Annotated in this window: 40 protein-coding genes (2 of these 40 cut by a window edge); 23 read left to right on the top strand and 17 right to left on the bottom strand. The window is 56.8% G+C overall.

All coding sequences use genetic code 11. From position 1 onward, the window contains the following. Positions 1–840: the 5' portion of an MFS transporter gene (locus G6L28_RS12415; RefSeq protein WP_174064105.1), read on the bottom strand. Its footprint begins 531 nt before the window's first position; the window shows 840 of its 1,371 coding nt (coding positions 1–840); it begins with the start codon at positions 838–840; its stop codon lies off the left edge, out of view. Positions 841–1,009: 169 nt separating this feature from the next. Further along, positions 1,010–5,773, bottom strand: coding sequence for an NAD-glutamate dehydrogenase (locus tag G6L28_RS12410; RefSeq protein WP_174064103.1), 4,764 nt, complete (start codon positions 5,771–5,773; stop codon positions 1,010–1,012). A 544-nt stretch (positions 5,774–6,317) separates the two neighbouring features. On the opposite strand from G6L28_RS12410, the gene G6L28_RS12405 reads away from it, so the two are divergent. After that, positions 6,318–6,890, top strand: a complete 573-nt coding sequence (locus tag G6L28_RS12405; RefSeq protein WP_174064102.1) for a CarD family transcriptional regulator — start codon at positions 6,318–6,320, stop codon at positions 6,888–6,890. Positions 6,891–7,084: 194 nt separating this feature from the next. Here the strand turns inward: G6L28_RS12405 and G6L28_RS12400 are convergent, their stop codons facing one another. After that, a complete protein-coding gene (locus G6L28_RS12400; protein WP_174064101.1) occupies positions 7,085–7,630 on the bottom strand; it encodes a L,D-transpeptidase family protein in 546 nt (181 codons plus the stop codon). Positions 7,631–7,773: 143 nt separating this feature from the next. Between G6L28_RS12400 and G6L28_RS12395 the strand changes: the two genes are divergently transcribed. Then, complete coding sequence (locus G6L28_RS12395; RefSeq protein ID WP_174064100.1) at positions 7,774–8,457, top strand: response regulator transcription factor; 684 nt, start codon at positions 7,774–7,776, stop codon at positions 8,455–8,457. An 82-nt stretch (positions 8,458–8,539) separates the two neighbouring features. Further along, entirely contained in the window at positions 8,540–8,995 is a 456-nt protein-coding gene (locus G6L28_RS12390) for a cyclic nucleotide-binding domain-containing protein (RefSeq protein ID WP_174064099.1), read from the top strand. 13 nt (positions 8,996–9,008) lie between these two features. On the opposite strand, the gene G6L28_RS12385 is transcribed toward G6L28_RS12390, so the two are convergent. The 6 genes from G6L28_RS12385 to tesB form a co-directional block, all read right to left on the bottom strand. Beyond that, positions 9,009–9,812 (bottom strand): exodeoxyribonuclease III, encoded by an 804-nt coding sequence (locus G6L28_RS12385; protein ID WP_174064098.1) that lies wholly within the window; start codon positions 9,810–9,812, stop codon positions 9,009–9,011. Positions 9,813–9,896: 84 nt separating this feature from the next. Beyond that, positions 9,897–10,571 carry an outer membrane lipoprotein carrier protein LolA gene (locus tag G6L28_RS12380; protein WP_174064097.1) on the bottom strand — a complete coding sequence of 225 codons (675 nt, stop codon included), beginning with the start codon at positions 10,569–10,571 and terminating at the stop codon, positions 9,897–9,899. Positions 10,572–10,734: 163 nt separating this feature from the next. Then, on the bottom strand, positions 10,735–13,365 hold the full coding sequence (locus G6L28_RS12375) for an FtsK/SpoIIIE family DNA translocase (RefSeq protein WP_174064096.1): 2,631 nt from the start codon (positions 13,363–13,365) through the stop codon (positions 10,735–10,737). 211 nt (positions 13,366–13,576) lie between these two features. Further along, positions 13,577–14,935, bottom strand: a complete 1,359-nt coding sequence (locus tag G6L28_RS12370; protein WP_174064094.1) for an ammonium transporter — start codon at positions 14,933–14,935, stop codon at positions 13,577–13,579. 28 nt (positions 14,936–14,963) lie between these two features. Further along, the gene (locus tag G6L28_RS12365) at positions 14,964–15,314 is read right to left on the bottom strand and encodes a P-II family nitrogen regulator (RefSeq protein ID WP_045230924.1); all 351 of its coding nucleotides are present in this window, start codon (positions 15,312–15,314) and stop codon (positions 14,964–14,966) included. Positions 15,315–15,525: 211 nt separating this feature from the next. After that, on the bottom strand, positions 15,526–16,410 hold the full coding sequence (gene tesB, locus G6L28_RS12360; RefSeq protein WP_174064092.1) for an acyl-CoA thioesterase II: 885 nt from the start codon (positions 16,408–16,410) through the stop codon (positions 15,526–15,528). Between the two features lie 58 nt (positions 16,411–16,468). Here tesB and G6L28_RS12355 point away from each other — a divergent pair, with 58 nt between their 5' ends. From G6L28_RS12355 to G6L28_RS12325, 7 genes are all read left to right on the top strand, one after another. Continuing rightward, positions 16,469–17,710, top strand: a complete 1,242-nt coding sequence (locus tag G6L28_RS12355; protein ID WP_337795764.1) for a ubiquinone biosynthesis hydroxylase — start codon at positions 16,469–16,471, stop codon at positions 17,708–17,710. Positions 17,711–18,032: 322 nt separating this feature from the next. Continuing rightward, on the top strand, positions 18,033–21,065 hold the full coding sequence (locus G6L28_RS12350; RefSeq protein WP_174064088.1) for a helicase-related protein: 3,033 nt from the start codon (positions 18,033–18,035) through the stop codon (positions 21,063–21,065). A 4-nt stretch (positions 21,066–21,069) separates the two neighbouring features. After that, on the top strand, positions 21,070–21,486 hold the full coding sequence (locus G6L28_RS12345) for an RNA-binding S4 domain-containing protein (protein WP_174064086.1): 417 nt from the start codon (positions 21,070–21,072) through the stop codon (positions 21,484–21,486). A 160-nt stretch (positions 21,487–21,646) separates the two neighbouring features. Beyond that, complete coding sequence (fdxA, locus tag G6L28_RS12340; protein ID WP_174064084.1) at positions 21,647–21,985, top strand: ferredoxin FdxA; 339 nt, start codon at positions 21,647–21,649, stop codon at positions 21,983–21,985. A gap of 83 nt (positions 21,986–22,068) precedes the next feature. Beyond that, positions 22,069–22,209, top strand: coding sequence for a hypothetical protein (locus G6L28_RS12335; RefSeq protein WP_174064083.1), 141 nt, complete (start codon positions 22,069–22,071; stop codon positions 22,207–22,209). Further along, positions 22,206–23,180 carry a threonine ammonia-lyase gene (locus G6L28_RS12330; protein WP_174064081.1) on the top strand — a complete coding sequence of 325 codons (975 nt, stop codon included), beginning with the start codon at positions 22,206–22,208 and terminating at the stop codon, positions 23,178–23,180. The genes G6L28_RS12335 and G6L28_RS12330 overlap by 4 nt, the downstream gene beginning before the upstream one ends. Positions 23,181–23,552: 372 nt before the next feature. After that, positions 23,553–23,699, top strand: a complete 147-nt coding sequence (locus tag G6L28_RS12325) for a hypothetical protein (protein ID WP_174064079.1) — start codon at positions 23,553–23,555, stop codon at positions 23,697–23,699. 64 nt (positions 23,700–23,763) lie between these two features. Here G6L28_RS12325 and G6L28_RS12320 read toward each other — a convergent pair whose 3' ends face one another. Beyond that, complete coding sequence (locus tag G6L28_RS12320) at positions 23,764–24,942, bottom strand: M20 aminoacylase family protein (protein WP_174064078.1); 1,179 nt, start codon at positions 24,940–24,942, stop codon at positions 23,764–23,766. Positions 24,943–25,494: 552 nt separating this feature from the next. On the opposite strand from G6L28_RS12320, the gene G6L28_RS12315 reads away from it, so the two are divergent. Further along, the gene (locus G6L28_RS12315; RefSeq protein WP_174064076.1) at positions 25,495–33,987 is read left to right on the top strand and encodes a GH36-type glycosyl hydrolase domain-containing protein; all 8,493 of its coding nucleotides are present in this window, start codon (positions 25,495–25,497) and stop codon (positions 33,985–33,987) included. A gap of 93 nt (positions 33,988–34,080) precedes the next feature. On the opposite strand, the gene G6L28_RS12310 is transcribed toward G6L28_RS12315, so the two are convergent. Next, positions 34,081–34,740 (bottom strand): YggS family pyridoxal phosphate-dependent enzyme, encoded by a 660-nt coding sequence (locus tag G6L28_RS12310; protein WP_174064075.1) that lies wholly within the window; start codon positions 34,738–34,740, stop codon positions 34,081–34,083. Between the two features lie 193 nt (positions 34,741–34,933). Here G6L28_RS12310 and leuS point away from each other — a divergent pair, with 193 nt between their 5' ends. Genes leuS through holA form a run of 3 tightly spaced genes read left to right on the top strand, consistent with a single transcriptional unit; the run spans position 34,934 to position 39,149 of the window. Continuing rightward, on the top strand, positions 34,934–37,564 hold the full coding sequence (leuS, locus tag G6L28_RS12305) for a leucine--tRNA ligase (protein WP_174064074.1): 2,631 nt from the start codon (positions 34,934–34,936) through the stop codon (positions 37,562–37,564). Continuing rightward, on the top strand, positions 37,557–38,102 hold the full coding sequence (locus tag G6L28_RS12300) for a hypothetical protein (protein WP_174064072.1): 546 nt from the start codon (positions 37,557–37,559) through the stop codon (positions 38,100–38,102). Before leuS ends, G6L28_RS12300 begins: the two co-directional genes overlap by 8 nt. Before the next feature lie 9 nt (positions 38,103–38,111). Beyond that, positions 38,112–39,149, top strand: coding sequence for a DNA polymerase III subunit delta (holA, locus tag G6L28_RS12295; RefSeq protein ID WP_174064070.1), 1,038 nt, complete (start codon positions 38,112–38,114; stop codon positions 39,147–39,149). A gap of 125 nt (positions 39,150–39,274) precedes the next feature. On the opposite strand, the gene G6L28_RS12290 is transcribed toward holA, so the two are convergent. From G6L28_RS12290 to denD, 3 genes are all read right to left on the bottom strand, one after another. Then, positions 39,275–40,708: an aldehyde dehydrogenase family protein gene (locus G6L28_RS12290; protein WP_174064069.1), complete on the bottom strand. Its 1,434-nt coding sequence runs from the start codon at positions 40,706–40,708 to the stop codon at positions 39,275–39,277. Positions 40,709–40,887: 179 nt separating this feature from the next. After that, positions 40,888–41,787, bottom strand: a complete 900-nt coding sequence (locus G6L28_RS12285; RefSeq protein ID WP_174064067.1) for an NAD(P)-dependent oxidoreductase — start codon at positions 41,785–41,787, stop codon at positions 40,888–40,890. Beyond that, positions 41,784–42,770, bottom strand: coding sequence for a D-erythronate dehydrogenase (gene denD / locus G6L28_RS12280; RefSeq protein WP_174064065.1), 987 nt, complete (start codon positions 42,768–42,770; stop codon positions 41,784–41,786). The genes G6L28_RS12285 and denD overlap by 4 nt, the downstream gene beginning before the upstream one ends. A gap of 161 nt (positions 42,771–42,931) precedes the next feature. Here denD and G6L28_RS12275 point away from each other — a divergent pair, with 161 nt between their 5' ends. The 6 genes from G6L28_RS12275 (at position 42,932) to G6L28_RS12250 (ending at position 49,364) form a co-directional block, all read left to right on the top strand. After that, a complete protein-coding gene (locus tag G6L28_RS12275; protein WP_174064064.1) occupies positions 42,932–44,377 on the top strand; it encodes an FAD-binding oxidoreductase in 1,446 nt (481 codons plus the stop codon). A 50-nt stretch (positions 44,378–44,427) separates the two neighbouring features. Beyond that, positions 44,428–45,147, top strand: a complete 720-nt coding sequence (locus tag G6L28_RS12270; protein WP_174064063.1) for a FadR/GntR family transcriptional regulator — start codon at positions 44,428–44,430, stop codon at positions 45,145–45,147. Positions 45,148–45,336: 189 nt separating this feature from the next. Beyond that, the gene (locus tag G6L28_RS12265; protein ID WP_174064062.1) at positions 45,337–46,497 is read left to right on the top strand and encodes a fumarylacetoacetate hydrolase family protein; all 1,161 of its coding nucleotides are present in this window, start codon (positions 45,337–45,339) and stop codon (positions 46,495–46,497) included. 20 nt (positions 46,498–46,517) lie between these two features. Continuing rightward, positions 46,518–47,048: a TRAP transporter small permease gene (locus tag G6L28_RS12260; RefSeq protein ID WP_174064061.1), complete on the top strand. Its 531-nt coding sequence runs from the start codon at positions 46,518–46,520 to the stop codon at positions 47,046–47,048. Between the two features lie 3 nt (positions 47,049–47,051). Further along, positions 47,052–48,329 (top strand): TRAP transporter large permease, encoded by a 1,278-nt coding sequence (locus G6L28_RS12255; RefSeq protein WP_174064060.1) that lies wholly within the window; start codon positions 47,052–47,054, stop codon positions 48,327–48,329. A 27-nt stretch (positions 48,330–48,356) separates the two neighbouring features. Further along, positions 48,357–49,364 (top strand): TRAP transporter substrate-binding protein, encoded by a 1,008-nt coding sequence (locus G6L28_RS12250; RefSeq protein WP_174064059.1) that lies wholly within the window; start codon positions 48,357–48,359, stop codon positions 49,362–49,364. A 67-nt stretch (positions 49,365–49,431) separates the two neighbouring features. Here G6L28_RS12250 and acs read toward each other — a convergent pair whose 3' ends face one another. Next, positions 49,432–51,390 (bottom strand): acetate--CoA ligase, encoded by a 1,959-nt coding sequence (gene acs / locus G6L28_RS12245; protein WP_174064058.1) that lies wholly within the window; start codon positions 51,388–51,390, stop codon positions 49,432–49,434. A gap of 230 nt (positions 51,391–51,620) precedes the next feature. On the opposite strand from acs, the gene G6L28_RS12240 reads away from it, so the two are divergent. Next, a complete protein-coding gene (locus tag G6L28_RS12240; protein ID WP_174064057.1) occupies positions 51,621–52,322 on the top strand; it encodes a DUF1013 domain-containing protein in 702 nt (233 codons plus the stop codon). Between the two features lie 157 nt (positions 52,323–52,479). Here G6L28_RS12240 and G6L28_RS12235 read toward each other — a convergent pair whose 3' ends face one another. Further along, complete coding sequence (locus G6L28_RS12235) at positions 52,480–53,454, bottom strand: alpha/beta hydrolase family esterase (protein ID WP_174064056.1); 975 nt, start codon at positions 53,452–53,454, stop codon at positions 52,480–52,482. A gap of 283 nt (positions 53,455–53,737) precedes the next feature. Further along, positions 53,738–55,519, bottom strand: coding sequence for a glucan ABC transporter ATP-binding protein/ permease (locus G6L28_RS12230; protein WP_174064241.1), 1,782 nt, complete (start codon positions 55,517–55,519; stop codon positions 53,738–53,740). A 354-nt stretch (positions 55,520–55,873) separates the two neighbouring features. Between G6L28_RS12230 and G6L28_RS12225 the strand changes: the two genes are divergently transcribed. Then, on the top strand, positions 55,874–56,611 hold the full coding sequence (locus tag G6L28_RS12225; protein ID WP_174064055.1) for a LuxR family transcriptional regulator: 738 nt from the start codon (positions 55,874–55,876) through the stop codon (positions 56,609–56,611). Positions 56,612–56,722: 111 nt separating this feature from the next. Beyond that, a protein-coding gene (gene pyc, locus G6L28_RS12220; protein ID WP_174064054.1) for a pyruvate carboxylase crosses the window boundary here: on the top strand, positions 56,723–57,671 show its start. 2,513 nt of this gene lie beyond the right edge of the window; the window shows 949 of its 3,462 coding nt (coding positions 1–949); its start codon is at positions 56,723–56,725; its stop codon lies beyond the right edge, outside the window.

Raw genomic sequence — 57,671 nt, 5'->3', positions numbered from 1 at the left:
TGCAAATGCTCCACCAAGAATGAGAACGCCGTTGACGCCGTCCTGATAGAGCATCCGGGCGATGAGAAACCGCGTCAGTACCGGACGGTGCTTTAGTTCTTTCAGCGTCTCCTTCAGTTCCTTTAGACCAGAGGTGACGGCCCTGCGGAGCGGAAGTCCTTTTTCGGCGTCCGGGGTGAAGAAAAACATCGGCAGGATGAAAACGAGATACCATAGGGCTGAGATCGGTCCCGTGATGCGCGCATCCTCGCCGCTTGCTGGATCAAGCCCGAAGAGGGGCTGGATACCGATCAAAGTGACGCCGGTTGTGGGGCTGGCTGCCAGACACAGCACGACAAAGATAAGAACCACAATGCCGCCAAGGTATCCAAGGCCCCAGGCTGTGTTGGAAATCCTTCCTACGTTTTGCGGTGTTGTCAGGCGCGGCATCATGGAATCGTTGAAGACGATGGAAAATTCGGCAGCAATCGATGCCAGGATCATGAAGACTGCGGGCCAGATGACGGGAGAGCCGGGAGCGGCGAACCAGAGCATCGAAAGGCTTGCAATCTTGATCGTGGCGAAGAAGCCTATCCAGGGTTTGCGCGAACCGGACTGATCGGCAATTGAGCCGAGGATCGGTGAGCAAATAGCGATGATCAGGGACGAAACCGTCGCGATGTTGCTCCATGTCGTTTGCGCAGAAATAGGGTCTTCAGTCAGCCGTGCTACGAAGTAGGGGCCGAAAATGAACGTGGTAACGACTGTGAAGAATGGTTGGGCTGCCCAGTCGAACAGCATCCAGCCCCAAATGCCACGCTTGGTCACGACGGCTGTGGTCATCGGGGAGGGGTGATCCATTCGTCAACCTTTTCGGCTGGTCCTAGATGCGGGCTGTCCTCGGTCTCTTGCCGCGAAACCAATCACATCACGAAGATCGAAACGGCAGCAGATGCTCGCAACTTCCCCGAACATGACGAACACTACACGCCGCCCGGCGGGTTATCGCTGGGCGGCGTATATCTGACTATCATAGGTTTCGGGTCTGCACTATATCCGAAAGCAGACCCGCAGCCACGGTGAGCCGTGCAAGGTTCGTCTCGCCACTGTCGCTGAGCGCCGCGAGTTCGGAAACGATCCGATTGACGCGAACGCGATCGGCCCCATACCAGGCCTGAACGGGTGCTTTGTCCTTCGCATATTCCGTCAGTGCCGAAATCACGATCCGGCGGCGTGAGGAGGCGATCTGGTCCTGACTGCGCAGCAGGGCAAGGCTCTCGTAGTGATCCGATGGCGTAACGCGCTGACTTGCTTCCAGCAGTCGTCCCACGCGGAATGTAGAGGAAACGGCAGCGTAGCTTTCCGCCGCACGGGCAAGCGTGGTGCCTGCCTGATCCGCAATTAGCATGATTTCAGGCACGTAGATCAACAGACCGAGAACCTCCAGCTCCCTGACGAGAGGCAGCGGTACACCTTCAATCTCGACTATTCCGATTTCATCCTGGTACTTCGCAGCACCTGGGGACAACGTCTTTATCGCACTTTTCAAACGCTCGATCTCGTCCTGCATCGAACCGGTTATTGTGCCGGCGGTCTGCAGATAAAGCCGGGTTGCGTCCGTGAAGATGCGCATGACCTTGGCGTAGAGGTCGTTTTGGACTGCGCCCGGAATCTTTCCATCCAGCGTATCGATTTCGCTCCACAGGCGCTTCAGACCAAAGCCGTCCTCCACGATCATTGCCGCCTTTACCACCGCAGGCGCAAGCAAACCGCTGGCATCGACAAGCTTTTGAACAAAGCCCGGGCCTCCCCGATTAACGACCTGATTGGCAAGCGCCGTCGCTACGATCTCTCGGTGTAGACGGTGCGAGGTGATGTCGGCGGAATAGGTCTTCTGCATCTTGCTCGGGAAGTAATCCGTCAACAAATGCTGGAGATAGGGCTCGTCGGGCAGGGCGCTTGCGACAATCGTATCGAACAAGGTCAGCTTTGCATAGGAAAGCAGGACACCGATCTCCGGGCGTGTCAGCTGCTTGTCCGCAGCGTAGCGCTCGCCGAACTCCGCGTCATTGGGCAGCGTCTCGACCTTGCGGTTCAGCTGGCCCGCCGATTCCAGCGCGCCCATCAGTCGACCGAGTTCCTCCCTGTTGCCGGTTCCTTTGCGCTCGGTGAGCGAAATCGCCAGCGACTGGAGATAGTTGTTTCGCAGTACGAGTTGCGCCACTTCCGACGTCATGGAAGAGAGCAGCTGGTTGCGCTTTGGCAGGGTCAGACGCCCGTCATTGACTGGGGAGGCCAGCGCGATCTTGATGTTCACTTCGACGTCGGAGGAATTGACGCCTGCCGAATTGTCGATGGCATCCGAGTTGCAGCGACCGCCTGAAAGCGCATAGGCGATGCGGCCCTTCTGGGTGATGCCGAGATTGGCGCCTTCGCCGATGACCTTCGCGCCCACTTCCGTCGCATTGATGCGGATCGGGTCGTTAGCGCGGTCACCCACTTCGGCATTGGTTTCCACGGCTGCCTTTACATAGGTGCCGATGCCACCGAACCATAGAAGATCGGCCGGTGCCTTCAGGATCGCCGTCATGATTTCGAACGGTGTTGCGACCGACTTATCGATGCCGATGGCGACGACCGCTTCCGGCGTCAGTGTCACGGATTTTTCCGCGCGCGAGATGATCATCGCGCCGGGTGAGAGGGCGGAGCGATTGTAATCCTGCCAACTGGATCGCGGCAAGTCGAACAGGCGCTTGCGCTCTTCAAAAGATACGTCCGTATCCGGCGTCGGATCGATGAAGATATCGCGGTGGTCGAAGGCGGCGATCAGTTCGATCTTCTCGGACAGAAGCATGCCGTTGCCGAAAACGTCGCCCGACATATCGCCGACGCCAACGACCTTGAAAGGTGTTGTCTGGATATCGGTGTCCATTTCACGGAAATGCCGCTTTACCGTCTCCCAAGCGCCGCGAGCGGTAATGCCCATTTTCTTGTGGTCGTAACCGGCGGAGCCGCCCGACGCAAAGGCGTCATCCAGCCAGAAACCTGCTTCCCGGGCCAGGCCATTGGCCGTGTCGGAGAACGTTGCCGTGCCCTTGTCGGCCGCGACAACGAAGTATGGGTCGTCACCATCCAGACGCAGCGTATCGGCAGGCGCGATAATATCGTCACCGACGATATTATCGGTTATCGAGAGTAGCGTGCGAATATAGGTTTTGTAGGCCTCTTTGCCCGCATTGAAGATTTCATCGCGATTGGCGCCGACTGGCAGGCTCTTCGGGAAGAAGCCGCCCTTTGCACCGACCGGAACGATCACCGCGTTCTTCACCTGTTGAGCCTTGACAAGACCGAGAACTTCGGTGCGGTAATCCTGACCGCGATCAGACCAGCGCAGACCCCCGCGGGCGACCTTGCCGAAACGCAGGTGCACGCCTTCGACTTCCGTACCGTAGACGAAGATTTCGCGGAACGGGCGGGGATCGGGTAATCCGTCCAGAAGCTTCGGATCAAACTTGAAGGCCAGCATCGCTTTCGGCGAACCGTCTTCATTGCGCTGGAAGTAATTGGTGCGAAGCGTGGAATCAACTGCATTCACGTAACGACGCAGTGTGCGGTCCTCATCGAGATTGGGAACGCCGGAAAGATCGGCTTCGATAGCTTTGTGAAGGTCCGAAAGTTTCCGCAACCGCGGCTTTTCACCAAGCTTCGGATCGAACCCATGGGCGAAGAGTTCGAAAATGCGCCGCGCGATGGCTGGATATTTGAACAGCGTTTCGGAAATGTGCTCCTGCGAGTAGACGATGCCGGTCTGGCGCAGATAGCGGGCATACGCGCGTAGAACGGAAACTTCGCGCACTGTCAGGCCTGCGGCCACAATCAGACGGTTGAAGTTGTCGTTGTCCACCGTGCCATTGAAGGCTGCGAGAAACGCATCTTCCAGGCGTGGGCCATAGGTCGCAAGATCCAGCTTTATCCCCTGCTGAACCTTCAATTCCATATCATGCAGAACGATTGTCTGTGCGTCGTTGGCGGAAACGACGCCGATATCGAAGGTCCGTTCGCTGATGACGCTGAAGCCGAGATTTTCCAGAAGCGGTACACGGCGCGACAGCGGCAGATGACCATCGCGGTGGAAAATCTTGAGCGAGAGCACGCCTTCTGCCTGATCGGCGCTGCGATAAAACTCGATCCGCACCGGCTCTCCGGCGGCAGTGGCAACGATGTCCGGCATATCGCCAATGGCTTCTTCAGGCGTAAAAGCTTCCTGATAGGCCTGATCGACATCGAGAACCGGAGCACCCGGCTCCGAGAGCGAGGCGAAATGGTCGATCCAGCGGGCGGCGATGTCGCTTACGGCATCTTCCAGTCTGTCCTGCGCAACCCGCGGTGTCTTACCGTCTACGCGTCCGACAATGAAGTGCACGCGTGCAAGAGCGCCTTCGGGGAAGGCGGGGTAGTAGGCGGAGATGTGACCGTCATAGACGTGAGCAAGATAATCGCCGATCTTCTCGCGAACATAAGAGTTGTACTCTTCACGCGGAACATAGATGATCACGGACACAAAGCGGTCGAAACGGTCGATACGGGCAAGAACGCGCACACGCGGACGATCTGCGAGTTCCATGATCTGCTCTACGAACCGGACCAGCAAATCCTTCTCGATCTGGAACAGATCGTCACGCGGATAGGCTTCCAGCGTGTTTTGCAGGTTGCGGCCAGAATGGCTGTTCGGGTCGAAGCCGAAGTAATCTTCGATTTCGGCCACCTTGGCACGAAGTAGCGGGATCTGTTTTACCGAGCGCGTGTAGGCCGTTGCCGTGAAAAGTCCGACGATGCGCAGCTCCCCGACGACATTTCCTTCCTTATCGAAGCGCTTTATGCCGATATAATCCATGTATGCGCGGCGGTGAATGATGGATTTGACGTTGGCCTTGGTAACGATGAGGAAATCCGGGCCGTCGAGAAACGCCAGAATTTCCGGCGTAGTGGTAACCGCGTCCTTTCCGAGACGCAGCACGCGCACGTCCGGGTCGCTTAGAATCCCGAGGCCGACGCCATCGCCGCGCTCTACCTTTGCATTGCTGCCCTTGCCGGAATAGCTGTAATCGCGCATGCCGAGGAAGGTGAAATTGTCGTTGCGCAGCCAGTCCAGAAACTCTGCCGCTTCCGTGCGTTCTGTCTTGCGGCGGCTTGAACCGCGCTCTTTCAGTTCGCCCAGCGCTTCATCCAGCTTTGCCAGCATCGGTCTCCAGTCGCTATAGGCGGACTGGACCTGCGATAAAACGAAACGAAGCCGTTCGGTGAGCGCCTCTACTGCTTGTTCAGTGAGAGGGGCAATGTGAAGCTGAATAAGACTGATATTGTCTTCGGGCGCATCGATTTCAGGATCTGCCAGCCTGTATCCACCGTGCGCACCTGCATCCGCGATCATGATGGGGTGAACAGCGAGATAGAGGCTGCGATAGCTGCTTGTCACTTCCCCCATGACGGAATCGTACAGGAACGGCATATTCCTGCCGACGATCGTCAGGATCGAAACCGGTATATCGCGCGGCGAAACACCATCGATCTGTGAAACAGAAATATAAGGAATATCTCTTTTCCAGCCAGAAAGTTCATTAACCGTATACTGAGATAACGCAGAAAGCATTTCCGGTGTGTAATACTCGATATCGTCCCCGCTGGCGCGGCCAAATAGTATGGCCGGGTCGATATGGGGCTTTCCGGTTTGGCTCGCCAGTTTCTTTGCTTTTTCGAGCTGTTTGTCGCGTTTTGGATTGTTCCGGTAGCCCATTGTGCCTTTTTTCCTCTAAAAGGATGCGGGATGATGAGGGAAACATCGAAAACTTCAAAATTTCCGTCAAATTCGATTCGGATATTGGCGCGTAATTATGAATAGTTTAAGTGGCAATCAACACTTTCAATTGGGTCATTAAATTTTATTCGATTTAAAAAACAACTTCTTTGGGTACCAAATACTTTCGAAAATATGAAAGTGCGAATCTGGGAGTTCCCGAGACGATATTGTGACTCCATAGTCACGGTTGAAGCAAATTATTGATTTCCACGTATTTTTGTGGTACACCAGAAAAACTGATCCACAGCGCGGCATTTGTGTGCCCAAAAACACCACGAAAGCAAGTCATCAAATTGCACGCGGTTTCCGTGACATATCCAACGTTTGTGTTGTCGAATACCATATTGCGAGATGGTTTGTCTTTGTGTGCTCGGTTGGACCAGTGTGGAGTCACCTGACGGCTTTCCCCCGTCTCATCCGGGCCTGACCGACCCGACCCCGGCGACCTCCGGGTGTATGTAACAGGGAGTTTTTAGAACGAATGACGACCCAGCAGAAAAAATCTCCAGCGCGTCACGGTTTCAAGACCGGTGAAGCGATCGTTTATCCCGCTCACGGCGTCGGCACTATTTCGGCCATCGAGGAACAGGAAGTCGCGGGCATGAAGCTCGAACTCTTCGTGATCGATTTCGAAAAAGACAAGATGCGCCTCAAGGTGCCAGTCGCCAAAGCAGTCAGCATCGGTATGCGTAAGCTGTCCGAAGGGGATTTCGTCGAACGCGCGTTGAAGGTTGTTCAGGGCAAGGCTCGCGTGAAGCGCACCATGTGGTCGCGCCGTGCGCAGGAATATGATGCCAAGATCAATTCCGGCGATCTGATCGCTATCGCTGAAGTGGTTCGCGATCTCTATCGCGCCGAAAATCAGCCTGAACAGTCCTATTCCGAACGTCAGCTCTACGAAGCGGCGCTTGATCGCATGGCTCGTGAAATCGCTGCCGTCAACAAGATGTCCGAAACGGAAGCCGTTCGCCTTGTTGAAGTTAATCTCAACAAGGGCCCAAAGCGCGGCAAGGCGCTCGAAGAAGACGATGCACCGGAAGAAGAAGCTGCATAAGTTTTCCTGTCCATCAATGTCAAAAAACCCGCCCGCTTCGAGGCGGGTTTTTTGTTTCGGCGGTAAAAATGGCGGTTATGTGTTTAACCTGCATGTCCGCTTTTCGTTGAAACGCATAATGCCTTGATCACTGTCTTGCGTGGCCTCAAGACGCAGAACCGCTTCGCATTCCTGCAGGCAATGTCCTAAACTATTCAAAGCACACGGACTTTTCGCCCATAGGAGAGATAAGGTAATATCCGCTTCATGTCTCGGGGATGAAGCGCGACGCAACCCGCAGTCGGTTCATAACCGGGTCGGATCATGTGCAGAAAGATCGCAGAACCGAGATTTCGGCGCCTTGACCTGACATTCCAGTCAAGGACAAGACAGGCATCGTATAGCCCATCTTGTCTCAGCAATTCCTCATGACTTGGTTTGAAGGGTGCCTTGACCAGCCGATTATAGTTTGGGTCGGCTGGCGCGTCGCACCACAGCATCTTGTCTTGAGTGCGATGCATCGTAAGCGATGTTCTGAGTGAGGCGATGCGGTCGCCCCTGTGGAAGCCGTATAGCAGCTTCATGTTGGCAATCGGGGTTTTTCCGTCACCTTCTCGCTTCAGTACCGTGCGGCCATTGCGACCAATAGCGGCCTGAAACGTTAATTGGCCAAATTGCACGATAGCGCGGCTTTTCAGGCGCGGAGCGGGTCGTACGATCAATGAAATTGTCGGTTTTGGCGATTTACTGTTCTTGACCATCACTCTGTTCTCACGGGATTGTGCTTTGTAGATCGCTCGACGTGAATTCATAGCACCTCGCAATTGCCGCAAAAAGGGTTGACGTATGCGTGTCAAATCGCTGAATTGATTTATTAAGTTAAAAAGAAAGGTTGAGATACCTCATGACGGCCCGCACACTGCTTTTGGTAGACGACGACGACGACCTGCGCGAAACGCTTGCCGAGCAGCTTTCCCCTTATGAGGAGTTCTCGCTGCTGACCGGCGCAAACGCGAATGCAGCCATCCAGACGACAAAGTCTACCCAAGTCGATCTCCTTATCATGGATGTCGGTCTGCCCGACATGGACGGACGCGAGGCCGTGAAGCTGATGCGCAAGAACGGCTTCAAGGCGCCGATCATAATGCTCACTGGCCACGATACGGATTCAGATACCATCCTCGGACTGGAAGCCGGTGCAAACGACTATGTCACCAAACCTTTCCGCTTCGCCGTGCTTCTCGCACGCGTTCGCGCGCAGCTTCGTCAGTATGAGCAGAGCGAGGATGCAGTCTTCACGGTAGGTCCTTACCAGTTCAAGCCGAGTCAAAAGCTGCTGACCACGGAAGACGGTAAGAAAATCCGTCTGACAGAAAAAGAAGCGGCGATCATTCGCTATCTTTATCGCGCTGGAAGTGCGGTGGTAACGCGAGATGTGCTTCTTGAAGAAGTCTGGGGTTACAACTCCGGTGTCACGACCCACACGCTGGAAACCCACGTTTACCGGCTGCGGCAGAAGATCGAACGCGATCCGTCAAACGCAGAGATTCTCGTAACCGAAAATGGCGGCTATAAGATCGTACCTTGAGGAATGTTTTCAGGCGGCGGGTATTGTCTTCGGTCCATGCTTGGTCGAAAACCTTGAAATGTGAATTTCAGGGGCTGCGAGCATGGCTTTAACAGACGATATTCAGCTTCTTGCGAAGGTTCCTCTGTTCCAGGGGTTTAGCGACGACCAGTTGCGTCTTATCGCTTTCGGGGCCGAGAAGAGAAAAATTGCCGAAGGGCAGATGCTGTTTCGCGAACACTCTCCAGCAGAATGTGCCTTCGTCGTCGCACGCGGCAACTTCGATTTGTGGAGTGGCGACAGGAATGGCAAGGCCGCCGTCCAGGCAACGGTCGGGAATGGGACGCTTCTCTCAGAGCTCGCGCTTTTTACGTTGTGTGAGCGGAAATATACGGCGATCGCGACCGAAGATTCCGAAGTCATTCGCATCACCCGCATCCTCTTTCACCGAATGGTGGAAGAGTTTCCTGAGGTTGCCGAGGTGGTTTTCGAGCGGATACGCGGTAACATCGCCGCCCTTGCGTCAGGCGCCACAGCCCTTCAAGGGCGATTTGCATAAGGCCGGTTGGCCCTCAAAATTTGAAATGGGCTGTCACGGGTACGTGGTCTGAAGGCCGGTTCCAGCCGCGTGCTTCTTTCAGGATATCGATGCGGTCCAGCGATGGACCGAGGTCGTTTGAGGACCAGATGTGGTCCAGACGGCGACCACGGTCGGCGGCTTCCCAGTCCTTGGCGCGGTAGCTCCACCAGGTGTAAATCTTTTCGCTCTCGGGAACGTTCAGCCGCATCAGGTCGAGCCAGTTGCCCCGTTTCATCACGTCAAGCAGCCCTTCAGTTTCGACGGGTGTGTGACTGACGATTTTCAGGAGCTGTTTGTGAGACCAGACATCGTTTTCCAGCGGTGCGATGTTGAGATCACCAACGAGAATGGAAGATGTACCGGGCACGCTATCGGCGCTCAATGCCTTCATCTCCTCCACAAAGTCGAGCTTATGGCCGAACTTCGGATTGATGGAGCGATCCGGCTCGTCACCGCCAGCAGGTACATAAAAGTTATGCAGGCGGATTTTGCGGGTGCCGACCTGTACGATAGCGGAGATATGGCGCGCGTCGCCAATGCCGCAAAAGTCCTGTCGATGATCTTCCGTGAGCGGCAGTTTCGAGGCTATGGCAACGCCGTGATAGCCCTTTTGTCCATGGATGATAACGTGCTCGTAACCCAAGGCCTTCAGCGGCTTCATCGGAAACTCGCCATTGGGGCATTTGGTTTCCTGAAGGCAAAGGACGTCGGGCTTGTAACGCACAAGAAACTGCTCGACGAGCGGCATGCGGAGCCGCACGGAGTTGATGTTCCAGGTGGTTATAGAGAATGTCATGCCTGCGCTCCGTTGACCTTGGGGACGGTGGAGGCAGGCTTATAGCATCATGCAGAAAACGGGAATCTTTTTATCACCGTCAGATTAACCGCGATTACGGACTTCTTCATAGTTGATCGCAAAGACGCGGTCATCAAGGCTAACGCCCGTCTGCACGTTGAAGATCATGACTGTCGTGTCCTTGTTCTGCGCATCCCTCGTCGTCCACTGGCGAAGATCGAAGGTTTTCGGGTCGAACATCAGGGTGATCGTCGAGTCGCCAAGAATGCTCTTATCACCCAATACGATGGTGATCAGATCGGACTCTTCCTTCACATCACGGACCTTCTGGTTACCCAGGTCGATCTTGTCGGACAGCAGCAGGCTAAGCGGGGTTTTGGAAAGGGGATAGAGGTCCCACGTCTTGAGCTTCATATTGCCAATGACGACATTTTTTCCGTCGGAAATAACGCGCATGGGGGACGGGTCTTCATAGTTGAAACGCAACTTGCCAGGGCGGGCGATATAAAACTTTCCACCCGTCTGCTCGCCTCTCGGTCCGAACTGAACGAACTCGCCCATCATTGTCTTTACCGACGAGAAATGGTTCGCGATCTTCTGCGCGGTAGCGCCTTCGCTTGCGCCCTGGGCCAGCGCGGAAAACGGCTGAAGCGCGGTGAACGCAGCCGCAGCAGAAAACAGGGTCATCACACCGCGACGGGTTACATTGCCTTCAAGGCCCGGAATCTGCGCTGAAACGACCGATGGGGTATTCTTCATTCTTTTCTCCTTCATCGCATTTCATGTGCCGAAAAAACGCGGCGGCTTCATGACATGAGCGTATGCTATAACGCCGAATTCTTGGCTTGGTTGCTGATGTTCGGTTGAAGTTGAAGCGCATTTTCAAAAAGATAACGGCCCTTGTGCTTGCCGATCGTCAACGTCAATCGCTCTCGGTTGGAACGAGGATTTCACGCTTCCCAGCATGATTTGCGGGGCCGATGATGCCTTCCTGTTCCATACGTTCGATCAGGGACGCGGCACGGTTATAACCGATACCGAGGCGGCGCTGAACGTAGGAGGTCGAGGCCTTGCCGTCACGCAGGACGACTGCGACAGCCTGATCGTAAGGATCGTCGGATTCGGCCATGTTGCCGGTGCCTGCCGGGCCGCCGCCATCCTCGTCCTCATCCTCTTCGGTGATGGCTTCGAGATAATCCGGAGAGCCCTGACTTTTGAGGTAAGAGACAATCTCTTCGACCTCGTTATCGGATACGAACGGGCCGTGGACACGCTGAATACGGCCGCCACCGGCCATATAGAGCATGTCGCCCATACCGAGTAGCTGCTCCGCACCTTGCTCGCCAAGGATCGTGCGGCTGTCGATCTTGGACGTGACCTGGAAAGAGATGCGGGTCGGGAAGTTGGCCTTGATCGTACCCGTGATGACGTCGACAGAAGGACGCTGGGTTGCCATGATGACGTGGATACCTGCGGCACGCGCCATCTGAGCGAGACGCTGAACCGCGCCTTCGATATCCTTGCCCGCAACCATCATCAGGTCGGCCATTTCGTCGATGATCACGACGATGTAGGGCAGGGGCTTCAGATCGAATTCTTCCGTCTCGTACATCGCCTCGCCGGTCTGGCGATCAAAGCCCGTCTGCACGGTTCGGGTCAGTACTTCGCCCTTGTCGAGCGCCTGTTGAACCCGAGTGTTAAAGCCATCGATGTTGCGCACACCGATCTTCGACATCTTCTTGTAGCGCTCTTCCATTTCGCGCACCGTCCATTTCAGCGCAACGACGGCCTTCTTCGGATCGGTAACGACGGGGGAGAGCAGATGCGGAATGCCGTCATAGATCGACAGTTCCAGCATCTTGGGATCGATCATGATCAGGCGGCACTGCTCTGGCGTCATGTGGTACAACAGCGAGAGGATCATGGTGTTGATCGCCACCGACTTACCGGAGCCGGTGGTGCCGGCAACCAGCAGATGCGGCATCTTGGCCAGATCGGCGATGACGGCCTCGCCGCCGATGGTCTTGCCCAGAGACATCGGCAGTTTAGCCTTCGTGTTCTCGAAATCCCGTGAGCCAATCAATTCGCGCAGGTAGACGGTTTCGCGCGAGCGGTTGGGCAATTCGATGCCGATGGCGTTACGGCCCGGCACCACGGCCACGCGGGCGGCAACGGCGCTCATCGAGCGGGCGATGTCATCCGCAAGACCGATGACTCGGGAGGATTTGATGCCGGGCGCAGGCTCCAGTTCGTAAAGCGTGACGACAGGGCCGGGACGTACGTGGATGATCTCACCCTTGACGCCGAAATCTTCAAGCACGCCTTCCAGTCTGCGGGCGTTCTGCTCCAGAACATCTTCGTTCAGCGTATTATCGCGCACCACATTCTTCGGCTCAGCAAGAAGGTGGATCGACGGCAACTGGAAGCCACTGGGCGCGATAAAGGAAGTCTGTGCTTCGCGCACTCCGCGTTCGCTCGGCTTCGGCCTGGCTGGAGGTGCCGTAATGCGGGTGGGGCTGCCTGCTGGCGGGCGAGGCGTGAACTTCGCGTCGCCCGACAGGACGCCATCCGGCAGGGCGTCTTCGTCGTCGAAATCCGGTTCATCGCCCATCGATATCGGTGGTGGAGACATCTGTCGGCGCGCGCGGGCTTCCGTGCGCTCTTCAAACGAAGGCTCGGAACGTTGATCCAGCCGATTGATCGCTGTCTTGAGACGCGAAGGTTCGTTCAGCGTACCGAATTCGTAATCGTTGAAGTCGTAAGGCTGTTCGAACTCATTGTTCAGCGATTTCGGCTTGAAACCGAAGATGCGGCGCAGACGCGCCTGCGTGATATACCAGTAATGTGTGACCGCGCCGAAAGCGAGCAGGCTGCCAAAGAAGCCATCTCCCTCGTCTTCGTCGCCATCAAGTTCCTCGACCTTGCGTGCTCGGCTGTTGGTCGCTGCTTGAAGTGCAACTTCGTCATCATCGTCATCTGCCGCGCCGAGCAGGCCTGATGCAAAGAGCATCAGCCAGGCAGCGGGGAGGGCAAGGATGCCGCCAAGGATAGTCGCTGCGGTGCCGGTTGGGTAAGCGCCGATGAAGAGGGCCGGGAAGCGCAGGATCATGTCGCCGATAACCCCGCCGATGCCGTTGGGCAGGGGCCATGTCGCTGGTGCCGGAAAGCAACCGAGCGAGGCGGAAGCGATGAAGGCTCCGCTCAGCCAAGCCACAAGACGGGCTGGAATGCGATGAAACTTGCGACCGGAAATAAGAACGAATGCCCAGGAAAGGACAGGCAGCATGGCGATCAGGGCAGACAGCCCCAAAAACTGCATCATGATATCGGCAAACACCGCGCCGCCATGCCCAAGCAAGTTGGTGGGCTGGTTGGCCGTAGCATAGGATAAACTGGGATCTGCGACGTTCCATGTAGCCAGCGCAGTCACACCTAAGGCTAACGCTGCTAAAACAGCAAAGCCGCACAGTGCCATAACTTGTCGCATGACAAATGCCGTCAGTACGAAGCGGTTATCTCGGTCTTCGAATGCCGGGGAATTCACTCTGGCCATATGTTGAACCCGTCGTTCTTTGTTTTTCCGGAGCTTCGATGCTGAAGCAAGGATGACAGGGCAAAATAGCCGCACGGTGGTTAATGCGGCATTAACCACATCGGAACTCGTTAAGAACTTTCATTTTTCGAAAGGGAAAAGAAAAAGCTCGACGATGACGCCGGGCTTTCGTTTGTTATCCTGTCTGCCGAAGACGGGCAGCTTGTCGAGCTTACGAGTGGTAAGCCGCTTCGCCGTGGGATGCGAGGTCGAGACCTTCGCGCTCTGCTTCCACTGGCACACGCAGGCCGACGATCACGTCAACGATCTTGTAGAGGATGATCGATACAACTGCACACCATACGATGGTGATCGCAACGGCAACGAACTGTGTCCAGACCTGCGAAGCAATGGAGAAGTCGGCCTTGCCAGTGCCGCCGAGGAGCGGCGATGTGAAGATACCGGTGCCGAGCGCGCCGATGATGCCACCCACGCCGTGAACGCCAAAGACGTCAGCGGTGTCGTCGTAACCGAATTTGTTCTTCACCACTGAGACGAAGAAGTAGCAGATCGGAGAAACGATCAGGCCGAGGACGATTGCGCCCATTGGGCCAACGGAACCAGCGGCAGGCGTGACAGCAACCAGACCGGCGATCATGCCGGATGCAGCGCCGAGCATCGAAGCCTTGCCACGCGTGAAGCTTTCAACCAGCGACCATGCCACAATGGCGGCTGCCGTTGCGAGGAAGGTGTTGATTGTGGCGAGAACCGCGCCGCCGGAAGCTTCGAGGTTGGAGCCTGCGTTAAAGCCGAACCAGCCGACCCACAGCATGGCTGCGCCAACGAGCGTCAGTGTCATGGAGTGCGGGGCCATCATGTCCTTGCCATAGCCGGTACGCTTGCCGACCATGATCGCGCCGATAAGACCTGCCACACCGGCATTGATGTGAACGACGGTGCCGCCAGCGAAGTCGAGAGCGCCCATGCCGAAGATCAGGCCGTTCGCGTCCCAGACCATGTGTGCGATCGGGAAGTAGACGAACGTCGCCCACAGGATGGTGAAGAGAATAACGGCGGAGAACTTGATGCGCTCTGCGAATGCACCGATGATCAGCGCCGGGGTGATGGCCGCGAAGGTCATCTGGAAGACGATGAAGGTGTATTCGTAGATCACCACACCTTCGGAGAAGGTTGCCGATGTGCTGTCAAGCGTAACGCCGGAAAGGAAAAGCTTGCCGAAGCCGCCGAAATAGGCGCTGGTGCTGCCGCCGAACGCGAAGGAATAACCATAGATTACCCAGACGAGCATCATGACTGCGCCGACGACGGTGCACTGCATCAGCACGGACAGCATGTTCTTGGCGCGCACGAGGCCACCGTAAAACAGGGCGAGGCCCGGAACGATCATCAATAGAACGAGGATCGTTGCGAGGTACATGAAAGCGGTGTCGGCTTTATCTGGAACAGGTGCCGCAGCCGCAGCTTCAGCCGTCGGTGCTGCCGCTTCCTGCGCAAAAGCGATGACCGGAGCCAGAAGGGCGGCTGTACCGGCGCCAAGCGCGCTGAATTTGGAAATTGTCTTGGATAGCATTGTTTGAAAACTCCCCTGTCAGGCGTGCTTAAAGCGCTTCTGTGTTCGTTTCGCCGGTACGGATGCGCACGGCCTGTTCAATCGAGTAGACGAAAATCTTGCCGTCACCGATCTGGCCGGTCTTGGCTGAAGAAGCAATTGCCTCGACAGCCTTTTCGACGAGATCGGAAGCCACCGCGATTTCGATTTTGAGCTTTGGAAGGAAACTGACGGCATATTCCGTGCCGCGATAAATTTCGGTATGCCCCTTCTGGCGTCCGTAACCTTTAACTTCAGTCACGGTCAGGCCTTGAATGCCGACGGCGGTCAGGGCTTCGCGCACCTCATCCAGCTTGAACGGCTTGATAATGGCCATCACAATTTTCATCTGGTTTCCCATCCTTTGTTTGTCCGGCGCAAGCCAGCTCTCCTCGACGCCGATAGATCAACACCAGCGACTGAGAGCATACATTCAAAGGGCGTGCCAGTTTTTCGCCACAAAATACAAGTTATTGAAAAATAAAGACAATAAATGATTCGACGGAAAATCGTGCAGTTGGCTGCGCGGTAGGCGCTCAAAGATTGAGCGTTTTTTAAAAAATGATGATTATTTAATCATTTGCTCTTTTGCGGATCAGGCCTTCCTGCGCCACTGACGCAATCAGGATACCATCGCGGGTATAGAGGCTACCTCTGGTCAATCCGCGGGCACCGGAAGCACTTGGACTATCCTGTGAATAGAGCAGCCAATCGTCCAAGCGGCAGGGACGGTGAAACCACATCGCATGATCAAGGCTTGCAACCTGTATCGTCGGATCGAATATGGTCGTTCCGTGGGCATACAGCGATGCGTCGAGGAGGGTCATGTCGGAAAGATAGGCAAGGATTGCCGTCTGATAATGCCTATCGTCCGGCACTGAGCCAACAGCCCGCACCCAGATATCCTGATGGGGCTCCAGCTTTTCCTTGGAGAAATAGTGGGTAAGCGAAACCGGACGGATCTCGATGGGTCGCTTGTTCTCCCAATATTTGCGGACCGCCGTTGGTGCCTTGGCAAGGAATGCCTCCCGCATCTGGTCTTCGCTCATCAACTGTTCTGGCTGAGGAACGGCCGGGATTGAGACCTGATGATCGAATCCATCTTCGCCGATCTGGAAAGATGCTGACATGGAGAAAATCGCGTGTCCATGCTGGATCGCGACGATACGGCGTGTGGCGAAGCTTGAACCATCACGGATTCTATCTACCTGATAGATGATTGGCACGCGTGGATCGCCGGGCCGCATGAAATAGGCATGGAGAGAATGAACGTAGCGATCGTCTTTAACCGATCGCTGCGCTGCGACCAGTGCCTGAGCGATAACCTGTCCGCCGAAAACGCGCTGCCCACCGACCTGTGGGCTCGTGCCGCGAAACAGGTTTTCCTCAAGCTTTTCAAGATCGAGCGTGGAAACGAGATTTTCCATGGGGTCTGACAAATCAGATGGGCGCGACATTTCGGCATGCTCCGGCGGTATGAAGACCTAAAAGGTTGGTCTATAGTGCCACGTGTATATTCACAAGAATGCAAAAGAGGACGCTATGCTTGATGTCGTGATCGCCGGTGGTGGATATGTAGGCCTGAGCGTCGCTGTCGCCGTCAAGCAGGCCGCGCCGCATCTTGAAGTGCAGGTGATCGAAGTTGCACCCGAGGACGTCTGGAAGAAGGATGTCCGGGCCTCGGCGATTATCGCTGCGGCGACAAAAATGCTTGAGGTTTTCGGCATCTGGTCCGAGCTTGAACCGGAAGCGCAGCCCATTCACAAGATGATCGTCACCGATTCGAAGACGTCCGATCCGGTGCGTCCGGTCTTCCTGACCTTCGACGGCGATGTCGCGGAAGGTCAGCCTTTTGCGCATATGATCCCCAACGTCGCCATGGTGGGAGCGCTGCGCGGCGTGTGCGAGCGGATCGGCGTGAGCATCCGCCATGGTTTGAGCGTGACCGGTTTCGTCTCCGGTGCCCAGAGCAGTGTCGTAACACTCTCCGATGGTTCTGCCTTTGAGACCCGGCTGCTCGTCGCCTGTGATGGCGTGAAATCCGCATTGCGGGATATGGCGGGCATTAAGACGGTGCATTGGGCATATGATCAGTCCGGGATCGTCACGACCGTGGAGCACGACCGTCCGCATAATGGCTGCGCGGAAGAGCATTTCCTGCCGTCCGGTCCCTTCGCGATACTGCCGCTCAAGGGCAATCGGTCATCGCTGGTGTGGACGGAGCGTACGGCAGACGCCGACAGATTGGTGGCGTCGGACGATCTGGTGTTCGAGGAAGAACTGGAGCGTCGTTTCGGCCATAAACTCGGTGCTGTGCGTCCGGTCGGGCCGCGCCGCGCTTTCCCGCTTGGCCTTACGCTCGCACGCGCTTTCGTTGCTCCACGTCTGGCGCTGGCGGGCGACGCGGCCCATGGTATTCATCCAATTTCTGGACAAGGGCTTAATCTCGGATTCAAGGACGTCGCAGCCTTGGCAGAAACGATCGTCGAAGCGGATCGCCTAGGCCTCGACATAGGGTCAATGAACGTGCTGGAGCGCTACCAGTCCTGGCGGCGGTTCGATACGGTGCGGATGGGTATAACGACGGATGTGCTGAACCGGCTGTTTTCCAACGATGTTGGCCCCATCCGAGTGGCGCGCGACTTCGGCCTTGGAATAGTCGACCGAATCCCCGGCCTCAAAAATTATTTCATAGGTCAGGCGGCGGGGACCAGCGATCCAAACGGACCAAGACTGTTAGCCGGTCAGCCGCTTTAAATCGCGAAATTACGATTCACTATCTGGTAGTTACGCAGATTGGGACGCCCAGATATGGCCGTGAACAAATCCTGAATCATTGAGAGTCAGTGATTCGTCTCCGTTTCGTTCTCACCCTGTTCCGCTGGCGCCATTGATCGGTGTTCTGACGTTCTGGTAGAGGAAATCTGCGCGCCAAGCACGGCTTTCCTGCTTTGCGCCTTGCCTTTGTGCTCGCCGATCGCCATGTGTGAGAAAGGAGAGGGGTGGTGGCAACAATGCTGGCGCTCCTTAAAGTGAGAGTTTCTTCGATTTCGCGGATAGTAGGTTGAATTTTCGCCCCATGATCTTGAGCGGCCGCGGTGTGACGGCCGTTCTAGGACCGACCAATACCGGCAAGACCCATTACGCCATCGAACGCATGGTGGCGCATGGAAGCGCTGTAATCGGTCTGCCGTTGCGCCTTCTCGCCCGCGAGGTCTACACCCGCCTTGTCGAGAAGGTCGGAGCGGCCAATGTGGCGCTGATTACCGGTGAAGAGAAGATATCTCCCCCAAAAGCCAAATATTCCGTTTGTACCGTCGAAGCAATGCCGCGTGAGACGAACGCCGCCTTCGTTGCCATCGATGAAGTGCAGCTCGCAGGCGATCTCGAGCGTGGGCACATCTTCACCGACCGTATCCTGCACCTTCGCGGACGGGAAGAAACGCTGCTTCTTGGCGCTGGCACCATGCGCCCCATTCTCGAACGACTGCTGCCGGGCATCGTTATGGTGGAGCGCCCGCGTCTTTCGCAGCTGTTTTATGCCGGTTCCAAGAAGATTACCCGGTTGCCGCAGCGCACGGCTATCGTCGCGTTTTCCGCCGACGAGGTCTATGCCATTGCCGAACTGGTTCGCAGGCAACGGGGTGGGGCGGCAGTCGTGCTCGGTGCATTGTCACCACGCACGCGAAATGCGCAGGTCGGTCTCTATCAATCGGGCGACGTGGAATATCTGGTGGCTACAGACGCCATCGGCATGGGTCTCAATCTGGATGTCGATCATGTCGCCTTTGCGCAGGACCGCAAGTTCGATGGCTATCAGTTCCGTAATCTGAACCCTGCGGAAATGGGTCAGATTGCTGGTCGCGCCGGTCGCCATCTCAGAGACGGTACATTCGGCGTAACCGGTCGCGTCGATCCCCTCGATGACGAGCTTGTCGAACGCATCGAATCGCATGAGTTCGACCCGGTAAAAGTCCTGCAGTGGCGCACCAAGAACTTCGATTTTTCGTCTATCCGAAATCTTCAGGCGAGCCTCGATGCTGCGCCAACGGTCCAGGGCCTGTCGCGTGCACTGCCCGCCATCGACCAGCAGGCGCTGGAATATCTGTCGCGTTACCCCGAGATCATCGACGTCACAAACTCGGCCGCGCGCGTGGAAAGGTTGTGGGAAGCTTGCGCCTTGCCGGATTATCGCCGCATCGCGCCTGCACAACATGCCGATCTGATTTCGACGCTCTATTTCGATCTCGTCAAACGCGGCACGGTCAATGAAGATTTCATGGCCGAACAGGTGCGCCGCGCCGACCGGACGGATGGCGAGATCGATACGCTTTCTGCAAGGATTGCGCAGATCAGAACATGGACGTATGTATCGAACCGCCCAGGATGGCTTGCCGATCCGACACACTGGCAAGAAAAGACGCGGGAAATCGAAGATCGATTGTCCGATGCTCTACATGAAAGGTTGACGAAACGCTTTGTTGATCGCAGGACATCTGTGCTCATGAGGCGCCTAAGAGAGAATGCGATGCTTGAAGCTGAAATCAGTGTGAATGGTGATGTCTTCGTAGAAGGACATCATGTCGGTCAATTGGCCGGTTTCCGGTTTACGCCGGTTGCGGGTGCCGAAGGGCCAGATGCCAAGGCCGTGCAAGGCGCAGCACAGAAGGCGCTTGCGCTGGAGTATGAGGCTCGCGCCGCGCGTCTTCATGCGAGCGGTAATGGCGATCTCGTCTTGAGCTCGGAAGGGCTGGTGCGCTGGATGGGCGAACCGGTGGCCCGCCTTGCTGCTGGCGACAATATCATGAAGCCACGTGTCATCATTCTTGCGGATGACCAGCTGAGCGGCAATGCGCGTGATCATGCGATTGCCCGCATCGAGCGCTTCGTCAATCACCAGATCGCGACCGTTCTGAAGCCTCTGGACGATATTTCCCGCGCCGAAGACCTTCAGGGCCTGGCAAAGGGTCTGGCTTTCCAGCTGGTCGAAAACCTCGGCATTCTTTTCCGCCGCGATGTTTCGGAAGAAGTAAAGACGCTTGATCAGGATGCGCGCGCTTCCATGCGCCGCTATGGCATCCGTTTCGGCGCGTACCACGTCTTCCTGCCCGCGCTGTTGAAGCCCGCTCCTGCGGAACTGGTTACCCTGCTTTGGGCGCTGAAGAACGATGGTCTAGGCAAACCCGGCTATGGCGACCTCATTCCGGTTCTGGCCGCTGGCCGCACCTCGGTTGTAACCGACCCGAGCTTTGAACGCATGTTCTACAAGCTTGCCGGTTTCCGCTTCCTCGGAAAGCGCGCTGTGCGTATCGACATTCTGGAGCGTCTGGCCGACCTCATCCGTCCGCTTTTGCAGTGGAAGCCCGGCACACAGCCGCGCCCCGAAGGCGCTTATGACGGCCGCCGCTTTACCACGACGACAGCAATGCTTTCGATTCTCGGCGCGACGCTGGACGACATGGAAGAAATCCTCAAGGGCCTCGGATACCGTGCTGATCAGGTAACGGCGGAAGAGGCGACTGCCTTCCTCGCCAGCCAGAGCGGTGATGCTGCTAAGGTGGAAACCGCTGAGGCGGCTCCTGCCGAGGAATCCGCCAACGACGAAGCGGATGCTGCGGAGAACGCCGAGGCTGACGCCTCCAATGAGGCGCCTGCGGAAGAACCTGCCGAAGTGAGGGCGGAGGAACCGAAGACAGAAGAAGCTGCCGCCGAAAACACGGAGCCGAAGCCTGTTCTCCTCTGGCGTCCGGGTGGCCGTAACGACAACCAGCGCAGCGACAACCGTCGTCCGAGCAACCGCGCGCCGAACAATCGCGGCGAAGGCGAGCGTCGTGGCGAAGCTGGCGAGGGCCGTCAGGGTGGCCGTCCGAATTTCAGTCGTGATAGTGATCGCAAGCGTGAGGGCGGACGCCCTGATCGCAACAACAATAACAACCGCAATGAGCGCCATGACCGTGGCGAGCGCAAGGATCGGCCAGAGCGCAATGACCGTGGTGGAAAGCCACAGGGTCAGCAGCGTTTCGAATCCAAGCCACCGCGCAAGGAAAAGCCGATGGATCCGGATTCGCCTTTTGCGAAGCTCGCCGCTCTCAAGGAGCAGTTGAAGAAATAAGCTTATGGGCAACAAGGAACAGCCACAGGAAGCAGGGCGTCAGCGCCTCGACAAGTGGCTGTTCTTTGCCCGTATGGCAAAGTCCCGTTCCATTGCCCAGAACTACATCCAGTCGGGCAACGTCAGGGTGAATGGATTGGCGATCCGCCAGTCCAGCCATTTGGTCAAGGCGGGAGACAAGCTCGAACTGAGTTTTGAGCGGATGGACCGGGTTCTGCTGGTAAAAGCACCTGGGGAGCGCCGCGGGCCTTTCGAGGAAGCCAAGCTTCTCTATGACGACCAGACGCCGCCGCGCGAACCGCGTGAGAGGCTGACGCTTCTGGAGCAGGCCGTACGCATACCCGGCACTGGACGTCCGACCAAGAAAGAGCGCCGTGCGCTCGACAGATTCATCTCGGATAGTGAAGTCGGTAACGATTAGAATAATCGACTAAATTGGGCCGATTTTTCAGGATTGTTTATCCTTGCTATATTGGTTCAAAGGCATTACGTCACTTGCGAAAATGCCCTGTCTGAATTCCGGGCGACGGCTTTGCACCTTAAAGCCCAGCAAACCCGGCCTGCATATTCTGGAGTCCTTCATGACGTATGTCGTGACCGATAATTGCATTCGCTGCAAATATACTGACTGTGTCGAAGTCTGCCCGGTAGACTGCTTCTATGAGGGCGAAAACTTTCTCGCCATCAATCCCGATGAGTGCATTGACTGTGGTGTATGTGAGCCGGAATGTCCCGCCGAGGCTATCAAGCCGGATACGGAGCCAGGCCTCGACAAATGGCTGACCCTCAATGCTGAATATGCGGCGATCTGGCCGAACATTACCGTCAAGCGCGATGCAATGCCGGAAGCCAAAGAGATGGATGGCGTAGAAGGAAAGCTGGAGCTTTATTTCTCTGCGGAACCGGGCAAGGGCGACTGATCCTTCTCATCTAGGGATTTTTGCCTGCATCCTATCCGTTGTTTCGACTGGGAGTTTTGAGTTGACTGGGATTGAGGTTGACCATGCCAGTGGTTTTCATCGTCTTGCCGAACGCCTGTAACGTCCGCGATGAATTCGAAGAGATTTCCCATAACGGCTGTTCCTGGGGCAAATTCGCCTTATGGTATCGTGACAACATGATTCACGAGCCGGGAACAGCATGACCAGCACTGCAATGATCGAAGCCGCACGCCAGCGTATTAGAAACGAGGCCGTGCGAACCCCGTTATTATCGTCACCATTTCTCGACGCCATCGCAGGACGCAAGGTTTTCGTAAAGGCCGAGTGTCTGCAACGGACTGGCTCATTCAAGTTTCGCGGAGGCTGGTCGGCGGTTTCGGGCTTGAATCGGGAGGTGCGCAACAAGGGCGTGATTGCGTTCTCGTCCGGTAATCATGCGCAAGGGGTGGCGCTGGCCGCAAAATTGCACGGGGTCCCAGCCGTCATCATCATGCCGAATGACGCGCCAAAGATCAAAATTGAAAACACGCGAGCCTATGGCGCGGAAGTCGTGCTGTTCGACCGTGCAACGGAAGACCGTGATGCTATCGGTGAAAAGCTCTCTGCCGAGCGTGGCCTCACCTTGATCCGCCCCTTCGATGAGCCACTGGTCATTGCCGGCCAGGGCACAGTCGGGCTGGAAATTGCCGAACAAGCCAAAGAGCTAGACATAGCGGAAGCCGAGGTTCTCGTTCCTTGCGGCGGTGGCGGCTTGACGTCTGGCATCGCTCTGGCGCTGGAAGCCAAAGCGCCGGGACTTACGGTTCGCACCTGCGAGCCGGAAAAATTCGATGATGTGGCCCGTTCGTTGATCTCAGGTAAGATAGAGCGAAACGTCCTTCTTTCTGGGTCTCTGTGCGACGCAATCATCACGCCGCAGCCTGGCGACATTCCCTTCCCTATCATGGCGAACCTATGCGGCGAGGGCGTCGTCGTGACAGAAGACGAAGCTTTGAAGGCAATGGTCCTAGCTTTTCAGTTGCTCAAGATTGTCGTGGAGCCCGGCGGAGCCGTCGCATTGGCAGCCGCGCTTTTCCACGGCGCGAAGCTTCAGTCGGAGACAGTCGTCGTCGTGGCGTCAGGTGGCAACGTTGATACGGATGTCATGGTCTCCGCGCTATCGCGCTTCGCGTAACCGCCGCCCTGAGAGCGCTTTCTTGTTAAATGAGACGTTGAGCCATGGCTGGATGCTTTGGCTACGGCCCGCTGCCCGCGCATCAGTCGATCCCGTTTGAACCAACAGAGCTGTTTCCAATTAACAAAGAGGCGCTCTGGGGAAGTTTATACCCGAGAATAGTCACTGTGAACTCAAACGGGTCTCCGGCGTTGATTCACATTCTTCGGGTAGATCGATGTCTGTTGGGAGGCAGTACACGATCAGGATTTTCCCCGAAGGCGGCATCAAATGGAATTTTATCTCTACTGAAACAATAGGGAATAGCGATATTCTCCAGCTCACAGTGGTTAAGAGATCGGTTGCCGATCATCGTCAACAAGGGAGGGTGCAATGTCTTATTCCAAGGTTGGAAAAGCTAAAGATTTTACGCCGTCATCCGCACCGCATCGCGGTGGCTGGCAATCGACACTTCACACGGCACTCGTCGGTATCTGCTTTGCTTTCGTCGCTGCGGTAATATTCGGCCTGGTGCCCTGATCTCTCCACCCTGGACTTTTCGAACGGCCACCCATGCGGTGGCCTTTTTCGTACCAAACTCCTTTTACGCCTTCAGGTAATCTTCTGTCAGCTCAACCCAGAAAGCCGTACCGACGGGAAGAATGTCGTCGTTGAAGTCGAATTTCGGATGGTGTAGTGGCGGATCATTTTTCGTCCGCTGCGTGCCTAGGAAAAAGTAAGCACCCGGACGCTTTTCCAGCATGTAGGCGAAGTCCTCCGCTCCCATCGAGGCGCGCGGCATCTCGGCAACATTATCTGCACCGGCAAAGCGCCTTGCCAGACCGAAGATGTAATCCGTCTCAGTCTTGTGATTGATCGTCGGGCTGTAACCCCGCTCATAGTCCAGAGTTACGCTCATACCATAGCTTTCTGCCTGCCCTTCCGCGATCAACCGGATACGCTTTTCAAGCTCATTGCGGGCATCCGGGTCGAATGAGCGGATCGTCAGCAACATCTCTGCCGTTTCGGGGATCACGTTACTGGCAATGCCAGCATGAAATGCACCGACCGTAACCACCGTTGGCGTCAATGGATGGATGTTGCGCGAAACGATGGTCTGGAGCGCCATAATGATGCTCGCCCCGGCGACGATCGGATCAAGTGCGCTCTGCGGTTCCGCACCATGACCGCCATAACCGTTGACCGTGATCTTGCATTCGTCGACGGCTGCCATGATCGGTCCCTCGCGCAACGCGAACTGGCCGAAAGGAAGACCCGGATCGTTATGAAGCGCAAAAACCGCATCGCAAGGGAAGCGCTCGAACAAGCCGTCTTCGATCATCATCCGTGCGCCGCCGAAATTTTCTTCGGCGGGTTGGAAGATGAGATTTACCGTGCCGTCGAAATTGCGGCGCTCCGCAATGATCTTTGCTGCGCCCAAAAGCATGGCCGTGTGTCCGTCATGACCGCAGGCATGCATGACGCCGGGGTTTAAGCTGGCGTATTCTGCGCCTGTTTCCTCATGGATCGGCAAGGCATCGATGTCCGCGCGAATTCCAATGCTTCGGTCGCCTGTGCCATTGCGCAGCGTTGCAACCACGCCCGTGCCCGCCAGCCCGCGTGTCACCTCGTATCCCATCGCTTCCAGCCGCGAAGCGATGAAGTCGGATGTGTTGAACTCTGAAAGGCCGATTTCCGGAAAGCGGTGCAGGTGATGACGGATTTCCACTACCTCTGGGATGATGTTGGTCGAGGCGGCAAGGGTTCTGGTCTGTATTGTCATCGTTGTAATTCCGGGTTTTTCTTCGGCGCGCAGCGTCCGAGCATGCTCTATGAGTAGAGAGAAATAGCAGCATTGACGGTTGCTGGTAAGGGCGCGCCTGACGGGCCAGTATTTACGCGCTTGCGCAGGGGCAAAACAGATGGCATGGAACTGAAAACGCCTTGAAACATTCCCAGTCTTCGGGTGCCGTTGTTTAATGCAAACGGATGCTTGAAGATCGATCAGGGGAATGAGAGGGAAGGGCGTGCAGATTTTCGCTGGGGGAGTGCGCGAAATATCGAAGCAATTCAAAGAAGCCGTCTATGCGCTTCACATCGTTACCCATAAACTATTGATTATTATAGCGTGACTTCGCTCGCGCCCAAAAATGCCATGATGTCCGTCAATCAGGTTTAGACAGAACTTCCGTATGCTGGTTCGCGTTGGTTCAGCCAAGGTTCAGAATCAGCAAAATAAAGCTGCCAAGTTATTTGGATTGCGACAAGCAATTCGAAACAAGTACCGGTTAAGACACGCAAAAGCATCTCCATTCAAGGTCCAGAATACGAGCCGATGTCATTTCATATTACCCCGACCGCCGCCGCCCGTGATTCAGAAGCCAAGCAGATCGATCACAACGATTCGATCCGTTCCGTCTATTTCAATATGGACGAGCTGAGAGCTTGCGGAGCAGAGCTTTCCAAATCCGGCGCGGATACGCTGCCAGGCTTTATGGAATTCGATTTCTTCGCGCGCCACCGCGAGAACGAAAAAGAGATCCTCCGGGTTTACCGGACAACGGCTGTCGATGCCGAAAACGGCGCGACGATTACGCCCGCTGCCGAATGGTTGCTCGACAACCACTACGTTATCGAAGAAGCGATACAGGAAGTCCGCCGCGACTTCCCGCGTAAATTCTACCGCCAGCTTCCAACGATGAAGATCGGCAATGTCGAAATCCCGCGCGTGGTGGCGCTGGCATGGCTCTATGTCGCCCACACGCACAGCACCGTGTCACGCGAAAGCCTGACGGCATTGGTCGAGGGTTTCCAGACATCCAAGACGCTCCAGATCGGTGAAATATGGGCTTTGCCCTCCATCACCCGCTTTGTCCTGATCGAAAACCTGCGCCGTATCTCCATTCGCGTTGAGCGTTCGCGCCGCATGCGCCAAAAGGCAAACGAGGTGGTTGACGAGATCATCCGTCTCAACGAAGCAGAACCATCTGCCGAGTTTTTAAAACAGATCGATCCTCTGGTCGATGACCCGACCTTTGCGACACAGTTCCTCTATCGCCTGAGAAACGGTTCCCAGACATCCAACTTCGCACTGAACTGGCTGGAAGAGCGTCTTCACAGTGTGGGCACGGACGCTGAAAACGTGATGATGGCGGAGCATAACCGGCTCGCCTCCGGCAATGTGACGATGGGCAACATCGTTAAGAGCCTGCGCGAAATCGACGATACTGAATGGTCCGTGTGGTTCGAGGACGTGAGCCATATCGACAAGGTTCTTCGCGAACAGACCGATTACGAGACGCTCGATTTCGGTTCACGTAACAATTATCGCAACATGGTGGAGCTGCTCGCACGCCGTTCTCCGAAGACCGAAGTCGAGGTTGCCCAGACGGCCGTCGACATGGTGGCCGAAACCGCTGCTTCGAGCGAGAGCTATCCTCACCAGCCGAATGTCGGCGCATTCCTCGCCGGCGAGCGCCGAGATGAGCTGGAAGAGCGGATTGGCTACAAGCCGCTGCCTTCACAACATGTCGTGCGCTTCATGCGCCGCTTCAGCTGGCTGTCGGTTGCGGCGCCCGTTCTGGCATTGACGGCAATCGTCATGCTGGCGGTTGGCTGGTTCCTGGCCGATGCGGGCATGCCCTGGTATGTCGTGGCGGCATTTCTGCTGATGTTTGCGCTGCCTGCTTCGGAAGGCGCTACCGGCCTCTTCAACACACTCGTCACATTCTTCGTCAAACCGTTCCGCCTTGTCGGCTACGAGTTCAAAACCGGTATACCGGAAGACGCGCGTACTCTGGTTGCCGTGCCCTGCATGCTCACCAGCCGCGACAGCGTGGACGAGATGATCCGCAATCTCGAAGTCCACTATCTCGCCAATCCGCATGGCGAAATTTACTTCTCGCTCATTTCCGACTGGCGCGACGCACAGCTGGAACAGACGCCGGAAGATATCGAGATACTTGAATACGCCAAGCGTGAAATCGCAACACTGTCGGCCCGTTACGCCTTCGATGGCAAGACGAGGTTTTTCCTCCTGCACCGCCGCCGCATCTATAATCCTTCCGAAGAAGCCTGGATGGGTTGGGAGCGCAAGCGCGGCAAGCTGCACGAACTGAACATGCTGCTGCGTGGCGACAAGGACACGACGTTCCTTAACGGTGCCAATATGGTGCCTGAGAACGTCAAATACGTCATGACGCTGGATGCCGATACGCGCCTGATGCGCGATGCCGTCACCAAGCTCGTCGGCAAGATGCACCACCCGATCAACCGTCCTGTGCACGACCCCAAGACAGGTCGCGTCATCAGCGGTTACGGGCTGCTACAGCCGCGCGTGACGCCTTCGCTGACGACCGGCAAGGACGCATCCGTCTTCCAGCGCGTCTTCTCCATTAATCGCGGCATCGACCCTTACGTCTTCACCGTGTCTGATGTGTATCAGGATCTGACGTCCGAAGGCACGTTTACCGGTAAGGGTCTGTATGATGTCGACGCTTTCGAAACGGCTTTGAAGGGCCGGATCGAAGAGAACGCCGTTCTTTCCCACGATCTTCTCGAAGGCTCATTTGCCCGCTGCGCCCTCGTGACGGATGTCGAGCTGGTTGAAGACTTCCCGACCCGCTACGAGGTGGAAGTTTCGCGTCAGCACCGCTGGGCGCGTGGTGACTGGCAGCTTCTTCCTTATATTCTCGATCCGGCACGTGGCGTTACCGCGCTTGGCCGCTGGAAGATGGTCGATAACCTGCGTCGTTCGCTGACACCTATCGCCTGGTTCGTGGCATCGGTGCTCGGCTGGTATTTCATGGACCCGTTCGGCGCGCTGATCTGGCAGATTCTACTGATTTTCACACTGTTTGTCGCTCCAACCATTTCGCTGATGGCAGGCATCGTTCCGCGCTCTACCGATATCGTGCCGCAGGCGCATTTCCACACTATCTGGTCGGAAATCCGCGCCACCAATGCGCAGGTTGCGCTTCGCATCGTCTTTATCGCAGATGGTGCCTGCATGATGGCCGATGCTATCGGACGTTCGCTCTACCGCCTGTTCGTCAGCCGCAAACTGATGCTGGAATGGCGTACCGCCGCCTCCATCCAGTCCAGCGCGCAGGGCAGCATATTCGATTATTACCGCCAGATGTGGCATGCTCCGGTCGTCGCACTTCTTGCGCTTCTGTTTGCCTCGCTGCCGGGTGATAACGCGTTCCTCGTTGGTCTTCCCTTTGCGCTATTGTGGGTCTTTTCCCCGCTCGTTGCGTGGTATGTCAGCCAGTCGGCAGAAACAGAAGATCGCATGTTCGTGTCCGAGCATGTGTCCAGCGAGTTGCGCAAGATCGCCCGTCGTACGTGGCGTTACTACGAAACCTTCGTCACCAAGGACGAACATTACCTACCACCGGATAACTTCCAGGAAACGCCTGAGCCTATCGTCGCCAGCCGCACTTCCCCGACCAATATCGGTGTGTACCTGCTGTCCACCATCTCGGCCCGCCAGTTTGGCTGGATCAGCTTCTCCGACACAGTTGAGCGTCTGGAAAAGACAATCGAGACCGTGGAGAAGATGGAGAAGTATCGTGGTCACCTCTATAACTGGTACCACACAGATACGCTCCAGACGCTTGGCCCCCGATACGTCTCCGCCGTGGATAGTGGTAACCTTGCTGGCCACCTGATCGCGATTTCGTCTGCCTGCCGCCAGTGGGCGGAAGCGCCATCGGCCCACCTTCAGGGTAATCTCGAAGGCATCGGCGATGTCGCAGGCGTGCTGCGTGAGAGCCTCAAGGAACTGCCGGACGACCGCAAGAATCTTCGTCCGCTGCACCGTCGTCTGGAAGAGCGTATCCTTGGTTTCTCGAACGCATTGGCATCGGTCAAGCGCGAGCATGAGTTTGCTTCGATCCGCGTCATCAACCTTGCGGTTCTTGCCCGCGATATCCAGAAACTCGCCTCCAACCTCGATGTGGAAGTGAAGTCCGAGCAGAGCGCGGAAGTCACCCGCTGGGCGCAGATGCTGGTGGATTGCTGTGAAGCGCATATTTCCGACAGCGCATTCGATCATGCCACCATCGATCAGTTGCGCGGAAGGCTCGCCTCGCTGCGCGACCGTAGCCGCAATCTCGCATTCTCGATGGATTTCGGCTTCCTTTACCGTAAGGACCGTCGTCTGCTTTCGATCGGTTATCGCGTCGAAAGTCAGGAGTTGGACGAAGCCTGCTACGACCTTCTCGCCTCCGAATGCCGCCTGACATCGCTTTTTGCCATTGCCAAGGGCGATCTGCCGACTGAGCATTGGTATCGCCTCGGCCGTCAGGTCGTGCCAGTCGGCGCGCAAGGCGCCTTGGTGTCCTGGTCCGGCTCGATGTTCGAATATCTGATGCCTCCGCTCGTCATGCAGGAGCGTCAGGGCGGTATCCTGAACCAGACCAACAATCTGATCGTCAAGGAACAGATGAACCACGGCCGTCGCCTCGGCACACCATGGGGCATTTCCGAAGCGGCTTTCAACGCCCGCGATCATAACATGAACTACCAGTACACCAACTTCGGTGTACCGACGCTCGGCCTCAAGCGAGGCCTTGGCCAGAACGCCGTCATCGCACCCTACGCTTCCATTCTGGCGGCGCAGTATGATCCCGATGCAGCTCTGGAAAACCTTGAGAAGCTGCGCAAGCTCGGCGCTCTTGGTCGCTACGGCTTCCATGATGCCGTCGACTTCACGCCGACCCGCGTACCGGATGGCAAGGTCTGCGCGGTGGTCTACAACTACTATGCCCACCATCATGGCATGTCGATTGCCGCTGTCGCCAACGTCGCCTTCGATGGCTTCCTGCGTGAACTCTTCCATGCTGATCCGGTGATCGAAGCTGCCGAACTGCTGTTGCAGGAAAAGGCACCTCGCGAAGTGCCGGTTATGAGCGCCAAGTACGAACCAGAGACCCCTGGCAAGGAGCAGGCTGATCTGCTGCGTGCGGAAATCCGTACCGTGACCGATCCGATGATCCGCGACCGCGATGTCGTTTTCCTGTCCAATGGTCATTACTCGACCATGCTGACTGCGACGGGCGCGGGCTATTCGAAGTGGAATGGGCAGTCCATTTCCCGCTGGAAAGCCGATGCAACTGAAGACCGCTGGGGCACCTTCTTGTTCCTGCGTGACACTGCGACAGGGCAGTGGTGGAGCGCCACCGCTGAACCGCGCGTCGCCGAGGGCGAGAAAACCAAGACCGTCTTCATGGATGACCGTGCGGAGTTCCACAAGACCGTCGGTGACCTGCAAAGTGTGGTCGAATGCATCGTCGCCACTGAACACGATGCTGAAGGCCGTCGCGTGACGCTTCTCAATGTCGGCACGGAAGACCGCTATATCGAAGTCACCTCCTATATGGAGCCGGTCATCGCTAACGAAGACGATGACAATGCGCATCCGCTATTCTCGCGCATGTTCGTTCAGACGGAAATCGGCAAGCGCGGCGATGTGATCCGCGCCTGGCGCAACAAGCGTTCCCCGAGCGAACCCGGCACCGTCATCGCTCATCTGGCCGCTGACAACGCTGGTTCCTCACGCTCCACCGAGTATGAAACCGACCGTGCGAAGTTCATTGGACGGGGGCGTTCGCTTGCCGAAGCTGCTGCTTTCGACCCAGGCGCTACGCTCTCGAGTGCGGACGGCTTCACGCTCGATCCGATCCTGTCACTGCGTCGCGTCGTGCGCGTTCCGGCGGGCAAAAAGGTCAGCGTCATCTTCTGGACGATTGCTGCTCCCAACCGCGAAGACGTCGACAAGGCGATTGATCGCTATCGCCACCCTGACGCCTTCGCGCATGAGCTGGTTCATGCATGGACCCGCACACAGGTGCAGATGCGCCATGTCGGCGTTACCTCGCAGCAGGCCGCCGCCTTCCAGCATCTGGCCCGCTATCTGGTCTATCCGGACATGCACCTGCGTGCCGACGCGGATACGCTGAAGACCGGCCTGGCCTCCCAGCGCTCCCTTTGGCCGCTGGCGATCTCGGGCGACTTCCCGATCTTCGCGCTGCGCATCAACGACGACATGGATATGGACATTGCGCGCGAAGCGCTGAGTGCCCACGAATATCTACGCTCTCGCGGCGTGATCTTCGATCTCGTCATCGTTAACGAACGCGCGGCATCCTACGCGCAGGACATGCAGCACGCCCTGGATCACATCTCTGAAGGCCAGCGCCGCATCAACCCGGCAGATGGCGGCAGACCGCATGTCTTTTCCGTCCGTCGTGACTTGATGGATGAGGAAACATGGGCTGCGCTGCTTGCTGCCTCACGTGTCGTTCTTCACGTGCGCAACGGCAAGATTGTCGATCAGGTCAACCGTGCGGTGTCCCTGTTCGCCGCCCATCGTGGGCCGGATAGCAACAACGTCTCGCAGGCTCGTATCCCGGCACCTGCCTATCCGGTTGCGGATCCTGTCGAAGATGCAAACGATCTCGATTTCTGGAACGGCTTCGGCGGCTTCACGAAGGATGGTCGTGAATATGTGGTGCGTCTCAACCGTGGCCAGTCCACGCCGCACCCATGGATCAACGTCATCTCCAACGAAAACTTCGGCTTCCATATCTCAGCGGAAGGTGCGGGCTTCACATGGAGCCGGAACTCTCGCGACTATCAGTTGACGCCATGGAGCAACGACCCGGTCACCAATCGTCCGGGTGAGGCGATCTATGTTGCCGATGCTGAAAGTGGCAAGATTCACTCGCCCTTTGCAGCAATCGGCAGGCATCCTGAAGCTGCATTCGAAACCCGTCATGGTCTAGGCTACTCTACTTTTAGAAGCGTAGATGATGGTCTCGATATCGAAGTCACGCAGACCGTGGATCGCGAAAAGCCCGTCAAGCTTTCACGCCTGACGATCCGTAACATTGGTAATCAGAACCGCCGCCTCAAGGCCTACGGTTATGTAGAATGGGTTCTGGGCAACAATCCGCAGAAATCTGCACCGTTCATCCTCAGCACGCATGATGAGGAAACGGGTGCGCTGTTTGCATCCAACCCCTACAGCATCGACTATAATCAGAGAGCTTCATTCCTCTCCCTCGACGCGCCCGCGACCGGTTTCACTACCAGCAAACGGGAATTCATCGGTCGCTACGGCTCGGTTCACGCGCCGCAGGCGGTGGTTTCCGGCACGGCTCTCTCGGGGACGACCGAACTCGATGGCGGACCCTGTGCGGCATTGATGCAGGAAATCCATCTGAAACCGGGTGAAGAACGGCATGTGCTGTTCTATCTCGGGGACTGCGATACGGCGGAAGAAGCCCGCGCGCTGGTGAAAGACATTCGCGCCGTGGATTTCGACACCGTGCTTCAGGCCAACAAGGATTACTGGACTGGCTTCACCGGCCAGCTTCAGGTTTCAACGCCCGATGCCGGTTTCAACCACATGGTCAATGGCTGGCTGCCATATCAGGCGCTTGCATGCCGTATTCTTGCGCGCACGGCCTTCTATCAGTCGAGCGGCGCCTTCGGCTTCCGCGACCAGTTGCAAGATACGCTGGCGTTCCTGCTTTACCAGCCGGAGCTTGCCCGCAAGCAGATCATTCGTGCGGCTGGCCGTCAGTTCCCTGAGGGCGATGTGCAGCACTGGTGGTTGCCGCTAACGGGTGCTGGTGTTCGCACCACCATCTCCGATGACGTGGTGTGGCTCGCCTATGCGGCGCATCAGTACGTCGCCGCCACAGGCGACAAAGCGATCCTCGATGAAGAAATCCCGTTCCTCAAGGGCGCCGCATTGATGCCCGGTCAGCACGACGCCTTCTTCCAGCCGGAAACGAGCGACAGGTCCGTCAGCCTTTATGAGCATGCGGCACTGGCACTCGATCTCGCCATCCATCGCACCGGCGAAAACGGCCTGCCGCTGATCCTCGGCGGAGACTGGAACGACGGCATGAACCGCGTTGGCGTTGCGGGCAAGGGCACGAGCGTCTGGCTCGGCTGGCTCCTGTCCGGCACGCTGCGCGACTTCATCGCCATTGCAGAAGAACGCCGCGATCTCAACCGTGTTGAAAAGTGGAAGACGCACCGCGACAAGCTGCGCGCAGCACTGGAAACCGCTGGTTGGGATGGTGACTATTATCGCCGTGGCTACTTCGATGATGGTACGCCGCTGGGCTCCATCACCAGTGAGGAATGCCGCATCGATTCGCTCGGTCAGAGCTGGAGCGTGCTTTCCGGCGAAGGCGAGGAAGATCGCTCGCAGCAGGCCATGAACGCGGTCATGAAGGATCTGGTAGACGAGAAGACCGGTATCATCCGTCTCTTCACGCCGCCGTTCAGCAAGGCCCCGCATGATCCGGGCTACATCAAGGGCTATCCGCCGGGCGTCCGTGAGAATGGTGGCCAGTACACTCACGCAGCGACATGGGTCGTTCTGGCGCTGGCCAAGCTGGGCCGCAGCGAAGATGCATGGAAATGCTTCTCCCTGCTGAACCCGGTCAACCACGCCTTGGATCGCCAGTCTTCCGAGATCTACCGTGTAGAGCCTTACGTCGTGACGGCTGACGTCTATGGCGAAAATGCCTATGCGGGCCGTGGTGGCTGGAGCTGGTACACAGGCTCTGCTGGCTGGCTCTACCGTGCGGCGGTTGAAGGTATTCTCGGCATCACCCGCATCGACGGCAAGCTGCACATTGCGCCGTCGCTGCCGCAAGACTGGGATGGCTTCTCGGCCACAATTACGCTCGAAGGCAAGCCGCGTGAGGTCGTCGTCAAGCGTACAGCCGGCACGCCGGATATCGCCGTAACCCTAGATGGTAAGCCGCTCACCGGTACGGATCGCGCCATTCCGTTTGATTGATGAGAACGGGCGGTCCGCTGCCCTTCAACGCAAATAAAAAAAGCCACGGAGCCGAAAGACTCCGTGGCTTTTTCTTTTCCAGATTTCTTCGGTTCAGCGCGTGCCGAAAATCGCCGACCCGACGCGCACGCTCGTTGCGCCAAACTCGATAGCAGTTTCGAAATCGCCGGACATGCCCATGGAGAGTTTTTTAACGCCGCATTCCTTTGCGAGCTTCGCCAGAAGAGCAAAATGCGGGCCGGGGTTCTCGTCCGCGGGCGGAATGCACATCAGTCCCTCGACATCGAGCTTCAGTTCTTCGCGGCACATCCCTACAAACGCCGCCGTTTCACGAGGATCGATCCCAGCCTTTTGCGGCTCCAGCCCTGTATTGACCTGAACATAGAAACGCAAACTTCTCGCCTGCTTTGCGCATTCCTCTGCTAGCGCCCGGGCAATTTTTTCGCGATCGACAGTCTCGATGACATCAAACAGCGCCACCGCATCCGCCGCCTTGTTGGATTGCAGAGGTCCGATCAGGTGAAGTTCGATATCTGGCGTCTTCTTTTTCAAGGTTGGCCATTTGCCCTGTGCTTCCTGTACGCGGTTCTCACCGAAGACACGTTGGCCACAATCGATCACCGGCTGGATGGCATCCATCTCAAATGTTTTCGATACGGCGACCAGATTGACATCCGCAGGTTCACGACCCGCCTTCTCAGCCGTCATTGCGATCCGTTGTCTGACCTCTTCAAGACGTGCTTCGATTTCCATGGGAAAGACCTTCGTTTGAATGCGATAGGAGGCTACCTAAACACGCTTCGCCTTGATGCCAAGCGCGATTGTCACCATTTGAGCGCGGTAGCGTGAAGATTACGCCGCGAAACCCCGCCCAAACTTGACGCATGGGTCGTTTCATGGTGAAGGTCAGCGCAAATTTACCCCTCGATACCCGGATTTCAGAAGTATGGCCATCGAACGTTATAATCCTCGCGACGCCGAGCCGCGCTGGCAGCAGCAATGGAACGAAGACAAGGTCTTCGTGACGGACAACAGCGACGCCCGTGAGAAATATTACGTTCTAGAGATGTTCCCGTATCCTTCGGGCCGCATCCATATGGGTCATGTGCGCAACTATGCCATGGGCGATGTCGTCGCTCGTTATAAGCGCGCACGCGGCTATAATGTTCTGCACCCCATGGGCTGGGATGCCTTCGGTATGCCCGCAGAAAACGCCGCGATGCAGAACAAGGTCCACCCCAAGGACTGGACCTACCAGAACATCGCCACAATGCGCAATCAGCTGAAGTCCATGGGCTTGTCTCTGGACTGGACGCGCGAATTCGCGACCTGCGATGTGGATTATTACCACCGCCAGCAGTCGCTGTTCATCGACTTCATGGAAAAAGGTCTGGTTTACCGCAAGCAGTCCAAGGTAAACTGGGATCCGGTCGATCACACGGTTCTGGCAAACGAACAGGTTATCGACGGTCGCGGCTGGCGCTCCGGTGCGCTGGTCGAACAGCGTGAACTGACGCAATGGTTCTTCCGCATCACCGATTTCAGCCAGGATTTGCTGGATTCGCTGGATGAGCTGGACCAGTGGCCGGAAAAAGTCCGCCTGATGCAGAAGAACTGGATCGGCAAGTCCGAAGGACTGTCTTTGCGCTGGCAGACGGTTGCCGCAACGGCACCTGCCGGTTTCGACGATATCACCGTCTACACGACACGCCCGGACACGCTTTTCGGCGCATCTTTCCTCGCCATTGCCGCTGACCATCCGTTGGCAAAGGCTCTGTCAGATAAGAATGCAGGAATTGCCGAGTTCTGCGACGAATGCCGTCGTCAGGGTACGTCTCTCGCTGCGCTGGAAACGGCTGAGAAAAAGGGGCTGGACACCGGCGTCAAGGTCAAGCATCCGCTCGATTCATCCTGGGAGCTGCCGGTCTATATCGCCAACTTCGTCTTGATGGATTACGGCACCGGCGCAATCTTCGGTTGCCCGTCCGGCGACCAGCGCGATCTGGATTTCGCCCGTAAATACGGCCTGCCGGTCGTGCCGGTCGTCATGCCGGAAGATGGCGATGCGGAGACCTTCGCTGTGGGCGATACCGCCTATGTCGATGACGGCATCATGATCAATTCGCAGTTCCTGAACGGCATGAAGACGACGGATGCTTTCGAAGCCGTCGTCACCAAGCTGTCCGCTCAGACGCTGGGCAGCGAACCGCAGGCCGAGCGTAAGGTCAATTTCCGTCTGCGCGACTGGGGTATTTCGCGCCAGCGCTATTGGGGCTGCCCGATACCGGTCATCCATTGCGAAGTCTGCGGTGTGGTGCCGGTTCCGAAGAAGGATCTGCCGGTCAAGCTGCCGGATGACGTCACCTTCGACGTACCCGGTAACCCGCTGGATCGCCACGCGACCTGGCGTCATGTCGCTTGCCCGCAATGTGGGCACGATGCACGTCGCGAAACTGACACCATGGATACGTTCGTGGATTCCAGCTGGTATTTCGCCCGCTTTACCGCGCCATGGGAAGATCAGCCGACCGACCCGAAGGTCGCCAATCGCTGGCTGCCTGTCGACCAGTATATTGGCGGTATCGAACATGCGATCCTGCATCTGCTCTATTCCCGTTTCTTCACCCGCGCGATGAAGGAAACCGGCCATGTGGACGTGAAGGAGCCCTTCAAGGGCCTGTTTACGCAGGGCATGGTGGTTCACGAAACCTACCGCCTCGGCGAAGGCCAGAACGGCCAGTGGGTTGTGCCTGCTGAAATCCGCATCGAGGAAGTGGATGGCAAGCGCCGCGCCTTCATGCTGGAGGGCGGCGAGGAAGTCGCCATTGGCTCCATCGAGAAGATGTCGAAGTCGAAGAAGAACGTTGTCGATCCAGACGATATCATCGCGTCTTACGGTGCCGATACAGCCCGCTTCTTTGTGCTCTCCGACAGCCCGCCAGATCGGGATGTCATCTGGTCGGAAGCGGGTGTCGAAGGTGCTCATCGCTTCGTCCAGCGTGTCTGGCGCATCATCGGCGAAGCTGCCGAAGAGCTGAAGAGTGTCAAAGCTGCTGCGGCAACGGAAGGCGAAGGTCTTGCCGTTTCCAAGGCCGCGCACAAGACGCTGAAGGCCGTTCAGGACGATCTGGACAAGCTGGCCTTCAACAAGGCGATTGCCCGCATCTACGAATTCGTCAACACGATTGCTGGACCTCTGGCGGAAATCGCCAATGGTGGAAAGACAGACGATGTGAAGGCGGCTTCTCGCGAAGCGGTGGAAATCCTCATCCGCCTGATAGCGCCGATGACACCGCATTTGGCAGAAGAATGCTGGAAGGTTCTGGGCAACACGGGTCTGGTTGCAAAAAGCGCATGGCCGAACTTCGTACCCGCGCTTTGCGAGGAGAACGATGTCGTGCTCCCTATCCAGATCAACGGTAAGAAGCGTGGCGAATTGACAATCGCGCGCGATGCGGATCAAAATGCCGTCCGCGCCGCAGTGCTGGAACTGGACGCCGTGAAAGCGGCGTTGGCCGGCTCCCAGCCGAAGAAAATCATCGTGGTTCCACAAAGGATTGTGAACATTGTTGTCTGACGCCAATTCCAGATGGGGCCGCATAGCAGCCACAATTTCAGTCGTTCTGTTCGCAGGTATTCTTGCTGGTTGTCAGGTGCGCCCGCTTTACGGCGTTGCCTCGGGTACCCGTGAGAAGCTTGCCTCCGTCAACTTCTCGACGGCCAATGATCGCATCACGCAGGAAGTGCGCAACCACTTGGTATTCCTGGCTTATGGCGGGGAAGGTGCGCCGCTCAGGAAGGATTACGAAGTCAAGCTGGTTGTCACCTCCAGCGCGACGACCACGGAAGTCACCAACGATACCAATCTGTCTGTCGGCAGAAGCAACTATGACGGCCCTTATCCGGGTCGCGTGACGATGACTGGCAAATATGTACTGACGCGCATTTCCGACGGTCAGGTGCTGCGTTCAGCCACCCGCGTCGTCACGGCGATGCTCGATCTTCCGCAGCAGGAATTTGCGAAGATTCGTGCCGTGCGCGATGGCGAAAACCGTGCCGCCCGTGAGTTGGCCGAGATCATCCGCACGGATATTGCCGCCACGCTCAGCCGCTAAGCTGTTGTCATGACGGAAATCAAATCCCACGAGTTCGAACGCTTCGCCGAAAGACCGGCGGAGCGTTTTCGTATTTTCGTTCTTTACGGTCCCGACCGTGGGCTTGTGTCGGAACGGGCGGCAATCATTGCCTCCAGGACTGGGATCGATCCGAACGACGCCTTTGCCAGCCTCAAACTCACCGTTTCCGATTTGCAGGGCGATCCCGGTCGTTTGCTGGATGAAGTGAACGCCATTGGCCTTTTCGGTGGCGAAAAGCTGGTTTGGGTGAAGGGCGCTGCCAATGAAAAAGCATTGGTGGATGCGCTGCAGATACTCTCCGAAAATCCGCCGGAATCGAGCTTCCTCATCATCGAGGCGGGGGATATCAAGAAAGGCACGGGTCTTCGCAAGATCGCCGAACCATCACGGGCCGTTGCCGCCATCCCCTGTTATGCCGATGACGCTCGTGCGCTCAACGCCTTGATCGATCACGAACTGGCAGAGGAAAGTCTTCGCATCGCCCCAGCCGCTCGCACGCGGCTGATCGAATCGCTTGGCGGCGACCGGATCGCGTCGCGCAACGAGGTCAGAAAGCTGGCGCTCTATTGCCGCGGCCGCGATGTGATCGAAGAAGACGATGTGATGGCAATCATTGGCGACGCCAGCGCGGTTTCGGCGGATGATGCCGTGGACGCCATTCTGAAAGGCGACCGCAACGCATTCTTTCATGCCACGCAAAAGATCATCTCCTCCAAGACGCCGATCTTTCTGGTGCTTCAGGGGTGTTTGCGCCAGTTTCAGTTGCTGGACCAGATGCGCGCCGAAATGGATGAGAAGAAGTTGCAGGCCGGTCAGGTCATGCAGACACTCGGACGCGGCATTCATTTCCGCCGCAAGCCGGTGATCGAACGTGCGTTACGCACATGGCAGCCAGCGGCGATAGCAAGAGAAATGAACCGCTTGCAGGCCGCAATTCTGCAAAGCCGCCAGCGGCAAAGTCTGGAAGAAAGCGTTGCCCTGCTGACGCTTCTGGCGACCACGCTTCAGGCAGGTCGCGGTCAGTAATCCCCGTTTACTTTCAAGCCGACAGTTCCGCTGGACAGCCAATCATTCGGGATAGCTGGACGCTATCCATGCTGATTACAAAAAAATCCCCGGACCATGCCGGGGATTTTCGTTTCTGTTGGTCATCAGGCCAGCGTGTAAGCGGTCTTGACCGTGGTGAAGAACTCGTTGGCATATTTGCCCTGTTCGCGCGGGCCAAAAGAAGAAGCCTTGCGTCCGCCGAACGGTACGTGGAAATCCACGCCAGCGGTCGGCAGGTTGACCATGACCATGCCAGCTTCGGCATTGCGCTTGAAGTGGGTCGCATGCTTGAGGCTGGTGGTGGCGATGCCGGAGGACAGGCCGAATGGCGTGTCGTTGGCAACGGCCAGAGCCTCATCATAATCCTTCACGCGGATGACAGCGGCAACAGGTCCGAAGATTTCTTCCTGCGAGATGCGCATGTCATTGGTTGCTTCGGTAAACAGCGTCGGCTGAAGGAAGAAGCCGGGGGTGCCGCGCTCCAGAACTTCGCCGCCAAAGGCAAGCTTTGCGCCTTCCTTCTTGCCGATCTCGATGTAGTCGGTGTCCTGCTTCAGCTGCTTTTCATCAACGACTGGACCGACATGGGTTTCCTTGTCCAGCGCGTGGCCGACATTGATCTTGGCAAGACGTTCGGACAATGCCGCAACGAACTTGTCGTGGATGCCCTCTGTGACGATGATACGCGAGGATGCCGTGCAGCGCTGGCCGGTGGAGTAGAAGCCGGAATTGGCGGCGGCTTCAACGGCAACACCGAGATCGGCGTCATCCAGAACGACGAAGGGGTTCTTGCCACCCATTTCCAGCTGGAATTTGCGGTTGAACGGCAGGGACGATGCAGCAACGCGCTGGCCGGTGCCGGTGGAGCCGGTGAAGGTGATGCCAGCGAGATCCTTGCTGTCGAGCATGGCCTGACCAACGACCGAGCCGCGACCCATGACGAGGTTCAGCACGCCTTTCGGCAGACCCGCGCGATGCAGGATATCGACGATGGCCCAGGAGCAGCCCGGAACCAGATCGGCAGGCTTGAAGACGACAGTGTTTCCGTAGCAAAGAGCAGGCGCAATCTTCCATGCCGGAATAGCAATTGGGAAGTTCCACGGCGTGATGATGCCGATGACGCCGAGCGGCTCGCGGGTGATTTCAACGCCGATATTGGGGCGTGCAGACGGAATGACTTCGCCTGCCAGACGAAGCGCTTCGCCAGCGAAGAAATCGAAAATCTGGGCGGCGCGGATGGTTTCGCCAATACCCTCGGCCAGAACCTTGCCTTCTTCACGGGCCAGAAGAGCGCCGAGTTCTTCCTTGCGGGCAAGGATTTCGTCGGCGGTCTTTTTCAGGATCGCGTGGCGTTCCAGAATGCCGGAGCGCGACCATGCGGGAAAGGCAGCCTTGGCAGCGGCAATCGCCTGCTTGGCGTCGTCAGCAGAGGCCTGTGCGTAAAGGCCAACGACCTCGTTTGTGTCGGACGGATTGATGTTCTTCGAAGTTTCGGCTCCGATCCACTCGCCGCCGATGAGGTTCTGATGGATGGTCATGGACATGCTCCCTTTGATGCTGAGGCAAACGTCTATGCGCCGCCCCGCTTCTTATGAAAAGACCTTTCGGTCATGGAATTATGACGCTGCGCAGAGAATGTGCGCAGCAAAGCCGGGGCGACCATATGTCATATTATGTCTTGGCGAAAGTCACCATACGACGAGTTTGGCAGAATCTTTTATGCCGGTTTCTGGCGGTTGTTCAGCTTCTCGAGATACAGCAGAATACCGCTGTGATCCACGTCCGCACCACCATCGCTGACGAAGTCGTCGAACTCGCGAGTTACCTGCTGCGTGAGTGGCAGCGTCAGTGCCAGATCTTCCGCCGTTGCCAATACGCCATTCAGGTCTTTCAGTTGGAATTTCGATGGGCCGCCCGGTACGAAGTCGCGCTTGACCATGCGTTCGCCATGCAATTCGAGAATGCGGCTTTCGGCAAAGCCGCCGCGGATGGCGTTGCGGAAACCTTCCCGCGATGCCCCTCCTGCTTCGACCAGCATCATGGCTTCAGCCACGGCCCCGATTGTGATCGCGACGATCTGCTGGTTGGCGAGTTTGCAGAGTTGCCCCGCACCGGAAGGGCCGACATAGGTCAGTCTGCCCATCGCGGAGAAAATATCCGCAAGGCTGTTGACGATAGCCTCGTCGCCGCCCGCCATGATCGCCAGTGTTCCGGCCGTTGCACCCGGCACGCCACCTGACACCGGAGCATCCAGGTGATGGACGCCGAGCGCTCCAAGTTTTGCCGAGTGGTCGCGTGCAATCGGTGGAGCGATAGAGCTGCTATCGATGACGACGGCGCCCTTGCCGAGCGCTGCCGCCACGCCCATTTCGAACAAAACTTCCCCCACTGCCTTGCCGTTGCTCAACATGGTGATGACGACATCTGCGCCCTGGGCGGCCTCTGCCGGAGAATTGGCGAGCACCGCTCCATCGGCAACAAGCGCCTGCGCCTTCTCGGTGCTTCGGTTCCAGACCCGCACGGCAAAGCCGGCCTTTAGAAGATTACGCGCCATCGGCCCGCCCATCAGGCCGGTTCCAATGAAGGCGATGGTCCATTTAGATGCGGATCCGGTCATTTCAGCGAACCTCCCAATTCATCCTCGATATGAACCTTGATAATATCTTCGAATGAGCTTTCCGATGTAAAGCCGAGGTCTCGGGCGCGTTTGGCTTCAAAGCCCGGAGCCCAGCCTTCGCACATGCGCATGATCATTTCGTTCGGCTCGCGGCGGATCAGCGACACTGCCTTGTCTCCAGCGACTTTGCGAAGAGCTTCGATCTGCTCGCCAACGGTTGCGCTCAGGCCAGGCATGGAAAGATTGCGACGCGGGCCGACTTTTTCCATGTCGATCGTCGCGCCGTGCAAAAGGAAGCCAACCGCGGAACGCGGCGAGGTATGCCAGTGGCGAATGCTTTCTGGCACTGGCAAGACTGCTTCCTGGCCGACCAGCGGTTCGCGCAGAATATTGGAGAAAAAGCCGGACGCTGCGGCATTTGGCTTGCCGGGGCGAATACAGATGGTGGGCAGGCGAATGCCGATGCCTCCGAAGAAACCGCGGCGGCTGTAATCTGACAGCAGCAATTCGCAGATCGCCTTCTGCGTGCCATAACTGGTGAGCGGCGTGGTATGGAATTCGTCCGGGATAGGGTAAGGCAGCGGTGCGCCGAACACGGCGATCGACGAGGTAAAGACCACGCGGGGCGTATAGCCATCCTGATCATGCGCCAGACGAATCGCATCAAAGAGATAGCGGGTACCATCCAGATTGATGCGATATCCCTTGTCGAAATCCAGCTCCGCTTCTCCAGAGACGATAGCGGCCAGATGAAAAATGACATCCGGGCGTCCGCTTACCAGCTTTTCCGCTTCACCGGGGGCCGAAAGATCAGCAGCGCGTGCATCGACCGTACCTGAAAAGCCTTCGGGACGTTCCGGCTCAAAAATGTCGATCAGCGTGAATTTTTCAATGCTGAGCCCATTAAGACCGCCATCTTTCACAAGCTTTTGGGTCAATTTGCGCCCAACCATGCCAGCTGCGCCGATGATTGCGATATGCATGCGTATTCCTCCGCTTCCGTGATGGTAGGAAAACTGGACCGCCAAAAACGCTCGGATCAAGTTTTATCTTGTAGGGTTGTCTGATAACCTTATATCGTCTCCGTTGAAACAGTTTTTTCAAAAGAGATGATGAAGTTCGCTTCAGAGTAGAGAGGGGCGGCATGCCTGACGTGGCGGAGAGTTTATTGGAAGGTCTGCGGCTTTCGCTGAGAAAATATCTCGGTGCTGCAATGGTGATGACCGATGACGAAGATATGGTGCGCTACTGCCGCGACTGGCATGGTGATGTTGTCACCACGGCGGTTGCGGTTCTTCGTCCTCGCTCGGTCGTAGAAGTGTCCGCTGCCGTGCGGGCTTGCGCTGAGCTGAAGCTTTCGATCATCCCGCAAGGAGGAAATACCGGCCTCGTCCTGGGCGGCATCCCTGATGCTCCGACAAGGCAGGTCATTATCAGCCTCGAGCGTATGAACGCAGTGCGGGCAATCGATGCGGATGATTTTTCCGCCGTCGTGGAAGCGGGCTGTGTTCTTTCCGAGTTCAAGGACAAGGTGCAGGAACAGGGCATGTTCTTCCCGCTATCGCTCGGCGCTCAGGGTTCCTGCCGTATCGGCGGTAATGTGTCTACCAATGCAGGAGGCATCAATGTTTTGCGCTACGGCATGACGCGCGAACTGGTGCTGGGGCTTGAAGTCGTTCTGCCGGATGGGACGATCTGGAATGGTCTTTCAACATTGCGCAAGGACAATCGGGGCATCGATCTGAAGCAGCTTTTTATCGGCGCGGAAGGCACGCTCGGCATCATCACGGCGGTATCGGTCAAGCTCTACCCGAACCCCGAGCATGTCGAAACGGCGCTGCTCGGTTTGAATTCGCTGGATGATGCGATCAAGCTCTACCGGCGCGCGCGCCGCGACTGCTGCGACCTGATGTCGGCCTTCGAGTTCATGCCCCCCGTTGCCTTTACCCTTGCCATGGAAGCTATTGCCGATCTGAAAATGCCGATTGCAGCGGACTATCCCGCCTATGTGCTGATGGAGATTTCGGGCTCCGGTCTGGTCGATACTGCCGATCTCATGGGGCGTTTCCTCGAAGGCGTGATGGAGGAGGGGTTGGTGCTGGATGGCGTTATTGCTTCGTCCCAGGCTCAAGCCCGGTCGCTTTGGCTTTTTCGCGAAGGCATGAATGAGGGGCAGGCGTTGCGTGGTTCGCATATGCGCACGGATATTTCCGTACCGCTTTCCAAGCTTGCCGAATTTGTTGCCGAAGCCGAAGCCGAACTCGCATCCAGGCTACCGGAATGTCTGGCCGTTTCCTACGGCCACGTCGGAGATGGCAATGTGCATCTGAACGTCCTGCCGCCGAACGGCGGCACGCGTGAACAGCGCGACGCCTATATCTACAAATCGAAGGTAATCGTGAACGACGTGCTGGACCGCTACGCCGGAAGCATCAGCGCCGAACACGGTATTGGTCGCCTCAAGCGCGACGATTTCGAAGCACGTCTGACGGACGTTCAAAGGCAGATGATTCTCGGATTGAAAAAGGCTTTCGACCCGGGGCTTAGGATGAATCCCGGTTGCCAGATCAGTGTGCAAACCGTTAGCTAGATCAAGTAGAGATGCGGGCGATCAGGCGCATCTCTATCATTGGGGGCATCATGACGCTGGAATTCAACCAGATACATCGTAACGATCATCTGCCGGGAAGGATTGCGGCTGAGATTGCGCGTGAAATTCATGACGCCAAGCTTGCGCCCGGTGACAAGCTGCCGACGGAACATGTCCTGTCCAAGACTTTCGGTGTCAGCCGCTCGGTCATTCGCGAGGCAATCGCGCAACTGCGAAACGAGGGTGTCGTGGAAACGCGGCAGGGCGTGGGTGCTTTCGTAACTGATCCGCGCCAGCGCGTTTCTATCCGGGTCGAGCGTTCCAAGCTCAACGATCCCGATAACTTCCGTAATCTGTTCCAACTCCGCATGCCGCTTGAAATCGAGGCTGCGGGCCTTGCCGCGGTTCATCGCTCACCCGCCCAGTTGAAAAAGCTGCAAGCGGCACTGGAGCGTATGCGAAACACGCCGGAATGGGAAAAGGATGGCGTTGCCGCTGATCTCGATTTTCATCGCACATTGGCTGAAGCCACGCAGAACGACTACTTTCTGATGTTCCTCGGTTTCATCGCAGAGCGGATAAGCTCGGCGATCAATATCGCTTTCTCCCGCGCAGTGTTTGGGGAAATTCTGGATGTTACCATCGCCGAACATGTGGCGATATACGAAGCCGTTGCAAAGGGCGATGCTGTAGCCGCGCGCCAAGCCATGCGCGCACATTTGTTGGGCGCAGCGCGAAGAGTTAATCTTGAAGTTGAAACCTATGAGTAAATCAGACTTCATCTTCACCGAAGCTTGATTATGGGTTGCAGCCGTCCCCATTGAAATCAAAGGGTAAGACTGGACTATTCCAGCGACGCAGATTATGAGATGAACATACTCAGGTTGTCTGATATTCAGACAATATGGCAATTGCGGAGGTGGCGATTGTCGGGAGAGTGCCAGGAGGAGGAGTAAGACATGGCTGCTGCCAGAACCGTCGACGCATCATCGATTTTGCCTGATGATCATCAAGATGCACTCTTGATCGGTCGTGTCTGGTCAAAGTCGGAAGACGGCCCATGTCCTGTCATCCTCAAGGACGGCGTTCTCTACGATCTCTCAAAACTTGCGCCTACTGTCTCCGAAATTCTCGAACAGCAGGATCTCGTTGAGCGCCTGGCCTCCGTCTCGAGCTTCGTCGCGCTTGGTACCTTGGATGCGTTTCTGGATGAATCTGCGGGCGAGCTTCTCGCGCCGAACGACATCCAGGCGGTGAAGGCGGCGGGCGTGACTTTTGCCGACAGCATGCTTGAGCGTGTCATAGAAGAGCAGGCCAAGGGCGACCCGCTGCGTGCGCAGGAAATCCGCTCGCGACTGGCGCCGGTTCTTGGCGATAGCCTCAAGGGTCTGGAGGCGGGCTCGGAGAAAGCCGCCGAAGTCAAAAAGCTTCTTCAGGAGATGGGGCTTTGGTCTCAGTATCTGGAAGTCGGCATTGGCCCTGACGCTGAAATCTTCTCCAAGGCGCAGCCCATGTCATCGGTGGGATGCGGTGCGTTGATCGGGATTCATCCGAAATCGCAATGGAATAATCCTGAGCCTGAAGTCGTGCTCGCCGTCACCTCCAATGGCCGTATCGTCGGTGCTGCGCTCGGCAACGACGTGAACCTCCGGGATTTCGAAGGTCGTTCCGCACTCCTGCTCAGCAAGGCAAAAGACAATAACGCCTCCTGCGCCATCGGTCCGTTCATTCGCCTGTTCGACGAAGACTTCACGTTGGACGATGTGAAGAAGGCGCAAATCTCGCTTCTGGTCGAAGGAGAAGACGGCTTCACCATGACGGGTGTCAGCCCGATGGAGGCCATCAGCCGCAGCCCGGAAAATCTGGTTTCGCAGCTTCTCAACCGCGATCACCAGTATCCCGACGGCGCGATATTCTTCCTCGGCACCATGTTTGCGCCGGTGAAGGACAGGCATGGACCAGGCCTTGGATTTACGCACGCAAAGGGAGACCGTGTGGAAATCTCAACGCCGAAACTTGGGCGACTGATCAATTGGGTGGCCAGTACCTCCGAATGCCCGCAATGGACGTTTGGGACTTCGGCGCTCATGCGCAACCTCGCAAAACGAGGTCTACTCTAAGTCATTCTCGGGAGGGGACGATGCAGAAAACAATCAATATCTTTTATCGCATTCTGGAAATCATTCTGATCGCACTGCTCGCGGGTATGGCGATCATGGTCTTCGTGAATGTCGTCATGCGCTACACCATGAACTCCGGCATCAACGTGTCCGAGGAAATGGCGCGCTATTTCTTCGTGTGGATCACCTTCATCGGTGCCGTCGTGACCTTCCGCGAAAATAGCCATATGGGCATCGAAACGCTCGTCATGTTCCTGTCGCGGCGCATGCGCATCGTCTGCATGATCCTGTCGAACATCATCATTCTCATCTGTTCCGCTATCTTCTTCTGGGGCACCTGGAAGCAGTCCGGTATCAATGCCAGCATGCATGCACCGGTTACCGGTCTCTCGATGATCTGGGTCTACGGTATCGGCATGTTCACTGGCGGCATCATGTTCATCATCGCGCTTGAACGGCTCTACCGGCTTTTGACCGGCAAGGTGAAGGAAGAGGAAATCGCCGCCTTTGCAGGCGAAAACCTCACCATCGAACAGCTTTCGGAGCGCTGATACATGACACTTCTGGTTTTTATCGGCTCTCTTCTGGGCGCCATGGCCATCGGCGTACCCGTTGCATTCGCGCTGATGTTCTGCGGCGTCGTGCTGATGTGGTACATGGGTATGTTCAACACGGCGATCATCGCCCAGAACATGATTTCCGGCGCTGACACCTTTACGCTGCTTGCCATTCCATTCTTCATTCTGGCGGGCGAACTGATGAATGCCGGCGGCCTGTCGCGCCGAATCATCGATTTCGCCATTGCACTGGTCGGTCACATTCGCGGCGGTCTTGGAATCGTTGCCATCGTGGCTGCCATCATCATGGCCAGTATTTCCGGTTCAGCTGCTGCCGACACGGCGGCTCTTGCGGCGATCCTGATCCCGATGATGGCGAAGGCCGGTTACAATATTCCGCGTTCCGGTGGTCTGATCGCCGCAGGCGGCATCATTGCCCCGGTCATTCCGCCATCCATGGCCTTCATCGTCTTCGGTGTTGCGGCAAATGTCTCGATCACCCAGCTTTTCCTTGCCGGTATAGTACCGGGCATCCTGATGGGCGCTTCGCTCATCATCGCCTGGCTGATCGTTGTCCGTAAGGACGATATCAAGCCGCTGCCAAAGGCTTCGGCCAAGGAACGTCTCATGGCGACCGCCCGTGCGGGATGGGCGCTCGGCATGCCCGTCATCATTCTCGGTGGCATCAAGGCCGGTATCATGACGCCGACCGAGGCTGCGGTCGTGGCTGCTGTTTACGCTCTCTTCGTCGGCATGGTCATCTACCGCGAACTGAAGCCGTCCGACCTTGCGCATGTCTTCCTGCGCGCGGCGAAAAGCACGTCGATCATCATGTTCCTTGTGGCGGCAGCTCTCGTGTCCGCATGGCTGATCACGGCGGCAAACATTCCGAATGAAGTCGCTGGCTACATCGAACCTCTGATCGACCGTCCGATGCTGTTGATGGTCGCAATGATGGTTCTCGTCTTCATCGTCGGTACCGCACTCGACCTGACGCCGACCATCTTGATCCTGACGCCGGTTCTGATGCCGATCGTCAAGCAGGCGGGTATCGATCCGGTCTATTTTGGCGTGCTGTTCATCATGAACAACGCCATTGGTCTCATCACGCCACCTGTCGGTGTCGTGCTCAATGTGGTTTCGGGTGTCGGGCGCATTCCGCTCGGCAAGGTCACGGTCGGCGTCTGGCCGTTCCTTGTTGCCGAAACCATCGTCCTGGCGCTGCTGGTCATCTTCCCGCAGATCGTCATGGTACCACTGGAATATCTTCGCTGATTTCTTGAAGCTCAAAGGGAGGAAACTATGAGAAAGCTACTTCTGGTCACCACGGCCATCGCATTTGCAGCCAGTGCCGCAGCCCCGGCATTTGCGGAATTTAACAGCCGCACGATCCGCGTATCGAACGGCATCAACCAGGATCATCCGGTCGGTAACGGCATCAAGGCCATGCAGGCCTGCCTCGATGAAAAGACCGGCGAGAAGCTGAAGATCACGGCATTCTGGGGCGGCGCTCTGGGTGGCGACCTTCAGGCGACGCAGGCATTGCGTTCCGGTGTTCAGGAGGCCGTGGTCACGTCTTCTTCGCCGTTGGTCGGCCTCATCCCGGCGCTCGGCGTATTCGATCTGCCATTCCTGTTTGCCAATGAAAAGGAAGTGGACGCCGTTCTCGATGGCGAGTTCGGTGAGATGATGAACAAGAAGCTGGAAGAGCAGGGTCTCGTTAACCTTGCCTACTGGGAAAACGGTTTCCGTAACCTCTCCAACTCCAAGCATGCGGTCAACAAGTGGGAGGATTTCTCCGACCTCAAGGTCCGCGTGATGCAGAACAACATCTTCCTAGACACCTTCCAGAACCTTGGTGCAAACGCAACGCCGATGGCTTTCGGTGAAGTCTTCTCGGCGCTCGAAACCAACGCCATCGACGCGCAGGAAAACCCATATGTGACGATCGACACGTCGAAGTTCTACGAAGTGCAGAAGTTCGTAACCGAGACGAACCACGCCTACACGCCGTTCCTGTTCCTCTTCTCCAAGCCGATCTTCGACAGCTATACGCCGGAAGAGCAAGCCGCACTGCGTGAATGCGCCGTTGTTGGCCGCGACGAAGAGCGCAAGGTCATTCGTGAACTGAACCAGAAGTCGCTTGACAAGATCAAGGCTGCTGGTCTTACGGTCAACACTCTGTCTCCTGAAGAGCAGAACCGCATCCGCGAGAAATCAGCAGTCGTCTATGAAAAGCACAAGGCGCAGATCGGGCCGGAAGTGGTCGATGCCATTCAGGCTGAGTTGAAGAAGGTTCGTGCTCAGTAAGAGTTCAACTTTTTGCAGCAATGAAGAAACCCGGTGATTTGCGTCACCGGGTTTTTATTTTTGTCCGTCAGGCCGCGACCGGCTTGTTTTGCCTGTTTTCGATCAGGTCGTCCACGACAGCTGGATCGGCCAGAGTCGAGGTGTCACCCAGCGAGCCGTAATCGTCTTCGGCGATCTTGCGCAGGATGCGGCGCATGATCTTGCCGGAGCGTGTCTTGGGAAGGCCGGGGGCGAACTGGATCTTGTCCGGTGTTGCGACCGGACCGATCTCCTCACGCACATGCTTGACGAGTTCCGCACGCAGCGCGTCGTCGCCACTTTGTCCGGCCATCAGCGTTACATAGCAGTAGATGCCCTGTCCCTTGATGTTATGCGGATAACCGACAACCGCAGCCTCGGAGACGAGGTTGTGCGACACAAGCGCCGACTCCACTTCTGCCGTGCCAAGGCGGTGGCCGGAAACGTTCAGCACGTCATCGACGCGCCCGGTGATCCAGTAGTAGCCATCCTCGTCGCGGCGGCAGCCGTCGCCAGTGAAATATTTCCCCTTATAGGTCGAGAAATAGGTGTCGATGAAACGCTGGTGGTCGCCATAGACCGTGCGGGCCTGTCCCGGCCAGCTATCGGTGATGCAAAGATTTCCGTCCGCTGCACCTTCCAGCACCTTGCCTTCGGCATCGACCAGTTGCGGCTGGACGCCGAAGAACGGGCGCGTCGCGGAGCCGGGCTTGAGGTCGGTCGCGCCTGGAAGCGGTGAAATCAGGATGCCGCCCGTTTCCGTCTGCCACCATGTATCGACGATTGGGCTCTTGTCGTCGCCGACGACATGGTAATACCATTCCCAGGCTTCCGGGTTGATCGGCTCGCCCACGGTACCGAGAAGGCGGATGCTGGAGCGCGAAGAGCGCTTGACGAAGTCGTCGCCTGCACCCATCAGCGAACGCAAAGCAGTTGGCGCGGTGTAGAAAATATTGACCTTGTGCTTGTCGATGACTTCCCAGAATCGACCTTGATCAGGAAAGTTCGGAACGCCTTCGAACATCAGCGTTGTCGCGCCGTTCGCCAGCGGTCCATAGACGATATAGGAGTGCCCGGTGACCCAGCCGACATCGGCGGTGCACCAATAGATATCGCCGTCCTTGTAATCGAACACATATTCATGGGTCATAGAGGCATAGACGAGATAGCCGCCGGTGGTGTGCAGAACGCCCTTGGGCTTACCGGTGGAGCCTGACGTATAGAGGATGAACAGCGGGTCTTCCGCTTTCATCTTCGCAGGCTCGCAATGTGGCTTCACGGTTGCCACTTCCTGATGATACCAAAGATCGCGGCCCGGCGCCCAGTTGGTCTTGCCGCCGGTACGGCGCACGACCAGCACCTTGTTGACGATAACATGCTGGCGGGCGGCGATGTGGATCGCCTTGTCGGTATTTTCCTTGAGTGGAATGGGCTTGCCGCCGCGCACGCCCTCATCGCAGGTAATGACGAAGGTGGACTGGCAGTCGACAATACGCCCCGCCAGCGCTTCTGGTGAAAAACCACCGAAGACGACGGAATGGATCGCACCGATACGGGCGCAGGCCAGCATCGCATAGGTCGCTTCCGGGATCATCGGCATGTAGATGGTGACGCGATCACCCTTTTTAACACCCTGCTTCTTCAGCACGTTGGCCAGGCGGCAGACGGCGTCGTAAAGCTGGTTATAGGTTATCCTCTTGTCGATATATGGGTTATCGCCCTCCCAGATGATTGCCGTACGCTCGCCGTGGGTTTTTAGATGACGATCAATGCAGTTATAGGAGACATTCGTCAGCCCGTCTTCGAACCATTTGATCGGTACCTTGCCTTTGAATGAGGTGTTCTTGACCTTGGTATATGGTTTGAACCAGTCGATCCGCTTTCCGTGCTTGCCCCAGAACTTCTCCGGATCCTCCACGCTGTCCTGATACCATTTCAGGTATCGGTCGTTGTCGATCAGCGTGCCAGCTTTGGCGGATTTGAGGACCGGATAGACCTTTGCAGACATGAACTCCTCCTTGCAGAATGTCTTTTAGTGGCGCTGGAAACTCCTCATCTCCAGGCATGTACACAATTCATAGCAGGTGGATTGCATCCGGCAATTAGACAAAGGTCATTTGTCGCTCAAACAATTGCAATTCTGATGCAATCCGGTTATAGAGCGGACATATCCCGGAAATTAGTGGTTTAATATCCACGTCCCGCACCCCGGAGCGGACGGACAGAAGGACTGTATCTATGGCTCAAACACTGCTTATGCCGAAGGCGACCGCCGTCTGGCTCGTGGACAACACGGCGCTGTCGTTCGATCAGATCGCGACGTTCTGCAAGCTTCACCCGCTCGAGGTCAAGGCAATCGCCGATGGCGAAGCCGCACAGGGCATCAAGGGCCTCGACCCGATTGCGACCGGACAGCTTTCCCGTGACGAAATCGCGCGCGCCGAAGCCAATCCAAACCACAAGATCAAGCTGTCCGAGCCGAAGGTTCGCGTTCCTGAGTCCAAGCGTCGCGGCCCTCGTTATACACCGGTTTCCAAGCGTCAGGACCGCCCGAACGCCATTCTGTGGCTGGTGCGTAACCATGCCGAGCTGAAGGACGCGCAAATCTCGCGCCTCGTCGGTACCACCAAGTCCACCATCGAACAGATCCGTGACCGCACCCACTGGAACTCGGCCAACCTGACGCCGATGGACCCGGTGACGCTTGGCCTCTGCAGCCAGATCGACCTTGACCTGGAAGTCGAACGCGCATCGCGTGGTCGTCCGCTCCCTACACAGGAAGAGCTGGACGCGACATTGCAGCCTGCAAGCACCACCGAAAAGCTCGGCTTCGACTACGATCGCGAGGAAGAAAAGGAAATCGACGCCAACGCCGTTTTCGCCAAGCTTTCGTCGCTCAAGTCGACCCGCACGGATGAAGAGGAAGACGATCAGTATTGATCGTCGCATGATTTGCGGAGCGTTTCTCTTTAACAAGGAAACGCTCCAATGCGTTTACGGCGGAAAATATTTCAGCAGTTCTTCAATAACCGTGCGCCTAGACGCAGGTGCCTGCTGTCACAGTGGTTGACGTTCTATCCTCGCTGTACCGAAAATGTCAGTTTTCCGTTGCTTTGAAGAATGACCATATCTCGTCGGTCGCATTCACTTCGTGAGAAACCTTCCCCACAATGTTCTGGATACGCAGCATCGCGGTGCTCGAAGGCCAGGTATGGCCTGCATCCGCTATGACGTAAGAAGCTATCCGAGCGCCTTCTTTGCAATCGTCATATTGCGACAGTGTCAGCTGACCTTTGTTTTCAATGGTCGGCTTTGCGGTGCAACCATTTAACTGCACCCAGCGATCAAGTGCCGCTTGTGCGCCGTATTGCCAATAGGGGCGGCCACCGCCATCATAGGGATTGATCGCGTCTTTCGCCCCCGCAAAGGCAATAAAGGAGAGGGTAGCTTTCGGTGTGCAAGTTGCCGCGTCGGGGTGCCATTTTCCGTTGTCATCTTTTGGATAACCCGCCCGCAGTCCTGCCACGAAACCGGCAGCGGCAAAGCCTGTTTCTCCATTGCAAATATATTGAGAAAGCAAACGTGCGCCACCGGAATAGCCGGTGCCATAGACCTTCGTCTCGTCTATACAAAATCGCTCCGAAAGCGCGGTGATTGCATCGTTGATGAAGCGGATGTCATCTGGTCCATCGCCCTTCGTTACACCTGGTATGTTCCAGCTAAACGTGCCGGGCTTGGTGCTCGGTATTGCACCTTGGAGCGCCACTGCGATAAAGCCTTCGCGCTCTGCAACCCGCTCCCACTCGCTTCGGTCCATCTGCTCATCTGCGGTGCTGGTGCTGCCATGAAAATCCAGCACAGCGGGCACTTTTTGATGGCCGCTATAATTGGAGGGAACAAAGTAGACGACGGTGCGGGTTTGCCCGCCGGAGGTGAGCTCGAAGCTGCTGCGCCCCGCCTCAAAGGTGTTCCCGCATCCCGATGCAAACACGTTCGATGCAAAGAGAAGTGGGGAGAGCCCACCTATGATTACAGAATATTTCAGTGAACGATAAAAATCTTTTTTTGACACCTTGAGCCCTCTTTATACCGAAGCCAATAAACCTAGCGTTCGAGAGGTATAGGCGTCGAAGCCACACGCCAACGGAGCAAATTCCAAATAGGGTGCTCAAATCGGAATATTCGATCAACAGCACCGGGCCAGCTTTTTGGGAGTTGCATAGCCGCTTTATCACCGGGAAATGAAGACGTTCGCGCCATCAGGGCCAGAACTCTTCTTAGGAATTGTTGCCCCTGTATCGCTCTTTGCGTACCTCTCCCGGCATCGCCTCTCGGTGATGTCGGGAGGTGTGCAATCAGGCGTGATCGGCCTGTCTCAGTGGCACGACGTTCGGAGCGCTGGATTTCTCGTCGTTACCGACGAGTCCGCTTGCCCTCAACAGTGACGTAAAGCGACCGCCGCGCAGGCTCAGTTCATCGAATGTGCCCTTCTCGATAACGCGGCCATTGTCCATGAACAGCACGAGGTCGGCGTCGCGTACCGTCGAAAGACGGTGGGCGATGATGAATGTCGTGCGATCCTTGCGCAGAGCATCGACAGCGTCCTTGACGCGTGCTTCGGTCTCCACGTCGAGCGCACTGGTCGCTTCATCGAGAACGAGGATTGGCGCATTCTTCAGGACGGCACGGGCGATGGCAATACGCTGGCGCTCGCCGCCGGACAGCCGGTTTCCGCGTTCGCCAACCTGCGTCATATAGCCATTGAGGCGACTATCGATAAAGTCTGTCGCTGCCGCTGCGGCCGCTGCCTGCGCAACTTCGTCGTCCGTTGCCGTATCACGACCGAGACGTATGTTGTCGCGGATGGATCGGTTTAGCAAGCCGGCATCCTGGAACACGGTGGCGATGGAATGACGAAGCGACTGGCGTGTGACGGTTGAAATGTCGATGCCGTCAACGAGAATCTGACCCGAGCTCGGATCATAGACGCGCTGGAGAAGATTGATCAGCGTAGTCTTTCCCGCGCCGGTCGGTCCGACGATGGCGACCGTCTGGCCGGCGTGGGCCACGAACGAGACGTCATGGACGCCCTGCTTCGTGTTGGCGAAGCCGAAATTGACATCGCGAAACTCGACTGTTCCTTCGACGTGACCAAGTTCCTTGGCGCCTTTCGGCTCTTCCCTCTCCTGAACGGAATCTTCGAGTTTGAAGAAATCCTCAAGCTTGGCACGAGCCTCGAAAATTTGCGTGGCAAAGGCCCGCATCTGGTCAAGACGGCCAATCAGCAGGTTCGCGAAGCCGATGAAGGCAATAACGTCACCTACGCGCAACTCGCCTTTCTGTACGAGAATCGTACCGATAATCAGAATGATCATCATCGAAAGGGTGGAGGCGGTACGGTTCAGCGCGCTTGCCAATGCCCACCAATCGAGCACTGGATATTGGGCGCTCAGCAGACGCTCGGTGAAGGATTTCAGCGCCTTGGTTTCCGCTTCGATACGGTTGTAGCTGTGGAGCACTGATACGTTGCTGATGGAATCGCTCACATGGGCAAATACGGAGTGGTAATGCTCCTCGACGGAAGCCTGACCTTCCTTCGTTCTGTTCATCACCCATTTGCCGATGAACCAATAAACAGTTCCAAGCGCGATCAGCACGATACTAAGGCGAACGTCCATCGCGATGGCTGTAGGAATAAGGAAGGCAAGCGCCACGAATGTCGCCAGATGGGTGCGCATGAATTCGAGCCATAGCCCGAACAATGTTTCGCTTGCGCGCAGCAGCGTATGCAGCGCGTTCGACGTACCGCGCTGGTGATGCCAGGAAAGCGGCATGGAGATAATGCGGCCAAAGGCTTCCGTAAGAAGGGATGCGCGTCTACCATGCGCCAGACGGTCCGCTTCACGCGCGACTGCGACGTATGCAACAGTGTTGAAAACGCCGAACGCCGCCCAAAGGATCAGGATGTTCGTGACATTCGATCCGGAGGAAATCGCATCGATAATGCGTCCGAACAAGATGGGTTCAGCGATGGTGATGGCCGCGAGGATGACGTTCGCAACAACGACGACTGCGACCCGCCACTTGTTGGTGGCCAGATAGCGCATGGCGCGCATGTAAACCTGAAACAGTGTCAATTCCCAAATCCCGTCTTCATACCAGTTTTGGAGTGGGCTTCTTCGCACAGCCCCTCCCATGCATGTGCAGAAGCGTCTTCCGGTAATGCAAGCTGTTGTTTTATCGCATTTTCCACATGAATGGCCGCTTAACGGATGTCTGTGTCGGGGTGGTAACTCAAAAAATCATCCACTATCATGACGAATTTGGCTTTGGCTGCCAAACTGCAAGATTTCGCGGAATGGTTTTAACCAATGATAACTTTATGACGTAAATGTTTGGACTGGCGATGATCCGGGCCGCATGAAGTGCCCAGGAGGAAGACTTCCCTCGAAAGCGTCAATGTTGTCTCGTTTTTTCAGGGTCTTCTATAGATGCATAACGTCTTACAATTCTTGTCTGTGTGTGACGAGGGCGCAAGCCGTGAACGCTTCCTAGCCGCATTTTCTGAGCTAATTCGTCATTACGGGTTTGAATATTACAGGATGTCGCGTCGCTCAGATGCGGATGTGATATTGAACGGCGCCGTGCTGGTCGAAAAGCTGCCTTCTGGCTGGCACGAAATCTACGCTGCAAAGAAATACGACGCCGTCGATCCTGTGAAGCGAACTCTGGGCCTGTTGCAGAGGCCGTTTCGGTGGCGGGATGTCATAGGTCTTCTTCCTCAAGCCAGCCACCGCAAAAGAGCCGCCAAACTTTTTCAGGATGCCGCCAGAATGGGAATGCGGGAAGGCTATGCATTTCCTATCCATGGTCGAAACGGGCTTATTGGCGGCGTTTTTGTCAGCGGGCAGGGATGCTACTTCACGCCCCCCGAACTCCAGCTATTCGAGGCGGCCATGCGGGCTGCATTCTGGAAGATGCTGGACCTTTCCGGCCAGTTGAAGGACGTTCTTACGGTTCCGGATTTGTCGGTAGCGCAGATAACAAAACGGGAACTCGAAGTGCTGACCCTGCTTGCCCAGGGCCTCACTTCGCCGGAAATCGGCAAAAGCCTGTCGATTTCCAACCATACCGTGGACTGGTACATCAATGGCATTCAGCGCAAGCTCAATGCCAGGAACCGCCAGCACGTTGTCGCGCTCGCGTTCAGGTATGGCGTTATCGCTTAACCGGGCTGCGTACGGCCAACGCCATATTCGCCCTTTCCAAGTGTAACATTTGCTGCTTAATTTCGCGGTGCAGCATCTGATCTTGCTTGCTAAGGTTTGTGGGAGGCCGTCTTGAAAATATCAAAAATTCTCGTCGCCAATCGTTCCGAGATCGCAATCCGCGTCTTTCGCGCGGCCAACGAGCTTGGCATAAAAACGGTGGCGATCTGGGCGGAGGAGGACAAACTCTCCCTGCACCGTTTCAAGGCGGACGAGAGCTATCAGGTCGGTCGAGGCCCGCATCTTGCCAAGGATATGGGACCCATCGAAAGTTATCTCTCGATCGAGGAGGTGATCCGTGTCGCCAAGCTTTCCGGTGCCGACGCAATCCACCCCGGTTACGGCCTTCTGTCCGAGAGCCCCGAGTTCGTAGAAGCCTGCAAGGCAGCGGGTATCGTGTTCATCGGACCGACGCCAGAGACCATGCGTCAGCTCGGCAACAAGGTTGCTGCCCGCAATCTGGCGATTTCGGTCAATGTACCAGTCGTGCCCGCAACCGAACCGCTGCCAGACGATCTGTCGGAAGTCGAGCGCATGGCCGAGGAGATCGGTTATCCGGTGATGCTCAAGGCCTCCTGGGGCGGCGGCGGTCGAGGGATGCGCGCCATCCGCAAAAAGGAAGATCTTGCCCGCGAGGTGACGGAAGCCAAGCGTGAGGCGAAAGCGGCGTTCGGCAAGGATGAAGTTTATCTTGAGAAGCTGGTAGAACGTGCGCGTCACGTCGAAAGTCAGATTCTCGGCGATACCCACGGCAATGTCGTGCATCTGTTTGAGCGCGATTGTTCGATCCAGCGACGTAACCAGAAGGTGGTCGAGCGTGCGCCCGCGCCCTATCTTTCCGAAGAGCAGCGGGAGGAACTCGCCAATTATTCGCTGAAAATCGCAGGCGCTACGAACTATATTGGCGCAGGCACCGTCGAATATCTGATGGATGCGGATACCGGCAAATTCTACTTCATCGAAGTGAACCCGCGTATTCAGGTGGAACACACCGTCACCGAAGTCGTGACCGGCATCGATA

Origin of the sequence: Agrobacterium larrymoorei (genome assembly GCF_013322225.1) — a bacterium.
GTDB lineage: Bacteria > Pseudomonadota > Alphaproteobacteria > Rhizobiales > Rhizobiaceae > Agrobacterium > Agrobacterium larrymoorei_A.
This window is presented reverse-complemented; position numbering and strand designations above follow the sequence as displayed.

What these genes read in the sequence shown, in the direction of transcription:
- G6L28_RS12410 (WP_174064103.1), bottom strand. Translation starts at nt 5,773, where the DNA reads ATGGGCTACCGGAACAATCCAAAACGCGACAAACAGCTCGAAAAAGCA.
- G6L28_RS12405 (WP_174064102.1), top strand. Translation starts at nt 6,318, where the DNA reads ATGACGACCCAGCAGAAAAAATCTCCAGCGCGTCACGGTTTCAAGACC.
- G6L28_RS12400 (WP_174064101.1), bottom strand. Translation starts at nt 7,630, where the DNA reads ATGGTCAAGAACAGTAAATCGCCAAAACCGACAATTTCATTGATCGTA.
- G6L28_RS12395 (WP_174064100.1), top strand. Translation starts at nt 7,774, where the DNA reads ATGACGGCCCGCACACTGCTTTTGGTAGACGACGACGACGACCTGCGC.
- G6L28_RS12390 (WP_174064099.1), top strand. Translation starts at nt 8,540, where the DNA reads ATGGCTTTAACAGACGATATTCAGCTTCTTGCGAAGGTTCCTCTGTTC.
- G6L28_RS12385 (WP_174064098.1), bottom strand. Translation starts at nt 9,812, where the DNA reads ATGACATTCTCTATAACCACCTGGAACATCAACTCCGTGCGGCTCCGC.
- G6L28_RS12380 (WP_174064097.1), bottom strand. Translation starts at nt 10,571, where the DNA reads ATGAAGAATACCCCATCGGTCGTTTCAGCGCAGATTCCGGGCCTTGAA.
- G6L28_RS12375 (WP_174064096.1), bottom strand. Translation starts at nt 13,365, where the DNA reads ATGGCCAGAGTGAATTCCCCGGCATTCGAAGACCGAGATAACCGCTTC.
- G6L28_RS12370 (WP_174064094.1), bottom strand. Translation starts at nt 14,935, where the DNA reads ATGCTATCCAAGACAATTTCCAAATTCAGCGCGCTTGGCGCCGGTACA.
- G6L28_RS12365 (WP_045230924.1), bottom strand. Translation starts at nt 15,314, where the DNA reads ATGGGAAACCAGATGAAAATTGTGATGGCCATTATCAAGCCGTTCAAG.
- tesB (WP_174064092.1), bottom strand. Translation starts at nt 16,410, where the DNA reads ATGTCGCGCCCATCTGATTTGTCAGACCCCATGGAAAATCTCGTTTCC.
- G6L28_RS12350 (WP_174064088.1), top strand. Translation starts at nt 18,033, where the DNA reads ATGATCTTGAGCGGCCGCGGTGTGACGGCCGTTCTAGGACCGACCAAT.
- G6L28_RS12345 (WP_174064086.1), top strand. Translation starts at nt 21,070, where the DNA reads ATGGGCAACAAGGAACAGCCACAGGAAGCAGGGCGTCAGCGCCTCGAC.
- fdxA (WP_174064084.1), top strand. Translation starts at nt 21,647, where the DNA reads ATGACGTATGTCGTGACCGATAATTGCATTCGCTGCAAATATACTGAC.
- G6L28_RS12335 (WP_174064083.1), top strand. Translation starts at nt 22,069, where the DNA reads ATGCCAGTGGTTTTCATCGTCTTGCCGAACGCCTGTAACGTCCGCGAT.
- G6L28_RS12330 (WP_174064081.1), top strand. Translation starts at nt 22,206, where the DNA reads ATGACCAGCACTGCAATGATCGAAGCCGCACGCCAGCGTATTAGAAAC.
- G6L28_RS12325 (WP_174064079.1), top strand. Translation starts at nt 23,553, where the DNA reads ATGTCTTATTCCAAGGTTGGAAAAGCTAAAGATTTTACGCCGTCATCC.
- G6L28_RS12320 (WP_174064078.1), bottom strand. Translation starts at nt 24,942, where the DNA reads ATGACAATACAGACCAGAACCCTTGCCGCCTCGACCAACATCATCCCA.
- G6L28_RS12315 (WP_174064076.1), top strand. Translation starts at nt 25,495, where the DNA reads ATGTCATTTCATATTACCCCGACCGCCGCCGCCCGTGATTCAGAAGCC.
- G6L28_RS12310 (WP_174064075.1), bottom strand. Translation starts at nt 34,740, where the DNA reads ATGGAAATCGAAGCACGTCTTGAAGAGGTCAGACAACGGATCGCAATG.
- leuS (WP_174064074.1), top strand. Translation starts at nt 34,934, where the DNA reads ATGGCCATCGAACGTTATAATCCTCGCGACGCCGAGCCGCGCTGGCAG.
- holA (WP_174064070.1), top strand. Translation starts at nt 38,112, where the DNA reads ATGACGGAAATCAAATCCCACGAGTTCGAACGCTTCGCCGAAAGACCG.
- G6L28_RS12290 (WP_174064069.1), bottom strand. Translation starts at nt 40,708, where the DNA reads ATGACCATCCATCAGAACCTCATCGGCGGCGAGTGGATCGGAGCCGAA.
- G6L28_RS12285 (WP_174064067.1), bottom strand. Translation starts at nt 41,787, where the DNA reads ATGACCGGATCCGCATCTAAATGGACCATCGCCTTCATTGGAACCGGC.
- denD (WP_174064065.1), bottom strand. Translation starts at nt 42,770, where the DNA reads ATGCATATCGCAATCATCGGCGCAGCTGGCATGGTTGGGCGCAAATTG.
- G6L28_RS12275 (WP_174064064.1), top strand. Translation starts at nt 42,932, where the DNA reads ATGCCTGACGTGGCGGAGAGTTTATTGGAAGGTCTGCGGCTTTCGCTG.
- G6L28_RS12270 (WP_174064063.1), top strand. Translation starts at nt 44,428, where the DNA reads ATGACGCTGGAATTCAACCAGATACATCGTAACGATCATCTGCCGGGA.
- G6L28_RS12265 (WP_174064062.1), top strand. Translation starts at nt 45,337, where the DNA reads ATGGCTGCTGCCAGAACCGTCGACGCATCATCGATTTTGCCTGATGAT.
- G6L28_RS12260 (WP_174064061.1), top strand. Translation starts at nt 46,518, where the DNA reads ATGCAGAAAACAATCAATATCTTTTATCGCATTCTGGAAATCATTCTG.
- G6L28_RS12255 (WP_174064060.1), top strand. Translation starts at nt 47,052, where the DNA reads ATGACACTTCTGGTTTTTATCGGCTCTCTTCTGGGCGCCATGGCCATC.
- G6L28_RS12250 (WP_174064059.1), top strand. Translation starts at nt 48,357, where the DNA reads ATGAGAAAGCTACTTCTGGTCACCACGGCCATCGCATTTGCAGCCAGT.
- acs (WP_174064058.1), bottom strand. Translation starts at nt 51,390, where the DNA reads ATGTCTGCAAAGGTCTATCCGGTCCTCAAATCCGCCAAAGCTGGCACG.
- G6L28_RS12240 (WP_174064057.1), top strand. Translation starts at nt 51,621, where the DNA reads ATGGCTCAAACACTGCTTATGCCGAAGGCGACCGCCGTCTGGCTCGTG.
- G6L28_RS12225 (WP_174064055.1), top strand. Translation starts at nt 55,874, where the DNA reads ATGCATAACGTCTTACAATTCTTGTCTGTGTGTGACGAGGGCGCAAGC.